This is a genomic window from Lysinibacillus antri (genome assembly GCF_003977595.1).
GTDB classification, from domain to species: domain Bacteria; phylum Bacillota; class Bacilli; order Bacillales_A; family Planococcaceae; genus Ureibacillus; species Ureibacillus antri.
In genome coordinates this window covers 1-57,671 of record NZ_RYYR01000002.1, presented here as the reverse complement: position 1 = coordinate 57,671, position 57,671 = coordinate 1, and the positions used below count along the sequence as shown (strand labels likewise).

At 36.6% G+C, this 57,671-nt stretch carries 55 protein-coding genes and 3 other annotated features (1 of these 58 running past the window's edge); of the genes, 43 read left to right on the top strand and 12 right to left on the bottom strand.

All coding sequences use genetic code 11. The features are described from left to right. The 21 genes from icd to EK386_RS01820 all read left to right on the top strand — a co-directional run. Positions 1 to 1,030, top strand: partial view of an NADP-dependent isocitrate dehydrogenase gene (gene icd, locus EK386_RS01920; protein ID WP_126657331.1) — the 3' portion only. Its footprint begins 236 nt before the window's first position; the window shows 1,030 of its 1,266 coding nt (coding positions 237-1,266); the start codon falls outside the window, past its left edge; its stop codon occupies positions 1,028 to 1,030. Between the two features lie 196 nt (positions 1,031 to 1,226). Beyond that, positions 1,227 to 2,165 carry a malate dehydrogenase gene (mdh, locus tag EK386_RS01915; RefSeq protein ID WP_126657330.1) on the top strand — a complete coding sequence of 313 codons (939 nt, stop codon included), beginning with the start codon at positions 1,227 to 1,229 and terminating at the stop codon, positions 2,163 to 2,165. Positions 2,166 to 2,423: 258 nt separating this feature from the next. Beyond that, a complete protein-coding gene (locus tag EK386_RS01910; protein ID WP_126657329.1) occupies positions 2,424 to 2,861 on the top strand; it encodes a MaoC/PaaZ C-terminal domain-containing protein in 438 nt (145 codons plus the stop codon). A 57-nt stretch (positions 2,862 to 2,918) separates the two neighbouring features. Then, positions 2,919 to 3,632, top strand: coding sequence for a response regulator transcription factor (locus EK386_RS01905; protein ID WP_126657328.1), 714 nt, complete (start codon positions 2,919 to 2,921; stop codon positions 3,630 to 3,632). Next, positions 3,629 to 5,083, top strand: coding sequence for a two-component system histidine kinase PnpS (pnpS, locus tag EK386_RS01900; RefSeq protein ID WP_126657327.1), 1,455 nt, complete (start codon positions 3,629 to 3,631; stop codon positions 5,081 to 5,083). Before EK386_RS01905 ends, pnpS begins: the two co-directional genes overlap by 4 nt. Before the next feature lie 268 nt (positions 5,084 to 5,351). Next, positions 5,352 to 6,323: an FtsH protease activity modulator HflK gene (gene hflK, locus EK386_RS01895; RefSeq protein ID WP_126657326.1), complete on the top strand. Its 972-nt coding sequence runs from the start codon at positions 5,352 to 5,354 to the stop codon at positions 6,321 to 6,323. Next, positions 6,320 to 7,342, top strand: a complete 1,023-nt coding sequence (hflC, locus tag EK386_RS01890) for a protease modulator HflC (protein WP_126657325.1) — start codon at positions 6,320 to 6,322, stop codon at positions 7,340 to 7,342. The genes hflK and hflC overlap by 4 nt, the downstream gene beginning before the upstream one ends. A gap of 154 nt (positions 7,343 to 7,496) precedes the next feature. Further along, positions 7,497 to 7,922: a DNA polymerase I gene (locus EK386_RS01885; RefSeq protein ID WP_246027556.1), complete on the top strand. Its 426-nt coding sequence runs from the start codon at positions 7,497 to 7,499 to the stop codon at positions 7,920 to 7,922. 132 nt (positions 7,923 to 8,054) lie between these two features. Then, positions 8,055 to 10,679: a DNA polymerase I gene (gene polA, locus EK386_RS01880; protein WP_126657324.1), complete on the top strand. Its 2,625-nt coding sequence runs from the start codon at positions 8,055 to 8,057 to the stop codon at positions 10,677 to 10,679. Between the two features lie 12 nt (positions 10,680 to 10,691). Beyond that, on the top strand, positions 10,692 to 11,564 hold the full coding sequence (mutM, locus tag EK386_RS01875) for a bifunctional DNA-formamidopyrimidine glycosylase/DNA-(apurinic or apyrimidinic site) lyase (protein ID WP_126657323.1): 873 nt from the start codon (positions 10,692 to 10,694) through the stop codon (positions 11,562 to 11,564). 19 nt (positions 11,565 to 11,583) lie between these two features. Then, positions 11,584 to 12,177, top strand: a complete 594-nt coding sequence (gene coaE / locus EK386_RS01870; RefSeq protein ID WP_126657322.1) for a dephospho-CoA kinase — start codon at positions 11,584 to 11,586, stop codon at positions 12,175 to 12,177. 445 nt (positions 12,178 to 12,622) lie between these two features. Continuing rightward, positions 12,623 to 13,642 carry a glyceraldehyde-3-phosphate dehydrogenase gene (locus EK386_RS01865; protein WP_126657321.1) on the top strand — a complete coding sequence of 340 codons (1,020 nt, stop codon included), beginning with the start codon at positions 12,623 to 12,625 and terminating at the stop codon, positions 13,640 to 13,642. A gap of 157 nt (positions 13,643 to 13,799) precedes the next feature. Then, positions 13,800 to 14,270: a transcriptional regulator NrdR gene (nrdR, locus tag EK386_RS01860; protein WP_126657320.1), complete on the top strand. Its 471-nt coding sequence runs from the start codon at positions 13,800 to 13,802 to the stop codon at positions 14,268 to 14,270. A gap of 18 nt (positions 14,271 to 14,288) precedes the next feature. Continuing rightward, entirely contained in the window at positions 14,289 to 15,671 is a 1,383-nt protein-coding gene (locus EK386_RS01855) for a replication initiation and membrane attachment family protein (RefSeq protein ID WP_126657319.1), read from the top strand. 10 nt (positions 15,672 to 15,681) lie between these two features. Continuing rightward, positions 15,682 to 16,611, top strand: coding sequence for a primosomal protein DnaI (gene dnaI, locus EK386_RS01850; RefSeq protein WP_255508035.1), 930 nt, complete (start codon positions 15,682 to 15,684; stop codon positions 16,609 to 16,611). 476 nt (positions 16,612 to 17,087) lie between these two features. Next, the gene (thrS, locus tag EK386_RS01845; RefSeq protein WP_126657317.1) at positions 17,088 to 19,019 is read left to right on the top strand and encodes a threonine--tRNA ligase; all 1,932 of its coding nucleotides are present in this window, start codon (positions 17,088 to 17,090) and stop codon (positions 19,017 to 19,019) included. Positions 19,020 to 19,169: 150 nt separating this feature from the next. Beyond that, the gene (locus EK386_RS01840; protein ID WP_126657316.1) at positions 19,170 to 19,955 is read left to right on the top strand and encodes a hypothetical protein; all 786 of its coding nucleotides are present in this window, start codon (positions 19,170 to 19,172) and stop codon (positions 19,953 to 19,955) included. Positions 19,956 to 20,204: 249 nt separating this feature from the next. After that, positions 20,205 to 20,351 (top strand) — a sequence feature (ribosomal protein L20 leader region). Positions 20,352 to 20,447: 96 nt separating this feature from the next. Beyond that, on the top strand, positions 20,448 to 20,954 hold the full coding sequence (gene infC, locus EK386_RS01835; protein ID WP_126657482.1) for a translation initiation factor IF-3: 507 nt from the start codon (positions 20,448 to 20,450) through the stop codon (positions 20,952 to 20,954). A gap of 31 nt (positions 20,955 to 20,985) precedes the next feature. Further along, positions 20,986 to 21,186 carry a 50S ribosomal protein L35 gene (gene rpmI, locus EK386_RS01830; RefSeq protein ID WP_126657315.1) on the top strand — a complete coding sequence of 67 codons (201 nt, stop codon included), beginning with the start codon at positions 20,986 to 20,988 and terminating at the stop codon, positions 21,184 to 21,186. A gap of 197 nt (positions 21,187 to 21,383) precedes the next feature. Beyond that, the gene (gene rplT, locus EK386_RS01825; RefSeq protein WP_126657314.1) at positions 21,384 to 21,743 is read left to right on the top strand and encodes a 50S ribosomal protein L20; all 360 of its coding nucleotides are present in this window, start codon (positions 21,384 to 21,386) and stop codon (positions 21,741 to 21,743) included. Between the two features lie 84 nt (positions 21,744 to 21,827). After that, complete coding sequence (locus tag EK386_RS01820) at positions 21,828 to 22,097, top strand: DUF1294 domain-containing protein (protein WP_126657313.1); 270 nt, start codon at positions 21,828 to 21,830, stop codon at positions 22,095 to 22,097. A 665-nt stretch (positions 22,098 to 22,762) separates the two neighbouring features. Here the strand turns inward: EK386_RS01820 and EK386_RS01815 are convergent. Continuing rightward, positions 22,763 to 23,158, bottom strand: coding sequence for a sigma-w pathway protein ysdB (locus EK386_RS01815; protein ID WP_126657312.1), 396 nt, complete (start codon positions 23,156 to 23,158; stop codon positions 22,763 to 22,765). Positions 23,159 to 23,253: 95 nt separating this feature from the next. On the opposite strand from EK386_RS01815, the gene EK386_RS01810 reads away from it, so the two are divergent. The 3 genes from EK386_RS01810 (at position 23,254) to argF (ending at position 26,202) form a co-directional block, all read left to right on the top strand. Next, the gene (locus EK386_RS01810) at positions 23,254 to 23,736 is read left to right on the top strand and encodes a dUTP diphosphatase (RefSeq protein WP_126657311.1); all 483 of its coding nucleotides are present in this window, start codon (positions 23,254 to 23,256) and stop codon (positions 23,734 to 23,736) included. Between the two features lie 62 nt (positions 23,737 to 23,798). Next, positions 23,799 to 24,887: a M42 family metallopeptidase gene (locus tag EK386_RS01805; protein WP_126657310.1), complete on the top strand. Its 1,089-nt coding sequence runs from the start codon at positions 23,799 to 23,801 to the stop codon at positions 24,885 to 24,887. 349 nt (positions 24,888 to 25,236) lie between these two features. After that, the gene (gene argF / locus EK386_RS01800; RefSeq protein WP_126657309.1) at positions 25,237 to 26,202 is read left to right on the top strand and encodes an ornithine carbamoyltransferase; all 966 of its coding nucleotides are present in this window, start codon (positions 25,237 to 25,239) and stop codon (positions 26,200 to 26,202) included. Between the two features lie 214 nt (positions 26,203 to 26,416). On the opposite strand, the gene EK386_RS01795 is transcribed toward argF, so the two are convergent. Next, positions 26,417 to 26,938 carry a CarD family transcriptional regulator gene (locus EK386_RS01795; protein ID WP_126657308.1) on the bottom strand — a complete coding sequence of 174 codons (522 nt, stop codon included), beginning with the start codon at positions 26,936 to 26,938 and terminating at the stop codon, positions 26,417 to 26,419. A gap of 130 nt (positions 26,939 to 27,068) precedes the next feature. On the opposite strand from EK386_RS01795, the gene EK386_RS01790 reads away from it, so the two are divergent. Further along, entirely contained in the window at positions 27,069 to 27,503 is a 435-nt protein-coding gene (locus tag EK386_RS01790) for a MarR family winged helix-turn-helix transcriptional regulator (protein ID WP_342774234.1), read from the top strand. Between the two features lie 233 nt (positions 27,504 to 27,736). On the opposite strand, the gene sspI is transcribed toward EK386_RS01790, so the two are convergent. From sspI to nadB, 4 genes are all read right to left on the bottom strand, one after another. Further along, positions 27,737 to 27,946 carry a small acid-soluble spore protein SspI gene (gene sspI, locus EK386_RS01780; RefSeq protein ID WP_126657305.1) on the bottom strand — a complete coding sequence of 70 codons (210 nt, stop codon included), beginning with the start codon at positions 27,944 to 27,946 and terminating at the stop codon, positions 27,737 to 27,739. Between the two features lie 352 nt (positions 27,947 to 28,298). Then, positions 28,299 to 29,402, bottom strand: coding sequence for a quinolinate synthase NadA (nadA, locus tag EK386_RS01775; protein ID WP_126657304.1), 1,104 nt, complete (start codon positions 29,400 to 29,402; stop codon positions 28,299 to 28,301). After that, a complete protein-coding gene (gene nadC / locus EK386_RS01770) occupies positions 29,399 to 30,250 on the bottom strand; it encodes a carboxylating nicotinate-nucleotide diphosphorylase (protein WP_126657303.1) in 852 nt (283 codons plus the stop codon). Before nadC ends, nadA begins: the two co-directional genes overlap by 4 nt. Next, a complete protein-coding gene (gene nadB / locus EK386_RS01765; RefSeq protein ID WP_126657302.1) occupies positions 30,207 to 31,793 on the bottom strand; it encodes an L-aspartate oxidase in 1,587 nt (528 codons plus the stop codon). Before nadB ends, nadC begins: the two co-directional genes overlap by 44 nt. A gap of 155 nt (positions 31,794 to 31,948) precedes the next feature. On the opposite strand from nadB, the gene EK386_RS01760 reads away from it, so the two are divergent. The 8 genes from EK386_RS01760 (at position 31,949) to EK386_RS01725 (ending at position 43,067) form a co-directional block, all read left to right on the top strand. After that, positions 31,949 to 33,052 (top strand): cysteine desulfurase family protein, encoded by a 1,104-nt coding sequence (locus EK386_RS01760; protein WP_126657301.1) that lies wholly within the window; start codon positions 31,949 to 31,951, stop codon positions 33,050 to 33,052. Between the two features lie 86 nt (positions 33,053 to 33,138). Continuing rightward, positions 33,139 to 33,900: a TrmH family RNA methyltransferase gene (locus EK386_RS01755; protein WP_126657300.1), complete on the top strand. Its 762-nt coding sequence runs from the start codon at positions 33,139 to 33,141 to the stop codon at positions 33,898 to 33,900. Between the two features lie 68 nt (positions 33,901 to 33,968). Beyond that, positions 33,969 to 34,197, top strand: a binding site (T-box leader). 186 nt (positions 34,198 to 34,383) lie between these two features. Continuing rightward, positions 34,384 to 35,421, top strand: a complete 1,038-nt coding sequence (gene pheS / locus EK386_RS01750) for a phenylalanine--tRNA ligase subunit alpha (protein ID WP_126657299.1) — start codon at positions 34,384 to 34,386, stop codon at positions 35,419 to 35,421. Between the two features lie 12 nt (positions 35,422 to 35,433). Beyond that, complete coding sequence (gene pheT, locus EK386_RS01745) at positions 35,434 to 37,839, top strand: phenylalanine--tRNA ligase subunit beta (protein WP_126657298.1); 2,406 nt, start codon at positions 35,434 to 35,436, stop codon at positions 37,837 to 37,839. Between the two features lie 118 nt (positions 37,840 to 37,957). Further along, a complete protein-coding gene (locus EK386_RS01740) occupies positions 37,958 to 39,166 on the top strand; it encodes an IS91 family transposase (protein WP_126657297.1) in 1,209 nt (402 codons plus the stop codon). Positions 39,167 to 39,178: 12 nt separating this feature from the next. Then, positions 39,179 to 39,430, top strand: a complete 252-nt coding sequence (locus EK386_RS01735) for a hypothetical protein (protein WP_126657296.1) — start codon at positions 39,179 to 39,181, stop codon at positions 39,428 to 39,430. A 167-nt stretch (positions 39,431 to 39,597) separates the two neighbouring features. Next, positions 39,598 to 41,343 (top strand): ABC transporter ATP-binding protein, encoded by a 1,746-nt coding sequence (locus tag EK386_RS01730; protein WP_126657295.1) that lies wholly within the window; start codon positions 39,598 to 39,600, stop codon positions 41,341 to 41,343. Beyond that, a complete protein-coding gene (locus EK386_RS01725; RefSeq protein ID WP_126657294.1) occupies positions 41,340 to 43,067 on the top strand; it encodes an ABC transporter ATP-binding protein in 1,728 nt (575 codons plus the stop codon). Before EK386_RS01730 ends, EK386_RS01725 begins: the two co-directional genes overlap by 4 nt. A gap of 55 nt (positions 43,068 to 43,122) precedes the next feature. Here the strand turns inward: EK386_RS01725 and EK386_RS01720 are convergent, their stop codons facing one another. Next, entirely contained in the window at positions 43,123 to 43,332 is a 210-nt protein-coding gene (locus EK386_RS01720) for a YheE family protein (protein WP_126657293.1), read from the bottom strand. Between the two features lie 129 nt (positions 43,333 to 43,461). On the opposite strand from EK386_RS01720, the gene EK386_RS01715 reads away from it, so the two are divergent. Together EK386_RS01715 and EK386_RS01710 are read left to right on the top strand one after the other, a co-directional pair. Continuing rightward, positions 43,462 to 44,607: a DUF445 domain-containing protein gene (locus EK386_RS01715; protein ID WP_126657292.1), complete on the top strand. Its 1,146-nt coding sequence runs from the start codon at positions 43,462 to 43,464 to the stop codon at positions 44,605 to 44,607. 21 nt (positions 44,608 to 44,628) lie between these two features. Continuing rightward, positions 44,629 to 44,973: a YlbF/YmcA family competence regulator gene (locus tag EK386_RS01710; protein ID WP_126657291.1), complete on the top strand. Its 345-nt coding sequence runs from the start codon at positions 44,629 to 44,631 to the stop codon at positions 44,971 to 44,973. Here the strand turns inward: EK386_RS01710 and EK386_RS01705 are convergent. After that, complete coding sequence (locus EK386_RS01705; RefSeq protein WP_126657290.1) at positions 44,968 to 45,381, bottom strand: hypothetical protein; 414 nt, start codon at positions 45,379 to 45,381, stop codon at positions 44,968 to 44,970. The two genes, EK386_RS01710 and EK386_RS01705, sit on opposite strands and share 6 nt — an antisense overlap. Positions 45,382 to 45,598: 217 nt before the next feature. Between EK386_RS01705 and EK386_RS01700 the strand changes: the two genes are divergently transcribed. The 3 genes from EK386_RS01700 to EK386_RS01690 all read left to right on the top strand — a co-directional run bounded on the left by EK386_RS01700 (position 45,599) and on the right by EK386_RS01690 (position 48,743). Then, complete coding sequence (locus EK386_RS01700) at positions 45,599 to 47,101, top strand: coproporphyrinogen III oxidase (RefSeq protein ID WP_126657289.1); 1,503 nt, start codon at positions 45,599 to 45,601, stop codon at positions 47,099 to 47,101. 195 nt (positions 47,102 to 47,296) lie between these two features. Continuing rightward, the gene (locus EK386_RS01695) at positions 47,297 to 48,499 is read left to right on the top strand and encodes an MBL fold metallo-hydrolase (RefSeq protein ID WP_126657288.1); all 1,203 of its coding nucleotides are present in this window, start codon (positions 47,297 to 47,299) and stop codon (positions 48,497 to 48,499) included. Beyond that, complete coding sequence (locus tag EK386_RS01690; RefSeq protein WP_126657287.1) at positions 48,486 to 48,743, top strand: DUF3006 domain-containing protein; 258 nt, start codon at positions 48,486 to 48,488, stop codon at positions 48,741 to 48,743. The genes EK386_RS01695 and EK386_RS01690 overlap by 14 nt, the downstream gene beginning before the upstream one ends. 129 nt (positions 48,744 to 48,872) lie before the next feature. Here the strand turns inward: EK386_RS01690 and EK386_RS01685 are convergent, their stop codons facing one another. After that, positions 48,873 to 49,487 carry a PH domain-containing protein gene (locus EK386_RS01685; RefSeq protein ID WP_126657286.1) on the bottom strand — a complete coding sequence of 205 codons (615 nt, stop codon included), beginning with the start codon at positions 49,485 to 49,487 and terminating at the stop codon, positions 48,873 to 48,875. 289 nt (positions 49,488 to 49,776) lie between these two features. Between EK386_RS01685 and EK386_RS01680 the strand changes: the two genes are divergently transcribed. After that, complete coding sequence (locus tag EK386_RS01680; RefSeq protein WP_126657285.1) at positions 49,777 to 50,565, top strand: HAD family hydrolase; 789 nt, start codon at positions 49,777 to 49,779, stop codon at positions 50,563 to 50,565. Positions 50,566 to 50,736: 171 nt separating this feature from the next. Here EK386_RS01680 and EK386_RS01675 read toward each other — a convergent pair whose 3' ends face one another. Both EK386_RS01675 and serA read right to left on the bottom strand, forming a co-directional pair. Next, positions 50,737 to 51,426 carry a TraR/DksA C4-type zinc finger protein gene (locus EK386_RS01675; protein WP_342774233.1) on the bottom strand — a complete coding sequence of 230 codons (690 nt, stop codon included), beginning with the start codon at positions 51,424 to 51,426 and terminating at the stop codon, positions 50,737 to 50,739. Between the two features lie 129 nt (positions 51,427 to 51,555). Beyond that, on the bottom strand, positions 51,556 to 53,175 hold the full coding sequence (gene serA / locus EK386_RS01670) for a phosphoglycerate dehydrogenase (RefSeq protein ID WP_126657284.1): 1,620 nt from the start codon (positions 53,173 to 53,175) through the stop codon (positions 51,556 to 51,558). Positions 53,176 to 53,361: 186 nt separating this feature from the next. After that, positions 53,362 to 53,611 (bottom strand) — a binding site (T-box leader). A gap of 458 nt (positions 53,612 to 54,069) precedes the next feature. On the opposite strand from serA, the gene EK386_RS01665 reads away from it, so the two are divergent. Continuing rightward, positions 54,070 to 54,852, top strand: a complete 783-nt coding sequence (locus EK386_RS01665) for an enoyl-CoA hydratase (RefSeq protein ID WP_126657283.1) — start codon at positions 54,070 to 54,072, stop codon at positions 54,850 to 54,852. Positions 54,853 to 54,879: 27 nt separating this feature from the next. Here the strand turns inward: EK386_RS01665 and EK386_RS01660 are convergent, their stop codons facing one another. Beyond that, on the bottom strand, positions 54,880 to 55,065 hold the full coding sequence (locus tag EK386_RS01660) for a YhzD family protein (protein WP_126657282.1): 186 nt from the start codon (positions 55,063 to 55,065) through the stop codon (positions 54,880 to 54,882). Between the two features lie 202 nt (positions 55,066 to 55,267). Here EK386_RS01660 and yhaM point away from each other — a divergent pair, with 202 nt between their 5' ends. The 3 genes from yhaM (at position 55,268) to EK386_RS01645 (ending at position 57,575) form a co-directional block, all read left to right on the top strand. Then, a complete protein-coding gene (gene yhaM / locus EK386_RS01655) occupies positions 55,268 to 56,206 on the top strand; it encodes a 3'-5' exoribonuclease YhaM (protein ID WP_126657281.1) in 939 nt (312 codons plus the stop codon). Between the two features lie 148 nt (positions 56,207 to 56,354). Beyond that, complete coding sequence (locus EK386_RS01650) at positions 56,355 to 57,122, top strand: formate/nitrite transporter family protein (protein WP_126657280.1); 768 nt, start codon at positions 56,355 to 56,357, stop codon at positions 57,120 to 57,122. Positions 57,123 to 57,242: 120 nt separating this feature from the next. Beyond that, positions 57,243 to 57,575, top strand: a complete 333-nt coding sequence (locus EK386_RS01645; protein WP_126657279.1) for a zinc ribbon domain-containing protein YjdM — start codon at positions 57,243 to 57,245, stop codon at positions 57,573 to 57,575. The last annotated feature ends 96 nt before the right edge of the window (positions 57,576 to 57,671 follow it).

Below are 57,671 nucleotides of genomic sequence, written 5' to 3'. Positions count from 1 at the left end.
AGATAAAATTAACGAATACTTAATCGCAATCAAAGGTCCTCTAACTACTCCTGTGGGTGGCGGTATCCGTTCACTTAACGTAGCATTACGTCAACAACTTGACTTATATGTTTGCTTACGTCCTGTACGTCACTTTGACGGTGTTCCATCTCCAGTTAAACGTCCAGAAGATGTTGACATGGTAATTTTCCGTGAAAACACAGAAGATATCTATGCAGGTATTGAATACCAAGCAGAATCTGATGATGCTAAAAAACTTATTAACTTCTTACAAACTGAAATGGGCGTTAACAAAATCCGTTTCCCAGAAACTTCAGGTATCGGTATTAAACCAGTATCTAAAGAGGGTACAGAGCGTTTAGTTCGTTCAGCACTTGAATACGCAATTAAACACAACCGTCCATCTTTAACATTAGTTCACAAAGGTAACATCATGAAATTTACTGAAGGTGGATTCAAAAGCTGGGGTTACGATTTAGCTGAACGCGAATACGGTGATAAAGTATTCACTTGGAACCAATACGATGCAATTAAAGCTGAGCAAGGCGAAGCTGCTGCTAACGAAGCACAAGCTAAAGCTGTTGCTGAAGGCAAAGTTATCGTAAAAGATTCAATCGCTGATATTTTCTTACAACAAATCTTAACTCGTCCAAAAGAGTTCGATGTAGTTGCTACAATGAACTTAAATGGTGACTATATTTCTGATGCATTAGCTGCTCAAGTTGGTGGTATTGGTATCGCTCCAGGAGCTAACATCAACTACGTATCTGGACATGCTATTTTCGAAGCTACTCATGGTACTGCTCCGAAATATGCTGGTTTAGATAAAGTTAACCCATCTTCAGTGTTACTTTCAGGTGTATTAATGCTTGAGCACTTAGGTTGGCAAGAAGCTGCAGATTTAATTACAAAATCTGTAGAACAAACAATTTCTTCTAAAGTAGTTACTTATGACTTCGCTCGTTTAATGGAAGGCGCAACTGAAGTTAAATGTTCTGAATTCGCTAACGAATTAATTAAAAACCTTTAATTGAAATGACATAAAATAATGGATTGTATGATATTTTCATAACAATTAGTATTTTATGGATAAAAGTTATAGGTTAATTGTTGACTATTGTTAATAATTGTATGAAAATAATATTGTTTAAAGGAAGAGGATTTTCGAATTCTCTTCCTTTTTTATAACGATACTTACTATCATATTAACGAAGGAGCGTATTTATATGTCATTGAAACGAAAAAAGATCTCAGTAGTCGGCGCTGGTTTTACAGGTGCAACGGCAGCTTTTTTAGCAGCTCAAAAAGAACTAGGTGATGTTGTATTAGTTGATATTCCGCAAGCTGAAAATCCTACAAAAGGAAAAGCATTAGATATGTGGGAAGCAGCTCCAGTTCAAGGGTTTGATTCATATGTAAAAGGTACTTCTAGCTACGAGGATACTGCGGATTCTGATTTAGTGATCATTACTGCTGGTGTTGCACGTAAACCAGGAATGAGTCGTGATGATTTAGTTCAAATCAACCAAAAAGTAATGAAATCTGTTTCAAGTGAAATCGCAAAATACTCTCCAAACTCAACAATTATCGTTTTAACAAATCCAGTAGATGCCATGACGTATACTGTTTATAAAGAAACAGGTTTCCCAAAAAATCGCGTAATCGGTCAATCTGGTGTCCTTGATACAGCTCGTTTCTGTGCTTTTGTGGCTGAAGAGTTAAATATTTCAGTGAAAGATATTCGTGGCTTTGTATTAGGTGGACATGGTGATACAATGGTGCCACTGACTCGCTATTCATATGCTGGTGGTATCCCACTTGAAACACTAATTGCACCAGAACGTTTAGAAGAAATTGTTCAACGTACGCGTACTGGCGGTGGTGAAATCGTTAACTTATTAGGAAACGGTTCTGCTTACTATGCTCCAGCTGCAGCGATGATTGAAATGGCTGAGGCAATTATTAAGGATCAAAAACGTGTGCTACCTTCCATCGCTTACTTAGAAGGCGAATATGGATACGATGGCATTTATTTAGGTGTACCAACTTTACTTGGTGCTGACGGAATTGAAAAAATCTTTGAATTAGAATTAACAGATAGCGAAAAAGCAGCATTAGATTTGTCTGCTCAAGCAGTACGCGACGTAATGTCTGTTTTAGAATAGAATAGATGCGCGAGTGGGAGTTTTCGTTCCCACTCGTTTTTTGTTGTTTTAGGATACTAGTGAGCGGTGCTGAAATTTTAAAATATTAGCCAAATTAGAGGAAATATTAGACAAAACAGCGGAGATATTAGCCAAACACGAAGCAATATTAGAATTTCACAAAAGAGTCGAGCTAGGCGAGCCGCTTCCACTTTTAATTGTTATTTTCTGAAAAAATTGATACTATGAAAGTAATCTCAATATAAAGGGGTTGCTTTATTGTTACTAAGAAAGGGTACAAAGATTGGAAAGAAGATTGATGAAATAACGGTTGGTGAAAGGTTACAGCTAACAGAAAAAATCGAGGATAAAGATTTATTGTTATATTTAGGTTTAACGAATGATAGTAATCCATTATATGTTCAGCACGATTATGCTGCTCAAACGCCATATAAACGGCCACTGGTACCTATTATTATGTTAAATGGAATCATCACTTCTGCAATATCCAAACATTTACCTGGACCTGGTTCTCATATCCGGGAACAAAATTTAGTTTATTTAGAGCCAGTGTTTCACTACGAAACGATTGAAATTGTATTAGAAGTTCAACATGTCGATGTCCATTCAAATGTAGTCGATATTTACGTAAAAGCTTCTAAAGAAAAAAATATACAGGTAATCGAAGGTGTCTTAAAAGTATTACCTCCGGATTAAAAAATGCATACTGATTTGAAATGGGGGTTTCAAATCAATTTTGGAGGAAAGTTTTTTATGACAAAAACAGTTTTAGTAGTTGAAGATGAAGTATCGATTGCAACATTATTACAATATAATTTAGAACGTGTTGGTTATGAAGTATTACTTGCCCATGATGGAAAAGTAGGTTTAGAAACAGCACTTGAACATGCACCAGATTTAATTATTTTAGATTTAATGTTACCTACAATGGATGGAATGGAAGTATGTAAGGAATTACGTAGCCAAAAGAGCAACATTCCAATTATTATGTTAACAGCACGAGACGACGAATTCGATAAAGTGCTTGGGTTAGAGCTAGGGGCAGATGATTATATGACGAAACCGTTCAGTCCTCGAGAAGTCGTTGCCCGAGTAAAAGCAGTACTGAGAAGATTTACGCAAGCTCCAGTGCAGGAACAAGACGACAATGAAAAAAGTGTTTATCATTATGGCAAGTTACAAGTATTTCCTGAACGTTTCGAAGCGTTTTTAGATGATGTTCCATTAGAATTTACACCGAAAGAGTTTGAGTTGTTAATCCATTTACTCGAAAATAAAAATCGTGTCCTTACACGAGATCAATTGTTAAGTGCTGTATGGAATTATGATTTTGCAGGGGATACACGGATTGTAGATGTTCATATTAGTCATTTGCGAGATAAGATTGAAGAAAATAGTAGAAAACCAAAATTTATTAAAACAATTAGGGGAATTGGTTATAAGTTCGAGGAGCCAAAATCTATATGAGATCATACGGTAATAAGTTGTTTCTTTTTTACATTATACTAACCGGTTCCGTTCTAGCTGTCCTTGGCTTTGTCTTAGGCCAGCTTTTTCCGTTCTATATTGTCAATTACTTTTCCGAAAATAATATCGATTTAGATACAGATCAAATTGATTATATAAAGAAACAATTTGCATTTATTATTACATTTTTATTAGTGGTTTCCTTTATTTTAATTTGTTTAATTAACGGTAAACTAATCCGTAATTTGTTAGACCCTATTGAAAACATTACGCAGACGGCTCGAGAATTAACAAAGGGAAATTATCGTTCCCGTGCGTTTGCAGTTGGACCTGCCAATATCGTTGAATTAAGAAACTCGGTCAATTTATTAGCCCGCAACTTACAGGAAATCGAAAAAATTCGCGAAATTGAAAATGAACGATTAAAAACATTAATTGAAAACATGGGTAGCGCCCTCATTATGATTGATCGAGAAGCTACAGTATCCATAGTAAATCGCCAATTTCTCGATGGGTTTCAGCTAGATTTAGATGAAGTGAAGGACAAAAATTTTCTTACTTTAGGATTACCTAAAAGAATTGAAGAGTTTATTGACCATGTCTTTTTAACCGAATTACCTTATCGGAAACAAATTGAAATTGAAGTGAATCAAGAAATCCAATATAAGCAAATCTATGGTGCGCCAGTTGTTGGGGAGCATGGTCGCTGGTTAGGTGTCGTTATTGTCATGCATGATATTTCGGAGCTTATTCGTCTTGAGCAAATAAGAAAAGATTTTGTCGCCAATGTATCTCACGAGCTACGAACACCAATTACATCAATAAAAGGGTTTTCGGAAACATTATTAGATGGTGCGTTTAAAGACGAGAAAATGCTCATTTCCTTTTTAGATATCATCCATCAAGAAAGTAATCGACTACAAATGCTCATTGAAGATCTTCTGGAGTTGTCCAGACTTGAACAGCATGGTTTCTCTGTGAAAATTATGCCGACGAGTTTACAAGAAGTGTTAATACGTGCGGTGGAATTAACAAGTCCACGTCTGGATGAAAAAAATATGCAGTTTAATGTGGATATTGCACGAGATGTGACTGTGGCAGGAGATTTTAACCGATTAATTCAAATTTTTACGAACCTTATTACAAATGCCATTACATATTCTCCTGAAAATACGACAATTACGTTACGCATAAAGAAAAACGACGAGTACGGGATCGTTGAAGTAGAAGATGAAGGTATGGGGATTGATAAAAGTGAAATCGCTCGGGTTTTCGAACGTTTTTACCGTGTAGATAAAGCGCGAAGTCGTAATTCAGGGGGAACGGGGTTAGGACTCGCCATTGTAAAACATATTATTGAAGCACATTATGGGAAGATCCAAGTGAATAGTACGGTAGGAAAAGGAACTTGTATGATCGTATATATTCCTTTACGTAAAAAAAGAAATTAACAATTGCTTAACATTCCTGTTACGTTATCTTCATACGAATCTTTTATTCTAAACATAGAAACCCCCTGTTTCAGATTTAGTTTGTGCGAAAAGTGCATAGTGTGAACCATTTGAAAATGTCCTAGCAAAAAGGGCATTTTCTTTTTTTTCGAGGATTGAATGAACGATATTTCGAATAAATCACTTGTCTTTAAAACTTTTTGAAACTTTTTATCGATTACTTCCGTAAATAAGATAATCATAAGTTAGCCGAGTAAGGAGGATATAGATGAGTGTAAAAAGAACATTGTTAATCGCGGGAATGTCGATTGTCGCTGTCGTTGCGTTAATTGCTGTATTTACTTCCTGGTATACCGTAGATGAGTCCGAACAAGCAGTTGTAATCACTTTTGGTAATGCAGATGAAACAATAACGGATTCAGGTTTACATTTTAAATTACCATGGCCAATTCAAAAAGTAGAGGTCCTTTCAAAAGAAACATACAGTCTTCAATTTGGCTACAAACAAACAAAAGATGGTGAAATTGAATCGTTTGATAATGAAACTAAAATGATTACTGGGGATGAAAATATTGTACTAACAGATTTAGTCGTACAGTGGAAAATTACAGACCCAGAAAAATATCTATTTAATGCAGCAGATCCAAAAGAAATATTACATAATGCCACATCTAGTGCCATTCGTTCCATTATAGGGAGTTCAACAATTGATAATGCACTAACAGATGGAAAAGCCGATATTGAAGCGAATACACGTGATTTACTAGTAACGTTAATTGAAAAGTACGATATTGGTGTAAGTATTTTAGGGGTTAAATTACAAGATGTGGAGCTACCAAATGCGGAAGTGCGTGCGGCCTTTACAGCAGTGACAGATGCCCGCGAAACGAAAAATACAAAAACAAATGAAGCACGTAAATATGAAAACCAAAAATTAAGTGAAGCACAAGGGGAAAAAGATGCTATTATTTCTCGTGCAGAAGGGGAAAAGGTTGCCCGTATCCAACAGGCTGAAGGGGAAGTAGCGGTCTTTACAAAATTATATGAACAGTATGAAGGAAATAAAGAAATTACACGTCAACGTTTAATTTTAGAGACATTAGAAGCCGTGTTACCAGGTGCCCAAATTTACATTATGAATGATAATGGAGAGACATTGAAATACTTACCACTTCAACCAATGACAAATTCATCACCGAAAACGGGTGAAGAATCGACGGAAGGGGGCGGCAAACAATGAGTAACAATAACAACCAGTTCGATGGCGACTTAGAAAAATTTATTAAATCTCTCTTTGGTAATAAAAAGAAAAAAGATGATGTTGTCGATATAAAAGAAGCAAAAATTATTAAAGAAAAAGGGAAGAAACCAATTAACGGTCGTCAATTTGCGAAGTCAGCCATTATTTTAACAGCGATTTTTGCGGTATTAGTTATTCTTTTAGCAAACGTCTATATTGTAAAAGAAAATGAGTATCGTGTCGTTCGTCAATTTGGAGAAGTCGTAAAATACGAAAATGAACCGGGATTAAACTTTAAAATTCCATTTATCCAAAGTGTGACGACATTACCGAAAAATTTAATGACATATGATATGACGGAAGAAGAAATTAATACATTAGATAAAAAACGAATCATTATTGATAATTATGCAGTATGGCGAGTGACCGATCCAAAGGCGTTAATTTCAAATGCGGGTACACTCATTAATGCCGAATCGCGTATGGAGGAATTTATTTACTCTGTTATTCGAACGCAACTGGGTCAATTAAATTATGATCAAATTATTAATGATGAAAACTCGTCTCGAGGAAGTATTAATGATCAAGTCACAAAAGAAGTAAATGAGTTTTTAAAAGACGGAAACTTTGGCATTGAAGTAGTGGATGTTCGTATTCGTCGTACGGATTTACCAGCAGAAAACGAACAGTCTGTTTACACGCGCATGATTTCAGAACGTGAATCTATTGCCCAAAAGTATTTATCAGAAGGGGATGCAGAAAAAAATCGTATCGAAGCGCAAACCGACAGACAAGTGCAGGAGTTACTAGCCACAGCAGAGAAGGAAGCGGCACTTATACGAGCGGATGGGGAATCAGAAGCGGCGAAAATTTATAACCGTGAATTCTCGAAAGACCCAGAGTTTTATTCCCTTTACCGTACATTAGAATCGTATAAACAAACAATTGGTGAAGATACAATGATTATCTTACCATCCGATTCACCTTATGCAAGTGTGTTATCAGGGTATGTTGAATAACAATTAGTTGAAGCCATCTATTATCCGGGAAACCGTTTAATAGGTGGTTTTTTATATGATTCTATTAAATTCACATAATTTACTACTTTAAAATAATATAATTCTTGCTATAATAATATAGTAATTTACATAGAAACGAACAGGGGGAATAACAGTGAACAAACTAAATAAATGGATCCAAAATGTATTGTTAGCGTTCATCATGGCTTGTTCAATTACTGCTTTATTTACCCCAACACCATATACGTGGACAAAAATTGAAATTTTCTATATACCAATCACATTCTTACCGCTATTTTTTATAACACTTTTTATTGCAGAAGAAGTTAGAAATAGTTTTAAAAAAGTTTTGAAATTTCATCAACGAAAAGATCCACGTCCTTTATGGCAAGTTGGCGTTGGGATGATTTTTTTCTTTACTCAAATAGGATTTGTGGAAGTGTTTTGGCGCTCATTAATGGTCTATGAGTTAGGTGGTATGCCGCTATACCTTGTCATCTCCTTTATGAATGCATTTTTAATAACGGTTATCTTTGAGGAGATCTTTTATCCTCGAAAAAAAGCTTCCTATAAAAATTAAATATTACTTTAAAACACGTATTGATCGTCTAACGGTTGATACGTGTTTTATAATGGAAAAAAAGCACCAATAACGATAAAGTAGAAAGAGCACTTTTGTAAAGTTACGTTTTACATATGAAGGAGAATCTGAATGGGAAAAGAAAAGTTACTATTACTAGATGGGAATAGTTTAGCCTACCGCGCATTTTTTGCATTGCCATTGTTAACGAATGATAGTGGGATCCATACAAATGCCGTGTATGGTTTTACAACAATGCTTCAAAAAATAGTAGAAGAAGAAAAGCCGACAAAAATGTTAGTAGCTTTTGATGCGGGCAAAACGACTTTCCGCCATGAATCATTTGAAGAGTATAAAGGCGGCAGACAAAAGACGCCACCAGAATTATCGGAACAGTTCCCATATTTACGAAAACTAATCGATGCATATCAAATAAAACGCTATGAAAAAGAACTTTACGAAGCAGACGATATCATTGGAACCCTGGCAAAACAAGCAGAACAAGATATGGATGTCATCATTGTTTCAGGTGATAAAGACTTAACGCAGCTAGCTACTAATAAAACAACTGTTTATATCACACGTAAAGGTATAACAGATATTGAAAAGTATACGCCGAGCCATATTGAAGAAAAATATGGTCTAACACCACTTCAAATTATTGATATGAAGGGCTTAATGGGGGATGCTTCCGATAATATTCCGGGGGTACCAGGTGTTGGCGAAAAAACAGCCATTAAATTATTAAAAGAATACGGATCAGTTGAAGCATTGTATGAACAAATTGAAGGCATGAAAAAATCGAAAATGAAAGAAAAACTTGTGGAAAATGAAGAACAAGCCAAACTTTCGAAAAAGCTTGCCACAATTTTTACTGAGGCACCAATTGATATTTCTTTAGAAGATTTAAACTATCCAGGACCAAATGAAGAAGAAGTATTAAATATTTGGCAAGAACTATCGTTTAAATCACTAATTGAAAAAAGTGAGTTTCAAGTGGAAGAAAAAGAAACAGCAGCGCTTGAATTTGAAATTGTTGAAAACGTAACAGCAGACATGCTTCAAGACACGATGGCCATTCATGTGGAGCTAGAAAATGAACATTACCATACTTGTCGCATACTAGGTTTTGGTTTTACAGATGGGGGCAGCAGTTTTTATGTCTCATTCGAAAACATGCATGGCAACGAAGCAATTAAAACTTGGTTAGAAGATGAAACAAAGAAAAAATATATGTCCGATAGTAAAGCAGCTCAAGCCATTTTAAAGCGAATGGACATTAACTTACGCGGTGTAGAATTTGATATGTTGCTTGCTTCGTACATTACCAACCCGGCCATTTCAGGTGATGACATTGCCACGCTTGCAAAGGAATTTGGCTATACAGATGTGCAAGCGAATGAAACGATTTATGGAAAAGGCGCAAAATGGAAGGTTCCTGAAGAAAACGTACTGGCAGAGCATATTTGTAGAAAAGCGTTTGCCATCTGGTCGTTACAACCGATTGTGGAAGAAAAACTAAAGGAAAACGAACAATTCGAATTATATTATAATCTTGAACTGCCATTAGCTACGATTTTAGGAGCGATGGAAAGTGAAGGTGTGAAAGTCAATATTGAAACGTTAGAGAAAATGGGAGAGGACTTACTCCAAAAAATCTCTTCTCTTGAGGCGGAAATTTACGACTTAGCTGGTGAAAACTTTAATATTAATTCACCAAAACAATTGGGCGTTATTTTATTCGAAAAATTAGGATTGCCAGCCATTAAGAAAACAAAGACAGGTTACTCTACTGCTGCGGACGTATTGGAAAAACTTCAATCAGAGCACCAGATTGTAAAATATATTTTAGATTATCGACAACTTGCGAAATTGCAATCAACTTATATTGAAGGTCTAATGAAAGAAGTCCATCAAGAAGATAGCAAAGTGCATACGCGATTCCAGCAAGCCCTTACTGCGACAGGGCGATTAAGTTCAACAGATCCAAACTTACAAAATATCCCGATTCGCCTAGAAGAAGGCAGAAGAATACGTCAAGCCTTTGTTCCATCTCAAGAGGGTTGGGTGCTGTTTGCAGCCGATTATTCACAAATCGAATTACGTGTGCTTGCGCATATGTCGAATGATTCCAATTTAGTTGATGCCTTCAGACAAGGAATGGATATTCATACGCGTACTGCCATGGATGTTTTCCACGTACCAGCGGAAGAAGTGACATCCAATATGCGTCGCGCGGCAAAAGCGGTAAATTTCGGAATTGTTTATGGCATTAGTGATTATGGATTATCTCAAAATTTAGACATTACAAGAAAAGAAGCAAGTGAATTTATTGATAAATATTTGCAAAGCTTCCCTGGTGTTAAAGAATATATGGACAATATCGTACAAGACGCGAAATTAAAAGGCTATGTGACAACGATCTTAAATCGCCGAAGATATTTACCGGATATCACGAGCCGAAACTTTAATTTACGTAGCTTTGCAGAGCGAACAGCCATGAATACACCAATTCAAGGAAGTGCCGCAGACATTATAAAAAAAGCGATGGTTGATATGGATGCACGCTTAAAAGAAGAAGGTTTACAATCGAAGTTATTATTACAAGTGCACGATGAGTTAATTTTCGAAGCACCAAAAGATGAAATTGAAATATTAGAACGAATTGTACCAGAAGTAATGGAACATGCCATTGAGCTTTCGGTTCCGTTAAAAGTTGATTTCTCATATGGTAACACTTGGTACGATGCGAAATAAGGAAGTGGACATATGCCTGAGTTACCAGAAGTAGAAGGTGTCGTTCGGGCCCTCATCCCAAGAGTAGAAGGAAAAACCATTGATCATGTGGAACTTTCCAAAACAATTTATACATCTTGGGCAGAAGGAAAACAATGTATTGTGAAAGCAATGGAGCCAGAGCTGTTTGAACAAGCGTTACAGGGGATGGACATTGCAAAAATTACACGCCGGTCGAAATACATTTATTTTTATTTGATGAAAAATGAAGTGGATTATCTTTTTGTGAATCATTTAGGGATGACGGGTGCCTGGTTTGTCGTAGGAAGTTTGGATGAAATTACAGAAGCGAAATTTCGTAAACATTGGCATGCGATTCTTTATTTAACGACTGGTGAGCTTCTTGTGTATTCGGATATCCGAAGATTTGGCGAAATGCGGTTTATGGTAAAAGAAGATGAACATCCACCACTTTTACAAATGGCACCAGAACCTTTTGATGAAAAGGCATGTGATTATTTTCTTGCTAAATGTGAGCTGCCAAAATATCAAAATAAGCCAATAAAAGAAGTCATAATGGATGGACAGGTTATTTCTGGCTGTGGCAACATTTATGCAACAGAATCTTTATTTAAAATGAGCATTCATCCAGCAAGAAAAACAAATCGAATTAGTAATAAGAGAAAAATCGAATTGTTTGAAGTAATTCGGCACATTTTACAGGAAAGTATTGATAACGGAGGCTCTACTATTTCTGACTACCGTAATATCAATGGGGAAGCAGGCGGGATGCAACATCGTCTCAAAATGTACGGAAAGAAAGTTTGTTCGAATTGCGGCACTTCAACAAAATCGATGGTCATTGGTGGGCGAACTTCCGTATATTGTCCTCAATGTCAACATTAGCAAGGGTGTGGGGGATAGTATGATTATTGGGTTAACAGGTAGTATTGCAAGTGGGAAAAGTACGGTGGCGAAGATGTTAAAAGAATATAACATTCCAATTGTTGACGCGGATTTAGTCGCACGTCAAGTAGTGGAACCTGGAACAGAAACGTTGCGAAAAATTGCGGAAGCATTCGGTGCAGATGTCATCAGTGAAAATGGCGAAATGGATCGCGCAAAAGTAGGTTCTATTATTTTTCATGATGAATCAAAACGAAAAGTATTAAATGATATTATTCATCCAGCGATTCGAGCTGAGATGTTACGTCAACGTGATGAGTATGTAACAAATGGCGAAAAAACGGTCATAATGGATATACCATTGCTTTTTGAGAGTAAACTCCAACATTATGTAGAAAAGATTTTAGTTGTTTCTGTTGATGAAGAAACGCAATTAAAACGACTAATGGAGCGCAATCAATTAAGTGAAGAAGATGCAAAAGCGCGGATTCGTTCTCAATTACCACTGTCTGTAAAGGAACAGGGGGCGGACGCGGTAATTAATAACAACGGTACAATTGAAGATGCAAAAATACAATTAGAGCGCATTTTACGTGAGTGGAATGTCATTTAGCAGCGCTTCAATTAATTGGGCTGTATAATGCATCTGGAAAACCTCTACATTAAGTTGTAGGGGTTTTTCGTTTTTCGTTGTTGACGGAATTTACACGATAATTGGCGGAATAAAGTTGAAAGTTGGCGGGATTATTCCTAAAAATGGCGGGATTTAAAGAGATAATGGCGGAATTTCTGGCGAGCCGCCTTCACTTTTCTAGATGTCTAGTTCCAGGCGCTAGCTTTCTTGCCACTTCAACTTCCTTCGCACGCGCAAGCACGTTTGTCGGAAGTCTCCAGTGTCTGCGAAAGCTGGACGAGCGCCTTCCACTTTTCCTACTATTTTCTGAAAATAAGAACTTTTTATTTCTTGAAAGATTGTGTTCACCTTTTTAGTAATTGTGCTATACTAATTTGGAGAATAGATAACATAATGAATTGATATACAGGAGGCTTTATATATAATGACAGTTTCTATTGCAATTAATGGTTTTGGCCGAATTGGTCGTATGGTTTTCCGCCAAGCAATTATTCAAGAGGGTTTAAATATTGTAGCTATTAATGCGAGCTATCCACCAGAAACATTAGCTCATTTAATTAAGTATGACACAAATCATGGTAAGTTTGAGGGTACGATTGAAACTGAAGAAAACGCTTTAGTTGTAAATGGTAAACGCGTTCAATTAATTAGTGAACGTGATCCATTACAGTTACCTTGGAAACAAATGGGCGTTGATATCGTCATCGAAGCTACTGGTAAATTTAACGAACGTTCTAAAGCTGCAATGCACTTAGAAGCAGGTGCGAAAAAAGTTATTTTAACTGCTCCAGGTAAAAACGAAGATATTACAGTTGTTATGGGTGTAAATGATGAATTACTAGATATTTCAAAACATGATGTCATCTCAAATGCATCTTGCACAACAAACTGTCTAGCTCCTGTAGCAAAAGTTTTAAATGATACGTTTGGTATTGAGAATGGCTTAATGACAACAGTTCATGCTTATACAAATGATCAAAAAAATATCGATAATCCACATAAAGATTTACGTCGTGCGCGTGCATGTGCGGAAAGTATTATTCCAACATCTACAGGCGCTGCGAAAGCATTATCACTAGTACTTCCAGAATTAAAAGGAAAAATTCATGGTTTAGCTTTACGTGTTCCAACTCCAAACGTATCACTTGTTGACTTAGTAGTTGACTTAAACAAAGATGTGACTGTAGAGGAAGTTAACAACGCGTTTAAAGCTGCAGCTGAAGGTCCATTAAAAGGTATTTTAAACTATTCTGTAGAACCATTAGTATCTACAGACTACAATACAACAACGTACTCATCGACTATTGATGCACCATTAACAATGGTAATGGGTACTCGCAAAGTAAAAGTTCTAGCTTGGTATGATAATGAGTGGGGTTACTCTGCACGCGTTGTCGATTTAACAAAGAAAATTGTTAAAGCATTAGAAACAGTTACTGCATAAGCTTGTGAAAAGAATATCAAATTAAGGTTGAAGGTGGGAAACGTGTTTTCCTGCCTTTTTGCATCTTCTTAAACGGAATCAATTCATTTTTATCTTTATAGATGTAAGACTTTTGTTATAATAGATTTACTGAAATAATGGAACGGAGAATAGTTTAATGAGATGTCCAGCTTGTCAATATAACGGTACGCGTGTGGTTGACTCAAGACCTGTCGATGATAATAAAGAAATTCGAAGACGTCGAGAATGTGAATCATGCGCATATCGGTTTACAACTTTTGAAAAAATAGAAGAAACTCCTTTAATCGTAGTTAAAAAAGACGGTTCTCGGGAAGAGTTTAGTCGTGAAAAAGTATTGCGCGGTCTTATTCGTGCATGTGAAAAGCGCCCTGTAGCTTTAGAGACGTTAGAAGGAATGGTTATATCCATTGAAAAAGATTTGCGTAGAATTGGGAACGCAGAAGTACGCTCAGAAGAAGTCGGTGAAATGGTAATGGACCGACTAGCGAAAGAAGATGAAGTTGCCTATGTTCGATTTGCATCGGTTTATCGACAATTTAAAGATATTAGTGTTTTTATTGCCGAGCTAAAAGAATTACTACATCGACAATCTGATATTCGAAAATAGTGACCTGGAGGGGATAAAGTGGTTCATTTATATAAGGAGTTACAGCCTGCGGATCATTTTGAAATAAGTCTCCCCCATATGCTTTCTACAAACGAACGCCAACTGTTAACATTGTTTTATCAACCTTTAACAGGTCCCGAGCCAATCAGTCTGTATTTAACATTATGGGCTGAGGGGGAAGATGTACATACAGGTAGCTTGACCCATTATTATTTAATGAGTGTTTTGAATATGCCGATTGGGAAAGTTTTTGAAGCACGTATTGCACTTGAAGCAATCGGATTACTTCGAACTTGGCGGAAAGATGAACATGACAATCGCGTATTTATATACGAATTAATTCGACCATTAGAAGCGCACACATTTTTCCAAGATCCGTTATTATCGATGTTTTTATTTTCAAAAATAGGGGAACAAGCCTATCGAAAACTTCGAAAGCGTTTCGTTAAACCGCTTAAAAAGGATCATTATACAGATGTTTCTCGTTCTTTTATTGATGTATACAAGCCGATTCATACCAATGTGCCAAAAGAGTTAATGGGTGAAGATCAGAGTATACAATCGCAAGGGTACCCTTTTTATTTCGAGCAATTTGATTTTAATTTACTCATGTCTGGGTTATCTGAACAATTAATCCCTTCTAGTAGTATTTCACTTGAAGTAAAAGAAACCATTGCAAAGCTTGCATTTCTGTACCATTTATCGCCATTGGATATGCAAAAAGTTGTCATCTTAGCACTAGATGAAAATATGCATATTCATTCGGATAAGTTAAGAAAAGCAGCAGCCGATTATTACAAGCTAACGATTTCAAAAGATGCGCCGAAGTTAGAAAAAACGTTTGCAAAGCGTGAAGTGCCTACAAATGTAAAACTTTCTAAGGAACAAGAGCGGCAACATTATTTAGAAACGACGCCTCCTATTCAAGTACTACGCGATATTAATCAAGGCAAAGAACCATTAGCTTCATCAGTTAAGTTAGCGGAAGATCTAATTATGAAACATGGAATGCCAGTTGGGGTTGTAAATGTCCTACTTGAATATGTCATGCTTACAACTGATATGAAATTACCGAAAAATTATGTGGAACGAATTGCGGATCACTGGATGCGTAAAAATTTAAAAACGGCAAAAGAAGCAATGGAGTTAGCGCGCACAGAACGAGATAAATATACCGCTTGGAAAAATGAAAACGAAAAGAAGACAACTGGTACAAAGTCAAATACGGGTGGCTATAAAAAGCAACCGAGGGCAAGTAAAGAAATCGTTCCTGAGTGGTTTGATAAACGAAATGAAAAGTCTGTGAGCGAGACACCAGATGCGGCAAAACAAAAAGAATACGAAGAACGCCGTAAAAAATTGTTAGAGGCTTTAGGACAAGAGGATCAAGAGGTGAACTAAAATCGAACCAATTAACAATACATTAAAAAGAGTAATGAAAATTCCATCTTTTCAAGAACGTTATGATCAATTAAAGCGGGATGTATTAGAAAATAAGGAAGTTCAAAAGTTTTTAGCTGAAAATGATCAAGTAGTTAACATGGAAATGGTGGAACGAGGTTTACCGAAGCTACATGAATATATGAGCCAAAGTACAACTTGTTGCGGCTGCGATCATACAGACCAATGTACCAATTTATTAAATGGCTTTATTCCAAAATTGCAAATTATCCGTAATTCGATTGAAATTGAATATACAAGATGCCAACAGAAAATTATAGAAGATGAACGTCGCGAATCGGCCAATATGATTTCTAGCATGTTTATGCCGAAAGATGTATTACGAGCAAGAATTAAAGACTTAGCGATTGATAATGATTCACGCATGGATGTAGCAGAAATCGCGGCAAAGTTTATTAAAAATGTAAGAGAAACAGGCGAGCTACCTGCAAAAGGGCTCTATATTTACGGTAAATTTGGTGTAGGTAAATCTTTTGTACTTGGTGCAATCGCAAATGAATTGGCAAGTTTAAAGATTCGTTCCGTCGTTGTTTTTGTGCCTGAGTTTTTAAGTGAAATGAAACAAGCGATATCGGATAATACATTGCAAGAAAAAGTTGATTTTGTAAAAAAAGCCCCTGTACTAATGCTCGATGATTTAGGAGCGGAAACGTTATCTGCATGGACGAGAGACGAAATTTTAGGTACAATTTTACACTATCGTATGGCCGAAGAATTACCGACCTTTATTACATCAAATTTTGATTATGATGGTCTAGAAAATCACCTAGCGAATTCACAAAAAGGTGATGTAGAGGTTGTAAAAGCGGCTCGAATCATGGAACGCATTAAAGCGACAACCATTCCTATTCAACTTGAAGGTGCCAATAGAAGGCAGTAGAGAGAAAATTTTAATATAGTTAGTTGCATTTTTAATTGCTCGGGCGTATACTATCGTTATAATTTCAATAAAAAAGTTGCTTTGATGAGGACAACAAGTTTGTGAATCGACTTATAGAGAGGGAAACCATGGCTGGAAGTTTCCTAGTACGCGCACATACTTTACTACCTCGGAGCATTAGCGGGGATAATCCGTTAACGTTTATCGGTACGTTAAACCGACCTAGAGCTTCGTCTGAAAAGTTTTTTTCGGAAGGAACAAGGGTGGAACCACGAGCATACGCGTCGTCCCTTTGGTTAGGGATGGCGCTTTTTATTTTGGGGTAAAACTGGCTTACTTACACACATTAAATGCTTTATGTGCGTTTTGCGTAAAGTTATGTGCGATTTTTCAAAGTTTAAGTGCGGTTTTCATTAACTTATGTGCGAATTTTCCATTCAACTAAAAATAAAAGAACGAAAAAGGAGAACATCAACATGTCAGAAGTAATCAAATTAACTTTCCCAGATGGCGCAGTAAAGGAATTTGCTCGCGGAACATCAACTGAAGAAATTGCCGCTTCCATTAGTCCAGGTCTAAAAAAGCAGGCATTAGCGGGTAAATTAAATGGTACACAAATCGATTTAAAAACACCAATTGAAGAAGATGGTGCGATTGAAATCATTACACCAAAATCTGAGGAAGCTCTTGAAATTTTACGTCACTCTACGGCGCACTTAACAGCCCAAGCGGTAAAACGTTTATTCCCAGATGTAAAATTAGGTATCGGTCCAGTAATTGAAGGTGGATTCTATTACGATATCGATTCTCCAACACCAATTTCAGCAGAAGATTTACCAAAAATCGAAAAAGAAATGAAAAAAATCATTGCTGAAAACATCGAAATTGAACGTAAAAACGTTAGCCGTGACGAAGCACAAAAAATGTATGAAGAAATCGGCGACGAATATAAATTAGAATTACTTGAAGCAATCCCGGCTAATGAGCAAGTTTCGATTTACTACCAAGGTGAATTTTTCGACCTTTGCCGTGGAATTCATGTCCCATCTACAGGGAAATTAAAAGAATTTAAACTTTTATCACTAGCAGGAGCATATTGGAGAGGAAACTCTGATAACAAAATGCTTCAACGTATTTACGGTACAGCCTTCTTCAACAAAGAGGATTTAAAACATCATCTACAAATGTTAGAAGAAGCAAAAGAACGCGATCACCGTAAAATCGGGAAAGAATTAGAGCTATTCACTTTATCCCAAACTGTTGGGCAAGGTTTACCACTGTGGTTACCAAATGGTGCAACAATTCGTCGTATTATCGAGCGTTACATTGTTGATAAAGAAGTTCGTCTTGGTTATGACCATGTGTATACACCGGTATTAGGTTCAAAAAAATTATACGAAACTTCTGGTCACTGGGAGCACTACCAAGAAGATATGTTCCCACCAATGGAAATGGATAACGAAACTTTAGTGCTTCGTCCAATGAACTGTCCACACCATATGATGGTTTATAAATCTTCAATGCACTCATACCGTCAACTTCCTATCCGTATTGGGGAATTAGGAACAATGCACCGTTACGAAAGTTCAGGTGGTTTATCAGGTTTACAACGTGTACGTGGGATGACGTTAAATGATGCGCACATTTTCGTTCGACCAGATCAAATTAAAGAAGAGTTCAAACGCGTTGTTGAATTAATTCTTGATGTTTATAAAGATTTCGACTTAAATGATTACAAATTCCGCCTATCTTACCGTGATCCACAAGATACGGAGAAATACTTTGATGATGATGCAATGTGGGAACGTGCACAAAGCATGTTAAAAGAAGCGATGGATGACCTTGGCTTAGATTACTACGAAGCTGAAGGGGAAGCAGCATTCTACGGACCTAAATTAGACGTTCAAGTGAAAACTGCGATTGGGAAAGATGAAACGTTATCCACAGTTCAACTAGACTTCCTATTACCAGAACGTTTTGATTTATCATACGTTGGGGAAGACGGGAAACCACACCGCCCAGTCGTAATTCACCGTGGGGTAGTATCGACAATGGAGCGTTTTGTTGCTTTCTTAATCGAAGAATACAAAGGGGCATTCCCAACTTGGTTAGCACCAGTTCAAGTAGAAGTAATTCCTGTATCGAATGAAGTGCATTATGAGTATGCTCAAAAAGTAGTAGCAGATCTTCGTGCAGCAGGTATACGTGTAGAAATGGATGACCGTGAAGAAAAACTTGGTTACAAAATCCGTGAAGCACAAATGAAAAAGATTCCTTACATGCTTGTATTAGGGGATAAAGAATTAGAAGCTGAAGGCGTAAATGTTCGTCGATACGGCTCGAAGGATTCGGAAACAGTTCCATTTGAAAACTTCTTAGAAAAAATTAAAGTTGAATCTCACAAGTAAAGTAAAATAAAAGAAGGATGTGTCTTAGGTTATTGAGGCATATCCTTTTTATTTTGAAAAGAGGAGGCTTTTGGTATATATTTTTGGAAATGGATAGGAAATTAAAAGATAAAAATGTTGCAATTTTACATAAGAGAGAGGTGTTTTAACATGAAAAAATGGTTATTATCGTTTGCAGTTGTAGTTGTCCTCGCAGGTTGTGGAGGTGGTGAAGAGTCCACATCAACAGAAGAGTCAGAAGAAAAGGAATTGGACCTATCTAACGTAGTCACGGATATTGTCGATCCAAATGTGTCACTTGTTCGGGATGGTACATTTAATGATTATCCAACCCCAACAATTGGCGAGGCGTTCCAAGATTTTTTTGGAAATCCAAAGTGGCATTCATTTACAGCTGACACAGATGAAACAGTGGTAGAATTTACAGGGACTTGTATGTATCAAGATGTAGAAGTAGAAGCATTATTCCAATTTACGATTGATGAGGACACTGAAACGTTTGATATTAATTATCTGGCCTTTAATGAAGTCCCTCAAAGTGATCTAATTCTATATGGTTTAATTGAAAAGGTGTATGAAGGTCAAGAAGGTGAAGTGGTATCTGTCAAAGCAGATGATTACTATGAGGATGACGCTATTTACGATGCGCAGCTCAGTTTCTTTGAAGAATATCCAGAAATTTTGATTGGTGATGTCTTTACAGAAGAATTTTTTACTGATTTATACTGGGAAGATGCTGGAGATTTTGTTGTCGTAAGTGGATATTATAATGGTGAAATTATTCCTGGTGAAGAATCTTTTTTGCGATTTGATTTAGTGAAGGTAGACGACACATTTTATCGCATTGATGATGTTATGTATAATGATGAATGGGTTCCAAGTCAGGAAGGTATTAATACGATAATTGACGTAATTACGACACCTTTATATAACTGATGTTGAGTAATGAACCTTTCTCTAAATGGAGAGTATAAAAAACGCAGCTGTTGAAGTGCACTTCTGACGTATTTGTGTAACTCATATGTAATTTGATCCGTGATTTTCCACCATGATAAGGTGCACATAAAAAACGTGCTTTCCCAATTTTAATTTTCGTTAATTAACAGAAGGGATTAAATATAATAAAATTTGTTGACATGATTTATTAATGATGTTAAGATAATTTAGGTTATGAATACAGTTTGTGGTTGAAAGTAGAGGCTGCCCGCTTCTCACCTGAATGACGCACTTGCAGTTAACAGGTATGACACGTTGAATTAATTACGCTGACGAAAGCGTATGAATATATAGCGGGCGGACATCTTCTTGAAATGTCCGTCCTTTTTTTATGGACATACTTAGGAAGTGTACCGTTCAACCGGGCGTTTTTGCGATAAAACTCTTGTATTCGCGACACAACCTTGGAGGTGGATTCGTATTAGCAAAGACATGTATGTAAACGAAGGCATTCGCGCACGTGAACTTCGTCTAATCGATCATAATGGTGATCAGCTTGGAGTTAAATCTCGTAACGAAGCGTTAGAAATTGCCGCTCGTGCAAACTTGGATCTTGTCCTTGTGGCCCCTCAAGCTAAGCCACCAGTCGCACGTATTATGGACTATGGTAAGTTTAAGTTTGAACAGCAAAAGAAAGATCGTGAAGTTCGTAAAAATCAAAAAATCATCAATATTAAAGAGGTTCGTTTAAGCCCAACAATTGATGAACATGATTTCCAAACGAAATTACGTAACGCCATCAAATTCCTTGAGAAAGGCGATAAAGTAAAATGCTCATTGCGTTTTAAAGGTCGTGCGATCACTCATAAGGAAATTGGACAACGCGTTTTAGATCGCTTTGCTGAAGCTTGTGCTGAAGTTGCAACGGTTGAACAAAAACCGAAAATGGAAGGCAGAAGCATGTTCTTAGTTCTTCAACCAAAGAACGAGAAAAAGTAATATTGACGAATAGTTTAGGAGGAAATTCGAAATGCCAAAAATGAAAACTCACCGTGGCGCTGCGAAGCGTTTCAAAAAAACGGGCAAAGGAAAATTAAAATTTGACCGTGCTTACGGAAGCCACTTATTCGCTAACAAATCTACAAAAGCAAAACGTCACCTACGTAAAGCAAAAGTTGCTACATCTGGTGATTTCAAACGCATTAGATCTTTATTAACTTACATGAAATAATTAATTTTCATTCAGCCAAGGCTGAATGAAAATTAAGCCCCGGGCGGATGTCACAGATTTCGTAAAGGTATTGACTCGCGTAAACACGAGTCCGAAATCTGGACGCAATTACGCCAAGGCGTAATTGATTTTATAATATAAATAAATTGAACGTGATTTTATCAAACATTCGGAAGAAATAGCAGGAGGTAATTAGTATGCCACGCGTAAAAGGCGGAACAGTAACGCGCAAGCGTCGTAAAAAAGTATTAAAATTAGCAAAAGGTTATTATGGTTCGAAACATACATTATACAAAGTAGCGAACCAAGCAGTAATGAAATCAGGTCAATATGCATACCGTGACCGTCGTCAAAAGAAACGTGATTTCCGTAAATTATGGATCACTCGTATCAATGCAGCTGCACGTATCAACGGTCTTTCATATAGCCGTTTAATGCACGGATTAAAAGTTGCTGGTATCGAAGTTAACCGTAAAATGTTAGCTGACTTAGCTGTAACTGACGCTCAAGCATTTGCTCAATTAGCAGAAGCTGCGAAAAAAGCAGTAGCTAAATAAGAAATCCACATACTTATAAAAAGGCTGGTAGGGAGTCCCTATCAGCTTTTTTGCATACAAAAGAGATAGGAAAAGGGGGATCTTGTGGAATTAGCATTACTAGTATATATCGCAATTATGTCAATCATTCTTTGCATTTTTATGTATATCGATAAGTCCCGCGCCAAGAACCATGAATGGCGCATTTCAGAAAAATCTTTATTTACAATGGCGATTTTAGGAGGAGCATGCGGAGGTGTGTTAGGAATGTATTTATTCCGACATAAAACAAGACATAATTCTTTTGCATTTGGATTTCCATTACTTGCAGCACTTCATATTTTTATTATTGTGAGAGCATTCGCTATTTTTTAATAAGAAAAATGCGTGCTATGTCAAATAGCACGCATCATGTTCTATAATTACTAATATAGTAGATGATTTAAGATAGATGTTATTTCATCCATTGTGTATAAACACAAATTAGTAGCGTCTTCTGCAATTCCCACAACGCGTACCTAGATTACAACACCCACCAATATTGCTAGGGTTAACAATTTCAATTGTGCATTTAGTGCAGTTTCTTCCAGGGTTATTGTCACGTGAATTACGACCTCTGTCAAAATCCCCCATCACGCGGTCATTGTCACGATGTTTTCTGTTTCGATCGAAGTCGCCCATCACGCGGTCATTGTTACGATGTTTTCTGTTTCGATCGAAGTCGCCCATCACACGGTCATTGTTACGATGTTTTCTGTTTCGACCGAAGTCGCCCATTACGCGGTCGTTGTCACAACGCCTTCTGTTTTGATCGAAGTCGCCCATTACTCTACCGTTGTTACAACCACAGTTTCTTCTTTTACTCATTTACATTCACCTCCATTTCTATCTATAAATATGGAAAAATTGAAAAGTTCCTTGTACAAATAACCAATTACTATAAAAAATCTTTTATTATCTAATAAAGTGAAAATAAAAAGGATTGTCTACTATGCATAGTTCATGCAATGTTAGACAATCCTTAATTTGTTCGTTTTAAATTAATTATTCGATTCATTTTTCATTAACTGTTCAATCGGATTTTTCCAATTAATTTTTGCTTTAGGATAGCTCATTTGGATTTCCTTTTCTAAATATAAAAAATCCTCTTTCGTTAGTCCCTGAAGCTTCATCGTATCATGTACCCAAACAAAAATTGATACAACTTCAAATGCATGTTCCGTTGTTCCTAAATATTTCTCACCTTCAAATAAAGCACCTTTATATGAAATGAAAAAGTTTTTACGAACATTTTTTACATCATCATAAAAATAATATTGACCATTTTCATATGCTTCATCTAATTTTCGTTTAGGATCCGTCAGATAGCGAACCCCTTTATAGAATATATAAATAATGAGCGCAATAATTAAAAAGCGAAATAATAGAAGAGCCACGCAAAAAGTCCCCCTTGTAAAAACATTATAGTCTCCTATACGATTAGAGAGTAAGATAAGTTTCATTTTTTATAAAGAAATTGAGGGATATTTTTATGGAATTTAAAGAGCTTTTTGAAATGCAAAGACAATTGGACGCATTTATTGAACAAACACAAAATGTGAATCGGGATGTGTTTAAAGAAAAAGGGCTAGCATTAATGATTGAGTTAGCCGAATTAGCAAATGAAACGAGATGTTTTAAATTTTGGAGTACTAAAGGACCTTCTGAGAGAGCAGTTATATTAGAAGAGTTTGTCGATTCAATTCACTTTTTATTATCATTAGGAAATGAAAAGGGACTTACACTTGAATCATGGCCAGAAATCAAGATGCAGGAAGATTTAACAGATTGGTTTTTGCGTACGCAAGAAGCCATTTTAACGTTCATCCAACATCCTACAGAGAATGATTATCGGGAGGTTTGGCAATATTACGGTGTGTTAGCCTACAATTTAGATTTTACATTAGATGATGTGATAGGCGCATATATTGAAAAAAATGAAAAAAACTATGAACGCCAACGAACAGGATACTAATTATTTCATAAACCGAAATAATAAAGGTATAATAAGGTAAATAGCATTGAGGAGGGCAAAACATGGCTGAATTAGATCAAACATTAAAAATGTTAAAGGAATTAACCGATGCAAACGGAATTGCTGGGAATGAGCGTGCGCCAAGACTCGTGATGAAAAAATACATTGAGCCGTTAGCAGATGAAATCGAGTACGATAACCTAGGGAGTTTAATTGCTAAAAAAGTAGGCGATGAAAACGGTCCGAAAATTATGATTGCGGGGCACCTTGATGAAGTTGGATTTATCGTATCGCAAATTGATGACAAAGGTTTCATTAAGTTTCAAACAGTTGGTGGTTGGTGGAGTCATGTAATGCTTTCTCAACGCGTAACAATAACGACACATAAAGGTGAAGAAATCATCGGGGTCATCGGTTCAAAACCACCACATATCTTAACTGCTGAAGCACGTAAAAAAGTAATGGATATGAAAGAGTTGTTCATTGATATTGGTGCTACTTCAAAAGAAGAAGCAACAGAATGGGGAATTCGCCCAGGAGATATGATTACACCATATTTCGAGTTTAACGTTATGAAAAATGAAAAAATGCTTCTTGCAAAGGCATGGGATAACCGTATTGGTTGTGCCATTGCCATTGATGTATTCAAAGCATTAAAAGATACAAAACACCCTAACATTGTATATGGTGTCGGAAACGTTCAAGAAGAGGTAGGCCTTCGTGGAGCGAAAACATCCACATTTAAAATTAAGCCAGATATCGGATTTGCATTAGATGTTGGGGTTGCAGGTGATACGCCTGGCATTACACCAAAAGAATCCACTTCAAAGCTGGGGGAAGGTCCACAAATTATTATTTATGACGCATCGATGGTGGGGCATAAGGGGCTTCGCGATTTTGTTGTGGATATTGCCGAAGAACATAATATTCCATATCAATTTGACTCAACTCCGGGTGGCGGTACTGATGCAGGCTCGATTCACTTAGTCGCAAATGGAGTACCTGCAATGGCAGTCGGAATCGCAACACGTTACATTCATTCCCATGCATCCATCCTGCACAGAGATGATTATGAAAATACAGTGAAGCTTATTGTTGAGGTTATTAAAAAATTAGACCGAGACACAGTGAATAAAATTATTTTTGATTAGTTTTGATCAGAGGGAGAAAATAAATTTTTCTTCCTTTTTTTTGCGCGGTTTTACCCCTAGAGATTGTAGATGTAAAAAAGAGTGCATGGGCTTTTGTATTGTCAAAATGAGTCTACAGTGCATAAACTTGATAATGACATTTAAAGTAAAATTTATTTTTAATCTGAATTTCGAATATTTATAATAGTGACGTTTCATATTACTTGAATATTTCACATAATAATAGGCGAATGGAATGTATATTTAATTTATTAGAAAAAGTTTGAAAAATAATAAAAATACACTTGATTTAATAAATATACATATGTATAATGAAGTCAACATCAAACGAATAAGGGGCGCAAAAAAAATGAAATTGTTAGAAGAGGTTCAGTTAAAGTTAGTGTCGAGCTTAAAAGGCAAAGACCTATTGACGCTACTTGATTATACAAGTGAAGAAGTTCAAGACTTAATCAAATTATCAACACAATTAAAAACAATTACAAAAGCTGGAAGATGCCCAAGATTACTAGAAGGTAAAACACTTGGCATGATTTTCGAAAAGCACTCGACACGTACACGTATTTCATTTGAAGTTGGAATGAATCAACTTGGTGGTAAAGCGATGTTTATGCATTCCCGAGATATGCAAATTGGCCGTGGAGAACCGATTTCGGATACAGGTCACGTTTTATCAGGTTATTTAGATGCAATTATGATTCGTGCTAACTCTCATGAAATGGTGAAAGAATTAGCTGAACATGCTTCTATTCCTGTGATCAATGGTTTAACGGATCTTTATCATCCTTGCCAAGCTTTAGCAGATTTAGAGACAATCGCTGAAAACAAAGGGGAACTAAAAGGCTTAAAAATTGCATACGTTGGAGATGGAAATAACGTAGCGCATTCACTAGTAGTAGCAGCTGCGCATGTCGGGGCGGATATTGCCGTTGCAACACCAGTAGGATATGAGCCAAACGCAGAAATTATTGCAAAAGCACAAAAGATTGCAAAAGAAAATGGCAGCATTGTAACAGTAACACACGATCCAATTGCAGCTGTGAAAAATGCAGATGCTGTTTATGCAGACGTATGGACTAGTATGGGGCAAGAAGAAGAATCTGCAAAACGTTTAGTAGACTTCAAAGATTATCAAATCAATGATCAATTAGTAGCTCATGCAAAATCAGATTACATGTTCTTACATTGCTTACCAGCTCACCGTGAAGAAGAAGTGGCTACATCTGTTATTGATGGCCCGAATTCTTATATCTTTGAGCAAGCTGAAAATCGTTTACATGCACAGAAGGCAGTATTAGTTTCAATTTTAGCTTAAACCGTTTTAAAGGAGTAAATGGGTGCGGGTGGTGTCCTTTTACTTTAGAAATAAAATAATCATTTATGGGGGACTCGCTGTAAATGATTTACGCGATGTCAATTTCAAGATGGAAAGACACATCGCTACATAGAAAAAGCAACCTGGGAGACGCTAGGTTGCTTTTTTGCTTATTCAATAAGTTTAAGGTAATTTAGATGTGAAATCGGTTCACTTAACTTTCGATTGTTACCGCTTCATCATAAATATGTAGCAGTTTTTCTACTCTTTGATGAATGGTATCAATTGTTGTTTTTAAAGAAAGAGCTAATTCGTTAAATAATATATGTTGGATTGTGATCAATAATTTTCGATCGAATTCAGGAAATTTTTTTCCTTCGCTTTCAAGTTCATGTTTCTTGATCATCAATGTATTTATAATTTTTGCAATCTCTTTTCGATTTCCTTTTTTTACAATACTGTTATAAATTTGAATACGTTGGTGACTTTTATCAATCCATTCAATACCAGGTAATGTAAATAAAAATAATATTTCTTCAGCTTCTTCTTTATTCATTACTTCCAACATTGAAATCGATTTGTTATCAATCGGAGCATTAATTTGTAACTTCTCATTATCAAGCGGATGTAAGACATAGTACGTTTTTGTAACCCCTGAAAAGGTCTTTTCCGTAATATCATCAATACAACACAATCCATGAGATGAATAAATAATTTTATCGCCAATATTAAACATAAATTGCCTCCCATATTCAAATTGTCAACTTGGTTGACTATTATTAATTATATGTTAATTTCAGAAAATTGTCAACTTAGTTGACGATTTACACAGTTTTTTGTATACTGTTCTCGATTCTATAATTGAGGTGAAATCTTTGAATTCACAATATACGTATTTAGATTTGTTTGACTTAATAAGTGGACGACATGTGGCAATACGAAAAGCGCTTGAGGAAAAATGGAATGAACTAAGTGATGTTTCAATTTCCAATTCTGAGTGGTACATCATGACGAAATTATATGGGCATCAACCAACAACTGCAGCTCTTGCAAAAACGGTAAATATGTCAAGACAAGCAATACATAAATTTATTAAAAAGCTTGAAGCAAAAGGATTAGTAGAAGTAACGAATGGCAATAACAAACGGGATAAATGCATTCAATTAACTGATCTTGGTGAAAAATGTATTGAAAAATATATCAGTTTGAAAAAAGATCTGGAGAGAAAGATTTCCGATCAGGTTGGTCACGAACAACTGGTGAAAATTAAAGAAATATTAAATTTAGACTGGGGTTTATAAAGTGAAACTTCAATCCGTGGGGGTTTTCTTCATCCACCACGGATTGTTAGTTGAACCAATCGGGCGCATGCTAGCAGTTAATCTCCCACCTATCCTTATTGTTTTACTTAAGCTTTGAGGTGGGAGTCTTGTACCTGTCGCTAAAGCTTTCGGTACAGATAAATTACTGCCCGTTAATGCGGGATAAAATGAGAATGCTGGCAAAGGGGATTTAATTTGCCAGCTTTTTACGATTAATTCATATATGCTTTGGACAGTTTTTGCGTAAATGCTTCTTGTTCTTCAGTTGAAGATGATTTCCACCAAGCTTCTAAAAACACACCTAAACCTGGAAGTAAATGTTCATCTCCTCGTGAAATGGCATCTTGTACAGTATCTCGAAACTCACTGGCACTGTCGCCTTTTACGTTTGAAGCAATTGCATCTCTAATTTGAAAATTCATATATAATCTCCTCCTCATTGAGTAGTGTGTCTCAACACCTTCAAACTATACGTAGTAAATATTATTAATTGGTTGAATAAAAGGAGAGATGTCCAAAAAATTTGTTTGAATAAGACCTCATATGCTTGATGAAGGACAGAACTGCGGAAAGAACTAGTGAACTGTCTTTCATAAGCTCGATGAAGGACAAAACGAAGAAAAAACTCGACAAACTGTCCTTCATGCCCAAATCCTCAAATAGCAAATCCCTCAGCTAAACATTTCAGTAATAAAAAAATCTACCCTTCTTTTAAGGAAAGAGTAGATTGATAAGCCAATTTTTCAATGGAAGTAGACGTTATAAAGACCAGATTTATGCCAATGATAGCATTCGATTTAGTGATAAAATGGCTTCTTCGGTAACTTCAGGTGTTACTTTAATAATATTCCCTTCATCACCATTTTCAATTAATTCTAATGCCCATAAAAGGTGCGGTAGATCAATACGATTCATTGTTAGGCAAGGACACATATTTTCATTTAATGAAATAATATGTTTGTCAGGGTGCTCAGCAATGATCCGTTTCACTAGATTCATTTCTGTTCCGATTGCCCAAGCAGAACCACTAGGAGCAGCGTTGATTGTATCGACTATAAATTTTGTTGAACCATTCATGTCAGAAACTTCTACTACTTCTCGGCTACATTCCGGATGAACGATGATTGTCATATTTGGATATTTTTCACGTACTTCTTTTACGTTGGTCGTTGTAAAGCCTTCATGTACGGAGCAGTGTCCTTTCCATAGAACAACTTTAATATCCTCTACGTTTCCTTCATATTCGAGTTTGCCAATAATCGGATTCCAGATGGCCATTTGTTCAAGTGGAATACCTAATTCATAAGCAGTATTGCGTCCTAAATGTTGATCAGGTAGGAAGAATAACCGTTCCTTTTGTGTGAATGCCCATTCCACCATTTTCTTCGCATTAGACGATGTAACACATGCGCCACCATTACGCCCTGTAAATGCTTTAATGGCTGCAGTGGAGTTTACGTAAGTTAAAGGAATGAGTGTATCGCCAAATAGCTTTTGTAGCTCCACCCATGCTTCTTCCGTTTGATAAATATCCGCCATGTCGGCCATCGAGCAACCAGCACGCATGTCTGGTAAATACACGACTTGATCATCTGTCGTTAGCATATCTGCCGTTTCAGCCATAAAGTGTACACCGCAAAAAACAATATGTTCAGCTTTTTTATTGGCCGCTGCTACTTGTGCTAGTTGAAGGGAGTCCCCGATGCTATCTGCAAATTGGACAACTTCATCCTTTTGATAATGATGACAAGGAATAAATAACTTATCACCTAATTTTCCTTTAATTTCACGAATACGATTTTCCATTTCTGTACGCTCTAAATTGCGGTAGTGATCTGGTAACATTCCTTGAGGCTGTATAAAACTTGCAATTGTCATCTTACCATTTCTCCCTTCATTTCTACTAATGCACTAATATCTAACGCTTTTACAGAATGGGTTATAGCCCCTAAAGAAATCCATTGGACACCTGATTCTGCATATCCGCGTAAATTTTCTAACGTAATGCCACCTGATGCTTCTGTTGTCACATGGGCTGGCACAAGAGGTAACCATTCATGAATTTCATCTGGTGTACGATTATCGAACATGATGATATCTGCTCCAGCTTCGATTGCTTCTACAAGTTGGTCTTTTGTTTCGATTTCAACTTCGATCTTCACGGTATGGCCAATTTTTGACTTCGCTTTTTGTACTGCCTGTGTAATACTGCCGGCAAAGGAAATATGGTTATCCTTCAACATAATGCAATCATACAAACCGCTGCGATGATTAAAGGCACCACCAGATCGAACCGCATATTTATCTAGCATTCTTAAACCTGGGATTGTTTTACGAGTATCACAGATTTTTGCCTTTGTCCCTACTGTTAAAGCGACTGCTTGCGAGGCATTTGTTGCAATCCCACTCATGCGTTGGACTAAATTTAATACAACACGTTCACCCGTTAATAAACTACGTAAATTTCCTTCGATTGTAGCAATTTTCTCGCCTTTTGCTAGTTTCTCGCCATCTTGTTTGAAAATCGTCGTTTTTAACGTAGAGTCAATGATTGAAAAACCAGTTTCAATGATTTCTACGCCACAGAAAACCCCATCTTCTTTCGCATAAAAAGTGAACAAGCCTTGCTCAGTTGGAGAAAATAACAATTCGCTGGATAGATCGCCATCCCCAATGTCTTCGTTAAAAAACTGCTGTAACATAGTTTGTAATTTGATTTTGTTCATATAATCCTTCCCTCACATTCATTTTTCCGTTTTCAAACACAACCCACTTATTTTGCCATTCGTTGGATTTCTCCGGGTAGTCTTTTCGAATATGAGCACCTCGAGATTCTTGTCTAGTAAGGGCGGCATTGGCAATTAATAAAGCTGTAATGTGCATAAAATAAAGTTCAATTTCCGCACGAGTTAGTTGGCTAAAGTTGATTGATTGTAATTGTTCAAAAGTTGGTAAAGCTTTTATTAAAGTATTTAATCCTTCATCGTCTCTTAAAATACCGGCATGTGCTAGCATTTCTTTTTGTAGAGTAGAAGGGGAAAGTAGCCCATAATTTTTTGGCTTTTTATGGTTATAGACGATCTGATCGTTTTTTTGTTTTGTTCCATTTTTCAAAAGGTTTTCAGCCATTAATTTGCCAAACGTAATTCCTTCTAATAAAGAATTGCTCGCTAATCGATTTGCTCCGTGTACGCCTGTGCAAGCAACTTCTCCTACTGCCAATAATCGTGGAATGCTCGTGCGTCCGTAAGCATCCGCTACGATCCCACCCATTAAAAAGTGACTTCCTGGTGCGATTGGAATACGTCCTTCAGATAGGTTGATACCATGTTTTTCGCATAATGTTGTAATGGTCGGGAACTTCTTGTTGAATTCGCTAATGTTTGAAATATCCAGGTAAACTTCATTGCCTTTTGCACGCTCTTTATACATTTCGTAGGCTGTAATATGTCTTGGTGCTAAATCTCCAAGGGGATGAATGCCTTCCATTAATTTGCGACCATTGGCATCTGTAAAATATCCACCAGCTCCGCGCACCGCTTCTGATACAAGGCCTCTCGCTTTTCCATTAATGTAAAGTAAACTTGGATGGAATTGAACAAATTCCATATCGGCTAATTTTGCACCGGCTAAAAACGCTAATGCAATGCCATCACCATAACTATCCGGACAGTTTGATGTAGAAGCATATAGCGCTCCAGCACCACCAGTAGCTAAAATGACATAGGAAGCAAAATACGTATTGATGTCTGTATCCGTCATTGTTTTTACTCCAATGCATTCCCCTAAAGAATTTAAAAGAAGTTCATAGGCAAGCTCGTGTTGGTGGATGACAACTTTTTTGGGTAGTTGCTCAATCAAATAGTCGATCAAAGCTTTCCCGGTTGCATCTCCCCCTGAGTGGATAATTCGTGGATACCGGTGTGCACCCTCTAAACCTAGAGAAATTTCACCGTTTTCATTTCGGTCCACCTGAAAGTGATCCTGAATGAGATGAGCAATGGCTTCTTTTCCTTGCTCCACTAATGAATTGACATTGTCAACGGCATGATGATGTTCACCTGCATCCAACGTGTCTTGAATGTGTAGCGAGGTATTGTCATGTTCACTTGTTACCGCTGCAATCCCACCCTGTGCTTTATAAGAGCTACCATGTGTAATGTCTGCTTTTGTAACAATATGAACAGCAAAGGATGGTGCCAATATTCGAGCTGCTTGTAAGGCTGCAACACCACTTCCGATAATGACGACATCAGTTTCGATTTTCATAAAGTTCCCTTCTTTACAGTTGTCTTGACACCTATATTTACATAAAATGAAATAGAAAACAAGTACTGATTTTACTACTAAATGATAAGAAATCATTGTGGAATATAGAGGTTTGGCTTTATAAAAATTCAGATGAAATGAAAGGAATTCGACATATGATTTATTTAGATTATGCAGCAACAACACCAATGACAGATGCCGCCATTGATGCTTATAGCAGTGCTGCAAAAGAATTGTTTGGCAATACATCGAGTTTGCATGATGCAGGCGGGAAGGCGCATCTTTTACTCGAACATGCAAGAAGCGTTATTGCGAGCAAAATGGGAGTAAATCGGGACGGTATTTACTTTACAGGTAGCGGTACGGAAGGAAATATCATTGCGATTTTGTCATTAGCACGAGCGGGAAAGGGTAAGCATATCATCACGTCAGCAGCAGAACATACAAGTGTACATGCAGCGATGAATACGTTAGAGCGAGAAGGATTTGAAATAACAAAGCTTTCATTTACTGAAAATGGCTTAATAGATTTAGAGGGATTAACAGAAGCGATTCGAGAAGATACAGTCCTCATTTCCATTCAACATGTCAATTCAGAAATTGGATCCATCCAACCAGTAGAGCAAATAGCGAACATCGCAAAGCTTCACGGGATTCCGTATCATGTTGATTGTGTTCAGTCTTTTTGTAAATTGCCGATTGATGCTTTTTCGAACAATGTAGATGCGATTACGATATCAGCACATAAAGTAGGTGGTCCAAAAGGGTGTGGAGCCATTTACCTCAACCCGCGCAAAAGAATTGTTCCAGTCTTTCCAGGGGTAACCCATGAAAAAGGGATACGTGGGGGGACAGTGGATACGCCAGCGATTATTGCCATGACTGTTGCAGTTGAGCAGTATGAATACAATTTAGAGAAATACTGGTCATTACGAAACAATCTAAAGGCGAGTATTAAAAGTCCAGCCATTGAGTTCATCGAAGCACCAAGTGAAAGCCAACTACCGAGCATTTGTGGTTTATGTATGAAGGGTGTGGAAGGCCAATTTGTGATGCTCAGTTTAAATGAAGAGAATATTTGTATTTCAACAGGCAGTGCATGCGATATCAATAGCGCGTCTGGCACGAAAGCGATTATGGCAATGGGGTATGATTTGACAAAAGCTCGTCAATTTTTCCGAATTTCTTTTGGGGTTGATACAACGAAAGAACAGATTGGAAAATTGGGTGCACATCTTACGAAAATTGCCATAGATTAAAGCATTCATCAATAAATTTTTACACTGTTCCACTTTTCATGTAGAATTGGCAATAGAAATGAATGAAAAGGGCGGTACAAAGCAACATGAAACGAATTGAATCAATACAAAATGCATTAGTGAAACATTGGAAAAAACTCGTAACAACAAGAAAAGAGCGTGAAAAAACAGGAGAATTTCTTGTTGAAGGCTTCCATTTAGTAGAAGAAGCGTTAAAAAATAAAGAGCAAATCATACAAATCATTGTCCGTGAAGGGGTCGATTTACCTTTATTATGGGCTATCGATAATGTCGAAATGGTCGAAGTGACAGCGGCGATTGCAAAAGAAATTGCAGAAACTGAAAACTCACAAGGCGTATTTGCTCATTGTAAACAACTTGAAGTACCAAGAGATGAGCAATACAATTGGCGCAAGCTATTACTTGTGGATGCGGTTCAAGATCCAGGAAACATCGGAACAATGATTCGTACAGCAGATGCAGCAGGAATTGATGCAGTAGTCCTTGGGAAAGGATGTGCCGATGCATATAATCCGAAAACATTGCGTTCAGCACAAGGCTCTCACTTTCACATTCCAATCGTACGCGGTGAGTTAATGGAATGGATTGAAGACTTAAAAGAAGATGGCGTGAAAGTATATGGCACAGCCCTTGAGGAAGCAGTGGTCTATACAGAAATCGAGCATTCAGATAAATTCGCTCTAATTGTTGGAAATGAAGGCAGTGGGATTCATCCACAACTTCTCAATAAAACCGATCAAAATGTGATTATTCCGATATTCGGGCAAGCAGAATCTTTAAATGTGGCAGTTGCTACAGGAATCCTGTTATATCAATTAGTGCGTTAAATTCGCTCATAACTTGAAACATTAGTCGATTTGACGTAAAATAATGGAGGATTTAGAAATCTATAAAATGAAATGCGTTGAGCGGGAAGAGTAAATATAACAGCGACTTTTTAGGGAGCATAAGCCTTAGACTGCAAGCTTATGTACTGTTCGCAAATATTGAAGTTCACCCCGCAAGCAGCTTCCGGGATCTAAGTAGTGAAAGGAATGCCGGCTAAATTAGTCGTTATGTTAATGAAGTGATTGCTTTTTTGCAATAACTAGGGTGGTACCGCGAAATTAGTCCTCGTCCCTTTTTTAGGGGCGGGGTTTTTTGTATGCATTGGGAGTTGTGTGAAATTCGCACATAAAGTTGTCAGAAACGCACATAACGAGGCGAAAACCGCACATAAAGGGAACTAATTCGCACATAAACATCAAAAAATCGCACATAAAACCCAACAAAAACCCAAACAATGCAAAATAGTTGAAGGAGGAATAAACGTGGAACAACAATTAAAGCAATTAGAACAAGAAGCGTTAGCGAAACTTGCTGCAGCTTCCAATTTAAAAGAATTAAATGACGTTCGTGTTGCCTATTTAGGGAAAAAAGGGCCAATTACAGATTTATTAAAAGGCATGGGGAAATTATCTCCAGAAGAGCGTCCGAAAATGGGGGCCCTTGTAAACACAGTTCGCGAAAACGTAACGGCTCAATTAGAAGCGCGTACAGCAGAGCTTGAACAACAAGCAATCCAAGAGCAATTAGAAAAAGAATCCATTGATGTAACTTTACCAGGACGTAAAATTCGTACAGGAAATCGTCACCCATTAACGCGAGTAGTTGAGGAAATTGAAGATTTATTTTTATCGATGGGTTATGAAATCGCAGAAGGTCCTGAAGTTGAAAAGGATTACTACAACTTCGAAGCATTAAACTTGCCAAAAGGTCACCCAGCTCGTGATATGCAAGATACGTTCTACATTACAGAAGAAACACTTCTTCGTACACACACTTCACCAGTACAAGCGCGTACTATGGAAGCGAAAAAAGGTGAACCAATTCGTATCATTTGCCCAGGGAAAGTATTCCGTCGTGATAATGATGATGCAACTCACTCACACCAATTTATGCAAATTGAAGGATTAGTTATTGGCGAAAACATTCGCATGAGTGATCTAAAAGGAACTCTTGATGCATTAGCAAAAAGAATGTTTGGCGAAGAGCGTGAAATCCGTTTACGCCCAAGTTTCTTCCCATTCACAGAGCCATCCGTTGAAGTAGACGTTTCTTGTCACAAATGTGGTGGATCTGGCTGTAACGTATGTAAACAAACAGGTTGGATTGAAATTTTAGGTGCGGGTATGGTCCATCCAAACGTACTTGAAATGGCTGGCTATGATTCGAAAAAATTATCAGGTTTCGCATTTGGAATCGGTGCAGAACGTATCGCAATGCTGAAATATGGAGTGGATGATATTCGTCATTTCTATACAAATGATACTCGTTTCTTATCTCAATTCCACAGAACAGAAGAGTAGGGGGTCACAAATATGTTAGTATCATTAAATTGGTTAAAACAATATGTAGATATTGATGGTTTAACACATGAAGAATTAGCAGAAAAAATTACCCGTTCAGGGATTGAAGTAGATGCAGTAATCGACCGCGCACAAGGTATGACAAATGTCGTAGTGGGTTATGTCGTATCAAAAGAAAAACATCCAGATGCAGATAAATTAAATGTGTGTCAGGTAGAAGTAGGCGAAGGGGATGTACGCCAAATTATTTGTGGTGCGCCTAACGTGGATGCTGGTCAAAAAGTAATCGTTGCTTTACCAGGAGCTCGTCTTCCAGGTGGCATTAAAATTAAAAAAGCCAAAATGCGTGGCCAAGAATCGAACGGGATGATTTGTTCGCTTCAAGAGTTAGGTATAGAAGGTAGAGTCGTTCCAAAAGCATATGCAGACGGAATTTATGTATTACCTGAAGATGCTGTTCCAGGAAGTGACGCATTAGAGCTTGTTGGTTTACGTGATACAGTATTAGAACTAGGCTTAACACCAAACCGCTCAGACGCCCTTTCCATGTTAGGGGTAGCTTATGAAGTTGGGGCAATTCTTTCACGTGATGTGAAGTTACCAGAGATAAACTATGAAACATCTTATGAAAAAGCAGCAGATTATTTAAACTTGCGTGTAGAAGCGAAAGAAAATCCATTATATGCAGCAAAAGTTGTGAAAAACGTAAAAATCGCACAATCACCACTTTGGCTACAACATTATTTAATGGCAGCTGGTGTTCGTCCACACAACAATGTAGTCGATATTACAAACTATATTTTAATGGAGTACGGTCAACCGCTTCATGCATTTGATTATGATTCATTAAAAACAAAAGAAATCGTTGTTCGTTTAGCCAATGAAGGCGAAAACATCGTGACATTAGACGATCAAGAACGCACTTTAAAAGCTCATAACTTAGTTATCACAAATGGGGTAGAACCAGTTGCAGTTGCGGGTGTCATGGGTGGTGCAAACTCAGAAGTAACAGAAAGCACAACAACAGTAGTTATTGAATCAGCTTACTTTGAAGGGTTATCCGTTCGTCGTACATCAAAAGAATTAGGATTACGTTCGGATTCATCTGCTCGTTTTGAAAAAGGGGTAGATCCAAATCGTGTTCTTGTCGCAGCTGAACGCGCGGCACAATTATTAGCTGAGCTTGCAGGTGGCGAAGTATTAGATGGTACGGTGCTTGTAGATGATTTAGATAAAACACCTGCTCGCGTAGTCGTTTCACCGGACTTCATTAATGCACGTCTTGGAATGAAAATTTCCCTAGAAGATATGCTTTCCATTTTAAATCGTTTAAAATTCGATGTAGAAGCTGCCAATGGATTACTAATTATCGATGCGCCAACACGTCGTCAAGATATTAAAATTGAAGAAGATATCGTAGAAGAAATTGCACGTCTTTATGGATACGACGAAATTCCAATGACGTTACCAGAAGGAAATGATCAAGTAGGTGGCTTAACACCTTACCAAGCAAAACGTCGAGTGGCACGCAATTTCCTAGAAGGTGCAGGACTTTACCAAGCTGTAACTTACTCATTAACTTCTGCTGAATTATCTCAAAAATATGCGTTAAAAGCAGAAGAAACAACAAAATTATTAATGCCAATGAGTGAAGAACGCTCAACATTACGTCAAAGCTTACTTCCACATTTAATCGAATCAGCAAGTTACAATGTAGCGCGTAATGCTGAAACAGTGGCATTATATGAAATTGGTTCTGTATTCTTAGGAAAAACAGCAGAAGACCTTCCTTACGAAGAAGAACACGTGGCTGTCGTTGTAACTGGTAAATGGGTAGACAATGCATGGCAAGGTGAAAAAGTAACTGCCGATTTCTTTATTGTAAAAGGCATTGTAGAAGGGTTATTCGAAAAATTAGGCTTAACAAACCGCGTATCCTATGAAAAAGCGGCAGTTGATGGTTTACATCCTGGCCAAACTGCATTTGTGTACTTAGATGGTGAGAAAATTGGGCTTATCGGTGGCTTACATCCAGCAGAACGTAAAAATCTTGATTTAAAAGAGACATTCGTTGCAGAATTAAACTTAAATGCCATTTTAACTGCATCGGTTGAAGCCCTTGTTTATAGTCCAGTACCACGTTTCCCAGCAATGACTCGTGATATTGCACTTGAGCTTGATCGAGTAAAACCAGCTGGCGAGATTGTTGAACTTATTCGTCAGTCGGGCACAAAACTGTTGAAGGATGTAAAAGTATTCGACGTTTATGAAGGGGAGAAAATGGCACCAGGTAAAAAATCCGTTGCCTTCTCACTAACATACTTCGATCCAGAGCGCACTCTAACAGATGAAGAAGTAGTCAATGCCCATGAAAAAGTATTAAAAGCTTTAACTGAAGCAGGCGCAGAAGTTCGTTAATAGATTTAAAATCCACGTTCATCATTGGACGTGGATTTTTTTTTGTTTAGGAAATTATAAAATTCCGCCCTGTGGATAACTTTTCCTAGTAAAATAGTATCGAAGGGAGCTGTTGGATATGCAATTTAATCATCGAGGTATTATTAGACGAATACTAAAAGATCATTTTGATGGGTTTTGGAAACTCCACCATAATCTTTTTCCAGCAGCTTACCAGAAAGATATTGAAGAAATCGTGTTAAAGGCGATGCGATGTGGGTCACCTGATTTAGGACATATTCGTTATGAATGTCTAGGGTGTCCAGGTGAGACGAAGCCAGTATTCATCTACTTCTCATGTAAAAGTCGATTCTGTAATAAGTGTGGGAAGAAATATACAGACGAGTGGTCAGAGAAACAACAGGAGCTTGTTTTTAATGTCCCTCATCGCCATATGGTTTTTACGATTCCTGAAGAACTTCGTCAAGTCTTTTTCCAAGACCGAAAAAAACTGAACGAACTAAGTCAGTTAGTTGCCGAAGTTTTTGAGTATTACTTTCAAAGACGTAATAAGAAACTTCAATTAACACCTGGAATTATTACAGTTATCCATACATTTGGACGAGATTTAAAGTTTAATCCCCATATTCATGTGTTGATAACGGAAGGGGCAATGGATTGTCATCGTGAATGGCGTCCATTAGAATACATATCTTATGAATATTTACGCAAATCATGGCAGAAGATTGTCATGGATTCAATGAAGAAATGGTTTCCAGATAACCTAAAAGTAAAGGCACTAATTGATGATTTATATAGACGCTATCCAAAAGGGTTTTATGTAAATGCAGAGAAAAAAATGAAAAATGCGAAAGGAGCGGCGAAATATATTGGTCGCTATTTGGCACGCCCAGCTATAGCCGAGTATCGTATTCTAGGTTATGATCGTGAACATGTGACATTTTGGTATGAAGATCATCAAACAGGAAAAAGAATTGTGAAAAAACAATCGATTTATCGTTTTCTCTATAATCTAATCCAACACATCCCGCCCAAGCATTTTCGTATGGTTGGACGTTTTGGGTTATACAGTAGAAGAAGTTATGAAAAAGCTAGTCAGGCAATGAATCTCTATGAGTTTGTTCGAACAAAACAACTCTCATTATGTCTTCAAAAAATGCCAAAAAGAAAAAAATCCTATCGAGAACGAATGATAGAAGCGTTTGAAAAAGATCCATTTTGGTGTTCCCATTGCCATCGGAAGATGGATTTAGTAGAAGTATGGCATGCCGATCACGGACTCCTGTATCATTATATGCAAGACGCAAAGTCCATCTATAAAACGTAAGGAGAAGATGAAATGTCAAAGAAAAAAAGTGAAGAACTGCAAGAAGACCCACTAGCTTGGTTAGAAAGTGATGATCCATTTGGATTAAATGAACCAATCGAGCTGGTGCCTTTTGTGTGCACGGAATGTAAACAAATTGATGAAGTACCGGCATATATTATCGGAGAATTTATGGTAGATAAAAGACCTGGAGAGCCAGTGATATTAGAGTGCCCGTATTGTAACGGTGAAATGTTTGAAGCGAAAAAGGACCCAAGCGAATAATTATGCTTGGGTCGTACATAAAGACGCGTTAGCGTTTTTGTTCTGCCTTTTTTTGCAAATCATTTTGGAAAGGAAGAATTGAATGACAACGTGTTTTATAAGAAAAGTATTAAAAAGTGAGGCTACAGATAGTGGATAGTAAATTTATGTAAAGAGGGAGCATCTATATGTTTGATGTGTTATTTAAATTAAAGTGGTTTTTTAAACAATACTGGAAACGATATACCATTGCAGTAGTGTTATTAATGATTGCGAATGTTGTGGAAGTTATACCGCCTTGGATTCTTGGTGAAGCAATTGATGACATCACGATGGGGACAATGACAACGCAATCTCTTAGCTACTATATGTTTTTGTTTGTTGTTATTATTATTGCTGGCTATTTCATGAATTTTATGTGGCAATATCAATTGTTTGGAGGGGCATTGACGTTAGAACGTGTTTTTCGGAAAAAATTAATGCACCAATTTTTAAAAATGACCCCTACCTTTTATGAAAAAAATCGAACGGGTGATTTAATGGCTAGAGCCACAAATGATTTAAATGCAGTGTCTTTAACTGCTGGCTTTGGCATCATGACATTAATGGATTCCACGGTTTATATGGGCGCGATCATTTTAGCGATGGGTTTTTTAATTTCGTGGAAGCTAACGTTCTTTTCCATGTTACCGATTCCAGTCATGGCAATATTGATGCAATACTTTGGAAAAATAGTCCATGAACGCTATATGAAAGCCCAAGAATCTTTCGGGCAGTTAAATGATAATGTGTTGGAATCCGTTGCTGGGGTTCGCGTTATTCGGGCTTATGTACAGGAAAAGAAAGATGAAAAACGCTTTCGTGATATGAGTGAAGAAGTATATGAAAAAAATATTCAAGTGGCAAAAATTACGGCAATCTTTGGTCCGCTTACGAAGGTAGGGACTGGGGTTAGTTATGTTGTTGCGCTTGGTTACGGATCTTATCTTGTTTCAAATGGTGATATGACGGTTGGGCAATTAGTATCCTTTACGGTTTACTTAGGTTTAGCGGTTTGGCCGATGATGGCGATTGGAGAGCTCATTAATGTCATGCAGCAAGGAAATGCGTCACTAGACCGCGTTCAAGAAACGTTAGATTATGAACCGGATGTGAAAGAACCAGCTAGTAATGAGTTAATTTCTAATCCGTCTACGATTGGATTCAACAATTTTACATTCCAATATCCATTATCAAAAGTGAAAAATCTCCAAAACATAACGCTTCACCTTGAAAAAGGAGAAACTTTAGGGATTGTAGGGAAGACGGGCTCAGGGAAAACAACCTTTGTAAAACAATTATTAAGGGAATATCCAATGGGTGAAGGGCGATTTACAATAGGCAACATTGATATTGGCAAACTATCAAAAGACCAAATTTTACAGTGGATTGGTTATGTACCTCAAGAGCATGTGCTATTTTCTAGAACTGTACGGGAAAATATTTTATTTGGAAAAGAGGATGCAACAGAGGAAGAATTGAACGATGCAGTTCGACTTGCCTATTTTGAAAAGGATTTGAAGAACTTGCCATTCGGATTAGAGACACTTGTTGGTGAAAAAGGGGTATCGCTTTCTGGTGGTCAAAAACAACGCGTTTCGATTGCACGGGCATTAATTAAAAATCCTGAAATTTTACTATTGGATGACTCTTTATCAGCTGTTGATGCGAAGACCGAGGCAAAGATAATCGAAAATATTAGTAGTGTACGTAAGGGAAAAACAACCATCATTACAACTCACCGTCTATCTGCTATTCAACATGCAGATCAAATCATTGTATTAGATGATGGCATCATTGTGGAACAAGGAACGCATGCACAACTTTTAGAAGCAGGTGGATGGTACAAGGAACAATATGACCGTCAACAGCTAGAGGAGGTGTCTGGGGAATGAATACGAGTAAACGCCTTTATCAATATGCCATGCTTTTTAAAAAACCAATCTTTATTGGATTACTATTACTAACAGTAGCCGTAATTACCGACTTGGCAGGGCCTTTTATAGCAAAATATATCATTGACCATTATATGACACCTGGAGCAATCGAGTTTAAACCAATTGTCAATTTATTAATTCTCTTTTTAGGGCTTGCCATCCTAACCGCTATATTGCGTTACTTTATGTATATCTATTTACAAATCGGGGCAAATCGTATTATTCAAAAATTACGCCAAGATGTTTTTGCTCATCTTCAAACATTACCGATTCAATACTTTGATAATTTACCGGCTGGAAAAATTGTTGCTCGCGTTACAAATGATACAGAAGCCATTCACAATTTATATGTGCAAGTGTTGTCACAATTTGCAACAAGTTTTATTTCCATTTTTGGTGTATATGTGGCTCTATTCTTGTTAAATGTGAAAATGGCGCTTGTCTCATTAATCGTCATTCCAATCGTTTATATTTGGATGATCGGTTACCGCAAATATGCCGCGCGTTATAACAATGTGGTACGAACAAAAATAGCAGATATCAATGCGATGATTAACGAATCCATCCAAGGCATAACGATTATTCAAGCATTTAAACGAGAAGGGCAAATGAAACATGAATTTGCCGACATGAATAATGAACATTACGAGTATCAACGAAAACTATTATTTTTAGATTCAGCTACTTCCTATAACCTAGTAGGAATATTACGATTAATCATTTTTGCCCTTTTTATTTACTATTTTGGTACACAATCGATGACATCAACAGAGCTCATCACAGCTGGAACATTATATGCTTTTGTTGATTATATTACGAGATTATTTAACCCTCTAGTGAACATTGTCAATCAGTTTGCACAACTAGAACGATCTCTCGTTGCGGGTACACGGGTATTTGAGTTACTAGATCAGCCAGGTGAAACGGTCAGTGAAAGTACGATTGCAAGGTATGAGGGAAATGTAATCTTTGAAAATGTGTCTTTTGCATACAATGGGCAGGATTATGTTCTCAAAGATATTAATTTTTCTGCGAAGAAAGGGGAGACGATTGCCTTAGTTGGGCATACGGGTTCTGGAAAAAGTTCGATTATGAATCTTTTGTTTCGTTTTTATAACCCACAAAAAGGGCGTATTCTAATTGACGGACAAAATATTTTATCCATTCCGAATCAAGCCTTTCGAGAACATATGGGGATTGTTTTGCAAGATCCATATTTATTTACGGGTACGATCGAAACAAATGTCAGTTTACAAGATCCGCGCATTACACGAGAAATGGTGGAACAGGCTCTTACAGCAGTTGGTGGAGACCGCGTATTGAAAAATTTAGAAAAAGGACTGGACGAACCGGTGATTGAGAAGGGAAGTACTTTATCATCAGGGCAACGTCAGTTAATTTCTTTTGCGCGGGCGTTAGCATTTGACCCAGCCATCCTCGTACTTGATGAAGCAACGTCCAATATAGATAGCGAAACAGAGGAAATTATCCAGCATGCCATGGATGTTTTAAAGGAAGGACGCACTACATTCATCATTGCCCATCGTCTATCTACTATTAAAAATGCAGATCAAATTTTAGTGTTACACCGTGGCGAAATTGTCGAGCAAGGAACCCATGAACAATTAATTTCATTGGGTGGCAGATATGAAATGATGTACCGTCTACAATCAGGAGTATAGCTTACTAGGCACCCAAACAATTATGAGTTTTCTAAATTGTACGGGTGCCTGGCACTTAATCGTACACATGGAATAGCATTAATTCATGGATCATCTTTTCGATCGTTTCAAGTTCTTGATCTGCAGGCTTTGTTCCTACCCAATGAATCGTACCATTTTTTTTATATTCCGCATGATAGCGTTGTTGTTTGTAAAAAAATGAAAGTGACCATCCAGGTAGTTGGCTGTTTTCATACAATGGCTTGAATTGAAAGTGTTGTAACATAAATTTTCCCCCCTTGAAACTTCCTGTACAGGTTAATCGTACTAGAAGTAAAGGAGAAAGGCTAATATTTCTTTATGTTTGCATCCTTTGTTATAATACATTAAGCTAGAATTGATGGAGAGGTAATTTATGGAAAATGCATTAATCACAATTATATTCATGGCAGTTGTTGGAGCAGCAATTGGAGGATTTACGAATTACTTAGCAATAAAAATGTTGTTTCGCCCACACAACCCAATTTACATTAAAAATTGGCGTTTGCCCTTTACTCCCGGGTTAATTCCAAAACGTCGTGAAGAACTGGCTACTCAAATTGGGATGACGGTAAAAAAATATTTATTAACCCCTGAAGTTTTTCAAAAAAAGTTATTTACCAATGAAATTCGAACTTCAGTTTTACAATTTGCTCAAACAAAAGTGGAGCAGACGATTTTTACCACGGACAAAACGATTTTAGATTGGTTAAAGCTTGGAGGATTTCAAGATTTACCAACGACTATCGAAAATCAAGTAGACCAAGTGATCGAAACACAATTTTTAAAGGCTAAGAATACGCTGTCTACAAAAACAATTGATGAATTATTGCCTACCAATGTTCATGCATCCATTAATAAAAAAATTCCTGAAGTTGTTACGTACGTTCTTCATAAAGGAGAAGAATATTTTCTTTCTTCTAAAGGTGAACAGACAATTAAGAACATGATGGATGACTTTTTAGGGTCAAAAGGTTCTTTTGGTGGTATGATTCAAATGTTTATTGGTGATTCCACAAGCTTTGTTGGTAAAATCCAAAAAGAATTAATTAAGTTTTTGAACGCACCAGGCACAAAAATCTTATTCGTGAATATCATTTCTGGAGAGTGGGATAAATTTAAACAACAACCAGCGATGAATTATCTAAAGGATGTAGATTTTGAACCGATATTAACAAACATACAATCTTACGCTAAGAAGGAACTTGCCATTAAAGCACGCCTGGATCAACCAATCACGTATTATTGGCCCTCTGGTATTGACTACGCCACAAAGGATGTTTTACCAAAGTTAGTGGATATGGGATTTGATCAGGCGCAACAAAAGTTAGAAGACGTGTTGAATCGTCTAAAATTAGAAGAAGTGGTTCGAGAACAAGTGGATTCATTCCCACTTGAGAAGCTTGAAGAAATTGTAATTGGGATTGCCAATAAAGAATTAAAAATGATTACGATTTTAGGTGCTGTTTTAGGTGGAGTCATTGGGATTGTGCAAGGTTTAATTGTTTACGTTTTAAATTAAAAAATGAGAGTGGGTAAACTTTTGATTAACATTTACAACGATATTAATAAGTTAGAAGCTACATTACGTCAGACAGATGAATTTAAAACTTTAAAAGATGCAGTAGAAGCGGTTCGTGCTGATGCAGAGGCTACAAAGCTATTTACAAATTTCCGTGATATCCAAATGAAGTTGCAACAAAAACAAATGAATGGTGAAGAGTTACAAGAAGATGAACTAGTATACGCTCAGAAGGCTGCGCAATTAGCACAATCAAGTCCTAAAATTTTAGCAATGTTAGAGGCAGAAATGGCTTTAAGTAAAGTCATCGAGGAAGTAAATCGTATTTTAGTAAGACCGATTCAATCATTATATGATGGTTTATAATTGTGAGACCGCACGCTTGTCGTGTGGTCTTTTTTCGTTCTTACTACGAGAAGTAATATCGGAATAAACCTCCTTAAAGGTCTTTGTCTTCATAAATTGCTCTGCTATTAACAGTTCGTTTTCATAACACAATGTGTGATTAAATTGCTGCTTAAAGAAGTAACGAACTTTATCGTACTGTTCATTAATCGAGATAGCGCCAAAAATTTCCGGTCGATCCAGTAGGAAAATTAAATCAAAATAGACCTTTTCCCGATTGTAATTTATTGAAATGGTTACATAAAGAGTTCGTTGGTCACATTTATTTTTAGGTATAGTTTCAAATTGAATGTTGACCTTTTCGAGAATAGTTGGAAACGTTAAATTTGTCTTAGGATGAGATGATTTTACTGTCTTAAAAAATACCATTCTAGAATCCCTCCTTTAATATTTTGAATATTGTAAATAATAATAGTATATCTGATATTATCGTTGAAATCGAGAAAGAATTGAAAATATTAACAAAATAACACCACATATTACCTATTATAATGAAGGTAAATGAAAGGAATCGTTTGTCGTAATTTGCTATAGTGGATGTATGTTATAATATGAAGATTGAATTTATGAGGAAAGAGAGTTTACGATGAAAAAAATCGAAGTAAATGAAGTGTTTAAAGAAGATTGGAATCGTGTATTAAATCATATAGCAAACTTATTTTTTGAAGACTCGAAAATTGTGATGACTGCTGATGATGCAGAACTTTCGTTTCGTTTTCAACATTCCATAGATGAAGATTTTACAATTCATACAGCCTGTGAATTATTGGCAGATGGTGTTCAATATAAAAGTAATTATTCCATCAGTTATGATACGGAAGGAACTGAGAAAGAACAAGGAATCCGTATGAAACGTGCCCTTTCCCATGTTATGTTAGACGTTCTTGAGCAATATACAGGGATGACACAAACTTGGGGGATCTTAACAGGGGTACGTCCGACAAAGCTGTATCATAAATACCGTAAACAAGGTTTTACCGATGAAGAAATTTACGCAGTGTTGAAAAAAGATTATCGTATTTCGGATTCGAAAATTGCGTTAATGAAGGAAATTGTAGAACGTCAATTAATGATGATTCCCGATCTAGATGAAATCGGAAATGAGTTATCCGTCTACATTGGCGTCCCATTCTGCCCAACAAAATGTGCTTATTGTACGTTCCCAGCTTATGCGATCCAAAGTAACAGAAAAGCTGGTCGTGTAGAGTCCTTTATCGATGGATTACATATCGAGATCCGCGCAATGGGGAAATGGTTGAAAGAAAACAATATGAATATTACGTCTGTTTATTGGGGTGGAGGGACACCTACATCTATAGAAGCTGACGAAATGGATGCGTTATATAAAACGATGTTTGAGTCCTTCCCAAATCCTGAAAATATTCGAGAAATTACAGTTGAAGCAGGTCGCCCGGATACCATTACGCCTGAAAAAATCGAGGTGCTAAAAAAATGGGGCATCGATCGTATTTCTGTAAATCCGCAAAGCTATACAGATGAGACATTAAAAGCAATCGGTCGTCATCATACAGTGCAAGAAACCATTGATAAGTTTTGGTTGTCACGAAATTCAGGGATGAACAATATTAATATGGATTTAATCATTGGTTTGCCAAATGAAGGCATAGAAGAGTTTCAACATTCACTCGACGAATCCGCAAAAATGCAACCGGAATCATTAACAGTGCATACATTGTCATTTAAACGAGCTTCGGAAATGACGCATAATAAAGATAAATATAAAGTTGCTGATCGCGAAACCGTAACTGAAATGATGGATATGGCAAGCAACTGGACGCGCGAAAATGGTTATGTTCCATATTATTTATACCGTCAAAAAAATATTTTAGGGAACTTAGAAAATGTAGGGTACTGTAAGCCAGGAGAAGAAAGTATCTATAATATCGTGATCATGGAAGAAGTACAGACGATTTTAGGAATCGGTTGTGGTGCATCAACAAAATTTGTGGACCCGAAAACAGGGAAAATCACACAATTCCATAATCCAAAAGATCCAGCCGCGTACATCCTAACGTTTGAAGAAGCGATTGAGAAGAAAATTAAGATGTTAGATGAATTGTATAAATAAAATGAAAGCCTGCTACTTCTAAAGTTAGAAGAGTAGGCTTTTACTAAATTCTAGCTATTTCATAAGTTCGTTTATCGACTTATGAAATAGCTTTTTTAATTGATTAGGAGAGAGACGCATTTGTTTTTATAAGTATTGGAGTTAAACTGTTTTTCGAATATAATAAAATTACTCTATTTGTAAAGGACACAATGAATGCAACAGTATCTTTATCTTTTAATTATCGCACTTATTCTTACGGGTTGTACGGAAAAGGAAACAGTACAACTAACTCCAGATATTGAAACATCCGGAAAAGACATGCTGATCCATTTTATTGATGTTGGTCAGGGAGATTCCATTTTTATTCAAACGCCGAATGGAGAAACCATGCTCGTTGATGGAGGAACGCGTTCAGCTGGACAAGAAGTCGTTGCCTATTTACAACAACAAAATGTAAAACAGTTAAATTATATCGTTGCGACTCATCCAGATGCTGATCATATAGGGGGCTTAATCCCAGTATTAAACGCGATTCCTGTACATAATTTTATCGATTCTGGGAAAGTGCATACATCCCAAACTTATGAAGATATGCTGAGCCTTATCCAAACGAAAAAAATTCCATTTTCTGTTGCACATGTTGGAGATACGGTTCCGTTAGATGAGGACCTAAATATTACTGTCATAAGTGCAGATGAAACGGCATCTGATAACAATGAGGCATCCGTTGTATTGAAAGTTACATATAACGATATTTCCTTGCTATTGACTGGAGATGCAGGCGTCGAACTTGAGGAACAAATGTTAACCTCAAAAGACATTCAAGCGACCATTTTAAAGGCAGGTCATCACGGTTCCAATACGAGCAGTTCCTTACCGTTTTTACAAGCAGTACAGCCAGAAGTAACAATCTTAAGTTATGGCCAAAACAATTCCTATGGTCATCCACATCTTGAAGTGATTGAATACTTGAGGCAAGTAGGTAGTAAAATTTACGGGACAGCTGAGTCAGGATCAATCGTCATCACAACTGATGGGAAAAACTATGAGGTGCTTGCCGAAGAGTGGACGGGAAGTGGTGCTAGTAGCTCAATACCTAAACGGAATAGTAACCAAACAAATGATGTAATAATCCAAAGTAAAGATGTTGAAAATGAAGTAGTAGCGATAATGAATAGAGGTTTAGAAAGTGTAAATATGTTGGGATGGCAACTTCTTTCTGTTGAAGGCAATCAACTATTTAATTTCCCGAATGTCACAATACAGCCAGGGAAGACACTTTATATTACAAGTGGTACGAATGCAAAAGAGGGAAATAATTATATGAAATGGACGAGTCGGCAAATTTGGTTAAATTCAGGAGATGCTGCTCAATTAATTGATCCGAAAGGGGAAGTCGTTAGTGAATTCCAATAAATATACGTTAGATCGTTTTGAAGGGGATTACGCAATCTTTTTAAAACGCCCTGAAGAAGTAGAACAAGTAATCATTCACAAATCAGAAATTCATGTGCAAGTAAAAGAGGGAGATATTGTACAGATCAATGACGATGGGGAAGATTATGATATTCAAGTGTTATCAGAAGATACATCAAAGAAAAGCAATATGATTCAAAATTTACTTAATGAATTGAAGAATTCTAATAATAATCCGCTATAAAAGGTGTATTGGCTAATAAGTTCCCATGGTTGGCAAATAATTTCACGGGAATGGCAAATAACTAGTCGAATTTGGTCAATATATAGCAAAGAGGATGTCCGCCTTCTGGACATCCTCTTTTTATATGCATTAATTTTTTATAAATAAATCAAATACATCGCCAAAGTCTTCTGTTGTATATGTTTTACTATTTTCTTTGAGCCACTGATTCGTAAATTCAGCAATGGATTTAAATGAATCGGCTGGTGATGTTTGGCCATGTCCGGATGTGGAAAGACTTCTTGTCGCATAGTCTAGGCTATCAAACGTAAAGTTTCGGTTTTTTTCATTTTCACGCATCATACGTTCGATTGTAATTAAACTTTTATATAAATCTCTAATTTTTTCAGCGAAGTTTTTATTAATATCAATACTTAATGCTGTTTCCCCAATTGTAAATTTAATTTCAACATCAAGATCAATCGTACCTGCTGTTTCTAGGGATACGTGACGGATGTTATTATATTTATAGTCATAACGTTTTAAAGTACGTTTTTTACTTACAGCAGAATCGCCATCTACATGTATTAATGCAAGATTCGTAAAGCAATATTCATCTGCTTTTGTTTTGATAAGGAAGTAAATTTTCTCTCCCTTTTCATGTAAGACATAATCATCGGACTCGGTTTTATCGTAATCTTGAGGGTCAATCACTTTGCCAATATCCGATAATCCAAGTGCATCTGCAGCAAATTTCTTTAACATATTGAAAGTTCCTCTCTTTCATCTAGGTAAGGTGTTGCGTCTACAACAGTGTAACATATGCTACGTTAAAATATTTCATTACTTTCTAAAAACCCCCAATTTTAAAATGCGATATAACTGCAATTAAGTGGAAGTCGCACATATTTATTGATAAGTCTTATCCCGGTTTCCGCGAATTCTACAATTTGCAGAGAAGTGTTACATAGTATGCGCATATTGTGTATCCTAATAATTCTGAAAACATGTTAAAATAGAAATAGTTTTAATTACATTACATAGGAGAAATAAGATGCCACTTACAACGATTATCTTTGATTTAGACGATACATTGCTATGGGATAAAAAAAGTATCAAAACAGCCTTCGAAAAAACATGTGAATATGCTGCATCAAAATATGATATCGATCCAGAAAGTTTGGAAGAAGCTGTTCGTGTTGAAGCGCGTAAATTATATGAATCGTATGAAACATATGATTATACAGTACTAATTGGAATTAATCCATTTGAAGGACTTTGGGGAACTTTCGATGACCCAACCGATTCATTCCAAAAAATGAAAGAAATTGTACCAACCTATCGTAAAAATGCTTGGACAAATGGGTTAAAAGTGTTCGGCATTGAAGATGAAGCTTTCGGTGCAGAACTTGGCGAACGTTTTGTAGAAGAACGTAAAAAATCACCATTCGTTTATGAAGACACATACCAGGTTCTAGATACATTAAAAGGCCAGTACAAATTAGTATTACTAACAAATGGAGCACCGAGCTTACAAAACTTAAAACTTGAAATTACACCAGAAATTGCACCATATTTTGATCATGTTATTATTTCAGGTGACTTTGGAAAAGGAAAGCCAGATGCAAGCATTTTCGAATATATGATGGACAAAGCAGGCATTACTGCTAGCGAAGGCATCATGGTAGGGGACAACTTAAATACGGATATTTTAGGTTCATCTCGTGTAAATATGAAAAATGTATGGATTAACCGTGAAGGCAATAGAAACGAAACACAAGTAACGCCAACATATGAAGTTACGTCACTTACAGAGTTTTTAAATTTATTGAAAACTCTATAATCAATTAAAGAAGGTATCTCTATATTTAAATGGAGATGCCTTCTTTTTTAGTTTGAAGTGCGAGTATTTTACTGTAATCCGCGAGTATTCTTCTAAAAAGTGCGAGTAAATAAGCTAAAACCGCGAGTATTTCATAAAAAAATGCGAGTAATTCCAATTATAGGAAATTAGTTACTCCAAATAATCATACTTCCTTGCCTCTTCAATTTCTTGCTTTGAAATTTGACCTTGTAGTTGATCGACTTCAGAAACATGGAAGGATTCAAATTCATCATTTGTTGCAATTTCCTCATTATCATCATATAAATCCCCGTAGTCATCCGAATCGCCTTCAAAATCAGAAGGGGTTTCAGATGTACCATATTTTGCAACTAGTTGGAAAGTATCTTCATAATCGTGAATATCATCTTTGTCATCGCGCCCTGAAAATGAATTATCTACAGGAGGAAGTATGACTTGCTCCTCAACAGGTCGATCTTTTGGAATTGATTTTGCATCAGTGTGTTCAATACAAAAGGCTGTAAAAGGTAACGCCTCTAAACGCTCATATGGAATATCTTCATGACATACTTCACAAACTCCATATGTACCGTTATCCATTTTTTCTAAAGCTGCATTTACTTTTGCTAACTCATCTTCATCATGAACTTTTAACGCCATGTCTTTTTCACGTTCATACAATTCAGTACCTAAATCGGCCGGATGATTATCTACTGTGGATAGTTCATCAACAGAATCACGTAAACTGCCGCGCTCTAAATATTTTTCATCATAATCAGAATCGCGAACTAATGATTCCTTTTGTTCAAGGAGCATCTTTTTTAAAGTTGATTTTTGATTTTCGGTTAAAATGACCACCACGCCCTTTCTTATAAATAGTATGGGCGAAAGAAAGGAATTTATTAGTGCCCGGCACCCGAGCAATTCTGAAAACTTACTGCAATTAAAAAAGGAGGAAATCCGATATTTCGGATTCCCCCTTCAACCAATTTATAGAGTAATTGCTTTTACTTCGTCGATATTTTCAAGTTGACCAACGTACGCTAAATCTTCAGCAGTTACATCGTTGTCAATTGTTAACATCATCACGGCAGTACCACCAACTTGGTCACGTCCAACTTGCATTGTAGCGATATTGATATCTTTTTCAGCTAACTTAGTTGCTACACGCCCGATTGCACCTGGTTTGTCCGTGTTTTTGATGTATAGTAAGTGACCTTGTGGAACAACGTCAACTACATAGTTTTCTACTTTTACGATACGAGCACCTAAACCATTTAATAATGTACCTGCAACCGTGTGTACTTCGTTAACTGTTTTAATTTCAACCGTAATTAAGTTTGTGAAACCTTTTGCAGTTGTAGTTTTATGTTCGTTAATTTTAACGCCGATACGTTCAGATAAGTAACGAGCATTTACGTCATTAACATTTTCGCCGTGGTTTTTCTTTAGTAAACCTTTAAGTGCATTTGAAGTTAATGGACGAACATCGTAGTTTGCCACTTCACCAGCATAAGAAACGTTTACTTCTTTAATTGCTTCTTCTGTTACTTGAGATAAGAATGAACCTAATTTTTCAGCTAAATCAAAGAATGGTTCAACTTGAGCAAGTAACTCTTTTGGAATTGACGGCATGTTTACTGGGTTTGTAACAGTACCAGTTTTATAGAATTTAATAATGTCGTTAGAAACGTCAACTGCAACAGATTCTTGCGCTTCAATAGTAGAAGCACCTAAGTGTGGCGTTGCAATTACTTGTGGTAATGTTAATAATTTATGATCTGTTGCTGGTTCTTCAAGGAATACGTCAAGTGCAGCACCTGCTACTTTACCTTCTACGATTGCATCATATAAATCATCTTCGTTAATGATTCCACCGCGCGCACAGTTAATGATGCGTACGCCGTTTTTCATCATCGCGAATTTTTCTTTGTTAAATAAGTTACGTGTTTCAGGTAATAATGGTGTATGCACTGTAATGAAATCAGCAGCAACACAAATTTCTTCAACAGTTGCTTTTGTTACACCAAGTTCTTTTGCACGTTCTTCAGTTAAGAATGGGTCGTATGCTAATACTTCCATACGTTGACCTTTTGCGCGGTATGCCACTTCAGCACCGATACGACCGAAACCAACAACACCTAAAGTTTTGTTTTTAAGCTCAACACCTACATACGTTTTACGATCCCATACACCATTTTTTAATGCGTTATAAGCTTGTGGGATATGACGAGCTAATGAAGTCATCATCGCAATTGTATGTTCAGCAGCAGAGTTCGTGTTACCATCTGGAGCGTTAACTACGATAATACCGTGTTCTGTAGCGGCGTTAAGGTCGATGTTATCTACACCAACACCAGCACGACCGATTAATTTTAAATTTTTCGCAGCTTGAATAATTTCACGCGTTACTTTCGTTTGGCTACGTACAAGTAACACATCTACATCTTCAATTTTGGCAATTAATTGTTCTGGAGTAAGACCAGTATCAATAATAACGTTTAAGTTTAAGTTTGTTTCTTGACGAAGAGGGAAAATACCATCTTCACTTAGTGGATCCGCGATAAATACATTAATTACGTTAGTTGCTGTTTCTAATTTTGTTACCATGTGTAAAACTCTCCCTTTAAATAAATGATTTTAAGTATTTTGATAATTTTGTGTAGATATGAATATATCTATATTTTTATTCACTAGTTTGGTTAACTAGGAGGAATCGAATGTTAGAAAAAAATTGTTGTAAGGTCTACTCCTTTCTTTAAATAAAATAAAAAGCCTTCCACTCCCTACATAGATGTAAGGGGCGAAAGGCAAAATTAACATTTCTTACGCGGTACCACCCTTTTTTGTTGCCGAATATTTTGAAAATTATTCGTACAACCTCGAAAGCAAATGCGTAACGTGCACGACACGGATTTGGCATACTGGAAAATTTCCGCCAATCTATTCAGGAGTGGAACTACAATCGTAGACAACACTGATTTGCACCAACCATCAGCTCTCTTAAGATTCTTGCGATTTAGCATGTCTCCATCATAATATTTTTCGTTGATTTAATTGTTAACATCATATTCCTATGTTCGCACTTTGTCAACAGATTTTAGGAAAAAAATTAATTATCGTATTGAAAACGCTTCAATTTTTACCTAATTCACGAACGTTGTATAGCTTTATTCTCTTTAAAGTTCGTGAATTTAGACTTTTAATAAAAAGTTAATATTTATTTAAACTTTGGGAGAAAGTTGAGAAATCTGAATATTTTTATGATTTTCGAAAAATATTGATAGAATAGCAGTGTCGAATTATGTGCAAATAAAACGAATATTTCATGTATTTTATAGCCCAATCTTTAAATTCTAAAAATTCATGTTATTTCGTATGAAAGGGAGATTTGTTTAATGGAGAAGGAATAGGGGAAATATTTAAGTAAATAAAGGAAATGTCATTTATTTGTTGAAAGATATAAGGAATGAATCGCTATTCATACTAGTGGGGGGAATTACTATGGCATATGAAACAATTAAAGTGGATATTGCAGATCGTCGCGCAACGTTAACCTTCAACAGGCCAGATGTTGCAAATACAATGAATTTATTAATGATGCAAGAGTTAGCAGATTGTTTTGAGTTTTTAAAGGAAAACCCAGAAGTCCAAATTTTAGTCATCAAGGGAGAAGGGAAAATTTTCTCGGCTGGTGGTGACATAAAAATGATGTTGACATCAGGTGACCCTGTAGATTTTGAAATTGTTATGAGTTATTTAACTAGAATGGTTCTCGCGTTATACCAATTGCCTATGGTGACGATTGCGCAAATTAAAGGAGCTGCTGCTGGCTTAGGCTTTAGTATTGCACTTGGTTGTGATGTTTTGGTTGCGGAGGAAAATAGTAAGCTTGCGATGAATTTCATCGGAGTTGGACTTGTTCCAGATGGTGGTGGACATTTCTTTTTGAAGGAAAGAGTAGGTATACCAAAAGCAAAACAAATGATCTGGCAAGGGAATATTATGGATCCGAATGAAGCGCTTAAACATGGGTTAATTGATCAAGTAGTAGTCGAAGGTGAGCTCGATTCGACGGTTGATCAAATTGTTGGGAAGTTTTTAGCATCTCCTATATTGGCAGTGCTGGAAACAAAGTCCATTTTGCATGAGCAAAAATTGCCAGAGCTGAAAAATATTTTGAAAATGGAAGCAGAAGCCCAAAAGAGAATGCGAAAAACGGAAGATCATTTGGAAGGTATTAAGGCATTCATTGAGAAACGAACACAGCAATTTAAAGGGAAATGAGGTGGCGTAAATTGCCACCTCTTTTCTTTATACATGAAATAATAATAGCTTTCCTGCAGAGTTCACGAGGCGATGGGTTTTTTCGGCTACCCCTTTTTCCTCTATTTGCTTTTGACCTTCCATTTTAGCCGCTTCATCGTTTTCAAAATTCCACACTTCATCAAATAAGATTTCCCCTGTTTTTTCGAATGCTGTAAATCGATAGTTTTCCATAAATAAGCCCCCTTGTAAATAGAAGATAAATACATTATACAAGAATATTTGTAATGAATCGCTTAAAAGGTAGCGGAAACTGGATACAAATTACTTTTAATTTATCTTTTCAATCGTTAAAAGGGTATGTGCATGTTACAATATAGGTATCGTTTTATGAGCTTAAGAAAAGTAACAAAAGAAACAAAGGAGTGTTTTCTCTATGAAAGGAATTACAAAACTCCAAGCGGGTGAACCAGTAAGTCAGTTTTTATTAATTAAACAAGCAACAAAAGGAGTTACGACAGTCGGGAAACCTTTCATGACACTCATCTTACAAGATAAGAGTGGGGATATTGAAGCCAAACTTTGGGACACAAATGATGAACATGAAAATATGTATCGTCCTGAAGTCATTGTACACGTTGGTGGGGAAATTCATGACTATCGTGGGAAAAATCAATTACGAATAAAACAAATCCGTATAGCACGTGCAGATGAAGGGGTTCAAATAAACGATTTACTTCCATCTTCGTCTACACCAAAAGAGGAACTATACGATGAATTAATGCAATTCTTCTTTGAAATAAAAAATGCAAATATTTCTCGTATTACTAGATTCCTAATCAAAAAGTATCAATCTGAGTTAACGGTTTTTCCTGCAGCGTCTAAAAATCATCACGATTACGCTTCTGGTTTACTAGATCACGTTGTTTCAATGCTACGACTTGGAAAATCAATTTGTGACCTTTATCCATCACTAAACCGTGATTTAATATATTCAGGTATTATTTTACACGATATTGGAAAAGTGAAGGAATTAACAGGACCAATTGCTACATCGTATACCACTGAAGGGAACTTGTTAGGGCATATTACGATCATGGTTGACGAAATTGGTCAGGCTGCAAAAGAATTAGGCATTGAAGGCGAAGAAGTAATGGTTTTAAAACATATCGTTCTTTCTCATCATGGGAAGGAAGAATGGGGAAGTCCGAAAAAACCAATGATTCAAGAAGCTGAAATTCTTCATTACATTGACAATGTCGATGCAAAAATGAATATGTTAACAAGAGCATTATCGAAAACAAAACAAGGCGAATTTACAGAAAGAATTTTTGCATTAGATAACCGATCTTTCTACAAGCCGACATTTGAATAACCTATTTAAACACTCTAGCAATGGGGTGTTTTTTCTTTTGGGGTTTGTAAAGCGCGTCACAAAGAAATCTATTCTATTACTCGTTACCAATGTATAATCATATAAGGAATTATAAAATTTTCCAATATACATAAAGAAGGTTTAAAATATGCGCGAAACATTTGAGGTACTCTCGAATGCTGCAATAACGAGAGTAACAACTTTAAACAAAAGTAAAATAAGCTATCTCATGTTAACAATGTTAGGCGGAATATTTGTTGGGTTTGGCATTATTATCTTAATTACAATCGGTGGCTTACTTGATCCTGTTGGAAGTCCTTATATGAAAATTATTCAAGGGATTTCATTTGGTGTTGCTTTAAGTATGGTCATCATGGGTGGGGCTGATTTATTTACGGGTAATCACCTCATTATGACGGCCGGAATGTTGGAAAAGACAACAACATGGATGGACACGATGAAAATTTGGATCGCAAGCTTTATAGGGAATTTAATTGGCTCTATATTATGTGCGTTTTTATACTTTATGACAGGATTGCATGAAGGGGCTATTGGAAATTATATTGACAAAATAGCATCGATCAAGATGAATGCTCCTTTTTGGGAATTGCTATTTCGGGGGATCTTATGTAATGTACTGGTCTGTTTAGCAACTTGGTGTTCCTTTAGACTAAAAAGTGAATCAGCGAAATTGGTTATGATTTTCTGTTGTATTTATCCATTTATCACGGCTGGGTTTGAACATAGTGTAGCCAATATGACACTTTTATCATTAGCCCTGATGATTCCGCATAGTGAGCTTGTAACAGTAGGCGGGTTTTTTGCAAATTTAATTCCCGTATCCATTGGAAACATTATTGGTGGAGCGATTTTAATCGGTACTATGTTTTGGTATGGGCAAGTAGATAAAAAATAGTATAATTGTTATCTGTTTATACTCACAACTCGTACATTTCACTATATTTAATTGAAAAGTAATAAAGACCTCCATTATACTAATATAGGTGTTTAATATAATAATTGGAGGAGATTGGAAATGGGTTTACCAAATTGTCCGAAATGTAATTCAGAATATACGTACCAAGATGGGGATCTTTATATTTGTCCAGAATGTGCATATGAATGGGCGGAGGGACAACAAACTGAAGAAGAAGGACTTGTAGTAAAAGATGCGAATGGCAATCTTTTAGTCGATGGGGATACAGTTTCTGTCATCAAAGATTTGAAAGTAAAAGGGAGCTCTTCTACATTAAAGATTGGGACAAAGGTAAAAAATATTCGTTTAGTCGAGGGCGATCATAATATTGATTGTAAGATTGATGGCTTTGGTGCGATGAAGTTGAAATCAGAGTTTGTTAAGAAAATCTAAAGTAAGCCCGAAATAAAAAATAACGCACCTTCCGGCACGCACGGCGAATAGCCTTCAATCCACTGCTTTTTTTGGATTGAAGGCTATTATTTTATA

Coding starts and splice junctions, on each gene's coding strand:
- polA (WP_126657324.1), top strand. CDS start 8,055: ATGGGAAAAGAAAAGTTACTATTACTAGATGGGAATAGTTTAGCCTAC.
- EK386_RS01645 (WP_126657279.1), top strand. CDS start 57,243: ATGGGTTTACCAAATTGTCCGAAATGTAATTCAGAATATACGTACCAA.
- EK386_RS01685 (WP_126657286.1), bottom strand. CDS start 49,487: ATGTTAAAGAAATTTGCTGCAGATGCACTTGGATTATCGGATATTGGC.
- mutM (WP_126657323.1), top strand. CDS start 10,692: ATGCCTGAGTTACCAGAAGTAGAAGGTGTCGTTCGGGCCCTCATCCCA.
- EK386_RS01680 (WP_126657285.1), top strand. CDS start 49,777: ATGCCACTTACAACGATTATCTTTGATTTAGACGATACATTGCTATGG.
- yhaM (WP_126657281.1), top strand. CDS start 55,268: ATGAAAGGAATTACAAAACTCCAAGCGGGTGAACCAGTAAGTCAGTTT.
- EK386_RS01695 (WP_126657288.1), top strand. CDS start 47,297: ATGCAACAGTATCTTTATCTTTTAATTATCGCACTTATTCTTACGGGT.
- sspI (WP_126657305.1), bottom strand. CDS start 27,946: ATGAATTTTCAAATTAGAGATGCAATTGCTTCAAACGTAAAAGGCGAC.
- EK386_RS01755 (WP_126657300.1), top strand. CDS start 33,139: ATGAAACGAATTGAATCAATACAAAATGCATTAGTGAAACATTGGAAA.
- EK386_RS01660 (WP_126657282.1), bottom strand. CDS start 55,065: ATGGAAAACTATCGATTTACAGCATTCGAAAAAACAGGGGAAATCTTA.
- argF (WP_126657309.1), top strand. CDS start 25,237: ATGAAATTGTTAGAAGAGGTTCAGTTAAAGTTAGTGTCGAGCTTAAAA.
- EK386_RS01720 (WP_126657293.1), bottom strand. CDS start 43,332: ATGTTACAACACTTTCAATTCAAGCCATTGTATGAAAACAGCCAACTA.
- serA (WP_126657284.1), bottom strand. CDS start 53,175: ATGGTAACAAAATTAGAAACAGCAACTAACGTAATTAATGTATTTATC.
- EK386_RS01740 (WP_126657297.1), top strand. CDS start 37,958: ATGCAATTTAATCATCGAGGTATTATTAGACGAATACTAAAAGATCAT.
- EK386_RS01905 (WP_126657328.1), top strand. CDS start 2,919: ATGACAAAAACAGTTTTAGTAGTTGAAGATGAAGTATCGATTGCAACA.
- EK386_RS01760 (WP_126657301.1), top strand. CDS start 31,949: ATGATTTATTTAGATTATGCAGCAACAACACCAATGACAGATGCCGCC.
- hflC (WP_126657325.1), top strand. CDS start 6,320: ATGAGTAACAATAACAACCAGTTCGATGGCGACTTAGAAAAATTTATT.
- EK386_RS01730 (WP_126657295.1), top strand. CDS start 39,598: ATGTTTGATGTGTTATTTAAATTAAAGTGGTTTTTTAAACAATACTGG.
- thrS (WP_126657317.1), top strand. CDS start 17,088: ATGTCAGAAGTAATCAAATTAACTTTCCCAGATGGCGCAGTAAAGGAA.
- hflK (WP_126657326.1), top strand. CDS start 5,352: ATGAGTGTAAAAAGAACATTGTTAATCGCGGGAATGTCGATTGTCGCT.
- EK386_RS01795 (WP_126657308.1), bottom strand. CDS start 26,938: ATGTTTAATATTGGCGATAAAATTATTTATTCATCTCATGGATTGTGT.
- nrdR (WP_126657320.1), top strand. CDS start 13,800: ATGAGATGTCCAGCTTGTCAATATAACGGTACGCGTGTGGTTGACTCA.
- EK386_RS01840 (WP_126657316.1), top strand. CDS start 19,170: ATGAAAAAATGGTTATTATCGTTTGCAGTTGTAGTTGTCCTCGCAGGT.
- EK386_RS01805 (WP_126657310.1), top strand. CDS start 23,799: ATGGCTGAATTAGATCAAACATTAAAAATGTTAAAGGAATTAACCGAT.
- nadB (WP_126657302.1), bottom strand. CDS start 31,793: ATGAAAATCGAAACTGATGTCGTCATTATCGGAAGTGGTGTTGCAGCC.
- rpmI (WP_126657315.1), top strand. CDS start 20,986: ATGCCAAAAATGAAAACTCACCGTGGCGCTGCGAAGCGTTTCAAAAAA.
- EK386_RS01810 (WP_126657311.1), top strand. CDS start 23,254: ATGGAATTTAAAGAGCTTTTTGAAATGCAAAGACAATTGGACGCATTT.
- nadC (WP_126657303.1), bottom strand. CDS start 30,250: ATGAACAAAATCAAATTACAAACTATGTTACAGCAGTTTTTTAACGAA.
- nadA (WP_126657304.1), bottom strand. CDS start 29,402: ATGACAATTGCAAGTTTTATACAGCCTCAAGGAATGTTACCAGATCAC.
- EK386_RS01705 (WP_126657290.1), bottom strand. CDS start 45,381: ATGGTATTTTTTAAGACAGTAAAATCATCTCATCCTAAGACAAATTTA.
- pheT (WP_126657298.1), top strand. CDS start 35,434: ATGTTAGTATCATTAAATTGGTTAAAACAATATGTAGATATTGATGGT.
- EK386_RS01715 (WP_126657292.1), top strand. CDS start 43,462: ATGGAAAATGCATTAATCACAATTATATTCATGGCAGTTGTTGGAGCA.
- rplT (WP_126657314.1), top strand. CDS start 21,384: ATGCCACGCGTAAAAGGCGGAACAGTAACGCGCAAGCGTCGTAAAAAA.
- EK386_RS01665 (WP_126657283.1), top strand. CDS start 54,070: ATGGCATATGAAACAATTAAAGTGGATATTGCAGATCGTCGCGCAACG.
- coaE (WP_126657322.1), top strand. CDS start 11,584: ATGATTATTGGGTTAACAGGTAGTATTGCAAGTGGGAAAAGTACGGTG.
- EK386_RS01725 (WP_126657294.1), top strand. CDS start 41,340: ATGAATACGAGTAAACGCCTTTATCAATATGCCATGCTTTTTAAAAAA.
- mdh (WP_126657330.1), top strand. CDS start 1,227: ATGTCATTGAAACGAAAAAAGATCTCAGTAGTCGGCGCTGGTTTTACA.
- EK386_RS01650 (WP_126657280.1), top strand. CDS start 56,355: ATGCGCGAAACATTTGAGGTACTCTCGAATGCTGCAATAACGAGAGTA.
- EK386_RS01700 (WP_126657289.1), top strand. CDS start 45,599: ATGAAAAAAATCGAAGTAAATGAAGTGTTTAAAGAAGATTGGAATCGT.
- infC (WP_126657482.1), top strand. CDS start 20,448: ATGTATGTAAACGAAGGCATTCGCGCACGTGAACTTCGTCTAATCGAT.
- EK386_RS01865 (WP_126657321.1), top strand. CDS start 12,623: ATGACAGTTTCTATTGCAATTAATGGTTTTGGCCGAATTGGTCGTATG.
- pnpS (WP_126657327.1), top strand. CDS start 3,629: ATGAGATCATACGGTAATAAGTTGTTTCTTTTTTACATTATACTAACC.
- EK386_RS01735 (WP_126657296.1), top strand. CDS start 39,179: ATGTCAAAGAAAAAAAGTGAAGAACTGCAAGAAGACCCACTAGCTTGG.